Below are 53809 nucleotides of genomic sequence, written 5' to 3'. Positions count from 1 at the left end.
ACGGAGTGAAGCCACGACAGGAGACACGACAATGCCGACAATTACCCGTCAAATCGAACCGAGAACAGTTTCGTCACGGATCAAACCGTCAGTACACGGGGAGAGGTGAACCCATGCAGAAGATCACCCCGAACCTATGGTTCGACGGCGACGCGGAGGATGCGGTGAACCGGTATACGAGTATATTCGACGACTCGTCAATCGGACCCACTAGCCGGTACGACGAGGCGTCAGCGGAAGCGTTGGGTCGACCAGTAGGGGGCGTCCTGACGATCAACTTCGAGTTAGAGAGTCAGTCGTTCGTCGCACTCAACGGCGGTCCCCAGTTCGAGTTCACTCCGGCAATCTCGTTCATCGTCAACTGTCCCACGACAGCGGCAGTGGAGGAGCTCTGGGCGCAGTTGTCGAGGGGCGGTGAGGAACTGATGCCGCTCGATTCCTACCCCTTCAGCGTCCGGTACGGCTGGACAGAAGACGAATACGGCGTGTCGTGGCAGGTGATTCACGACGGCTCCATCTCGGAGCGGAAAATCGTCCCATCGCTGATGTTCGTCGGTGAGCGGTGCGGTCAGGCCGAGGAGGCGATGGCGTACTACACGTCGGTGTTCGACGGCGCCGAAGTCAACGACGTCGCCCGCTATAGCCCGGATCAGCAACCAGACAAGGAGGGAACGGTCATGTTCGCCGACTTCACACTTTGCAGCCAGCGCTTTGCGGCGATGGACAGCGCGAGAGAACACGGCTTCGACTTCACCGAGGCGATCTCGTTCATCGTCGACTGTGCGGACCAGGAGGAGGTCGACTACTTCTGGGAGTCACTCACGGCCGACGGCGGCGAGGAGGGACAGTGCGGCTGGCTCAAAGACAGGTACGGCGTGTCCTGGCAGGTCGTCCCAACGGTTCTGCCCGAACTCCTGCGTGACGAGGACACCGAAAAAGCGGGCCGAGCCACGAAGGCAATGCTTCAGATGGGGAAAATCGACATTCAGACGCTAGAGGAGGCGCATGCCAGATAAGTCGGGCAGGGGCCACGACTCCACCGAGGATCCGAGCACAGTGGTCTCCCGGGTAATCGACGCCCCGCGAACGGATGTCTACCGGTCGTTCCTCGACCCCAACGCGGTGGCCACGTGGCTCCCGCCGGAAGGGATGAACGCTCATGTTCACCGCTTCGATCCCCGCGAAGGCGGCGAGTTCAGGGTGTCGCTCAGATATCGGGACGTCGCGGACTCCCCGGACGGGGGTGGTGGGAAAACGACCGAGGACACTGACACCCATCACGGGCGGTTCGTCACGCTAGTACCCGACGAGCGGATCGTGGAGGTTGTCGAGTTCGAGTCGGACGACCCGGGATTTGCGGGCGAAATGCGGATCACCGTGACTCTGGCGGACGTCGATAACTTCGCGACAGCCGTAGAGCAACTAACGGATGTCGACGTTGTGAAACTGACTAGTGATCAGATAATCACGCACGGTGCTACCGCTGCGGTAGACGGAACGTTGCAATTGGCGAGCGGACGAGCGCACGCGTTCTGTGATGTGTACGAGTTCAACAGCCACGGGAAGAACGCGAAGATCCAGACAATGACGCCCTACGCGAGCGAATTAATCGGCGACGAGGAACGCCACCGAAACTCGAGATTCAATGAACGTAGTGAGAGTGTTACAAAATAGGCCTCACGCCCTTGCTTCGCTATCCAGAATCTCGCCGATTCCGTCACCTGTCGCTCACGGATTTGTTCGCGATAGGAAAGCGGGCCGGGCGCGATTTGAACACGCGACCGTCTGGTTAAAAGCCAGACGCTCTGCCAGACTGAGCTACCGGCCCTGTGATTTCACATTCCGGTGAGTAGCGGTTAAACGTTTCTTTCTTCGTCGGTCGAGCACACCGGTATCGTTATTCGAAATACTGTTCGAGGGCTTCGGTGACGAGCTGGCCGGGATCAGCGCCTTCGATGGACGCGCGACGCCGGAGATCGCGGTATATCGGCGGCGACAGCGTCAGTTCGAGTTCGCCGAGCGCCACGTCGTGATCCGCGAGGGCCTGGTCGATCGGTGTGCCGTCGTTGACCGCGCTGGCAACGCTGCGGACGTCGCGGACGGTGAGATCGCCGTCGAGGATTGCCCAGGCGAGGAGGAGACGGGCCTCGCCACCGACCCGGGCGATGTGTTTGGCGGCGGTGGGAGCGATCTGTCCGAGCGCGACCTGTTTGCGAACCGAGCGCGGGAGGTCGTGGACGCGGGCCCACTTGCGGATGAAGGAGACGGAGGCGTCGCCGCCTGCGCGTTCGGCGGCGGCCTTGTAGGAGCCTTCGCCGCGGACCAATGCGGCACAGGCAGCCGCGCCGCGGAGCATATAGAGGTGGTCGTCGTCGGTTTCGCCGGCAGCGAACCGGCGGACGGTCTCGGCGGCGTCCGCGAGACTCTCGGGATCGTCGGGGTCGAACTGGACGGCCTCGCGGGCGCGGGTCCCGGTGACCGATTCGTCGCCCCGGATAACTGGTGCACCGACGGGGGATTCGCGGTCTGTCGGGATCGATCGACCGTTTTCGCCGCGGCGGTGCGAGCGATCACCGGGCCGATTGTCGGTCATGCACCTCGATAAGGGACTCGCGCTCAAAAAGGTCGTTGCAGTGGCGAAATTCTCGACTTACTCGTCGCGCTTCTCGGCGAGGTGCTCCCAGATTTCCGTACAGCCGGCCCCTTCCTCGATGTCGTCGAGGTGGGCGTCGTCACGCTCCTCCGCTTCTTGCTCGGCCGGCTCTGGTTTGCATTCGGCTGCGTCAGTCATGGATTCCCTTTCGAATCCTGACGGCATAAGTATCGCTTCGGCTGCAAGCGATACCCGTGCTCTCTCTTACGGGAGGATTATGCCGCTATCTCCGACAGATAATTCGCCAAAATCGGACTGTTCACCAACGAGCAGTGTCGAGACGCGCGTCATCGACGACTATCGAGCGCCACGACGAGCGCAGGTGTGCTCGTTTCGAACGACGAATCGATGAGCGTTCGGTCTGTCGGACCCGACCGTGAAATGGGATGAAACCCCGTGTGACGAGCCGTCATCTACCGATGACGTCGATAACACCTGATTACCTCGGCGTCTTCGGACGTGAACAGGAGGCCTGGCGACGAACGAACTGTCGGCGCCGCAGCCCGACTCCGTCATCGATGACCGTCGCCGAACGATACCGGTGCGACGACTGCACTGACGCGTCTGATCCGGTTTGACCCGCGTTATTACCGAATTGAGTCCGGCATCTCGACGAGTTAGTCGTGGCAAAAACAGCCGGTAGGTGAGGCGCTCGATTCGCCGACTGTCTGTGTCTTTTGTGAACAATGATCACCTGATGAATGCATATTGCCTCTGAAGTTTGGCTCGAACGGCAGGGGAAGTCACGGATTAAACGGCCTGGCGAGTGACCGGCGTGGCGGAGGTGGAACGGCGGGCGGATCGCCCGGACAGCGCGCCCTCGGAACTGGATGCATGGGTCGAGTGAGTGCGTTGCGCGCACGGACTGGTGATTTACTGGCGAGTATCTGCGTCGATACGGCCCGTTGCGGCGCATAAGTGGTCACACCGAGTGAATCAAACCATATGTCCGATCGACTGCTATCGGTCACCGGGGCGACGACGCTGGATTACGTCGACGGAAAAGCCGTCGGCGAGTCATTCGAGTGGGAGTCGGTCGGCGTCGTGAACGCGACCGCCGACCGCGAGAATCCCGACAGCGTTCGCCTGCAACTCGAACTCGACAACCTCGCCGAGGAGCACCTCCCAACGCACATGGACGAATTCGAACTGACGCCCGACCAGGCCCGCGCGCTAGCGGCAGGCCTCGAGAAACACCCGACCCGCGTCGAGGACGCCGCGGAGACCGAGTAACGGCCTTCCCATCGTCGCCGGTATCGAACGCTCTCGCCTGCCGTCGCAGGCTTGCGGCTTTTTCGCCCGCCTGGTGAACGACCGAGTGGGTACACCATGAGCATGGACACGATTCAGGACCTGTTCGAGCACGGTCTCGAGGACATATATCACGCGGAGCACCAACTGCTCGACGCGCTCGAGGAGTTAGAGAACAACACCGACCGCGAGGAGATCGCCCAGGCGTTCGCGGAGCACCGCGAGGAGACCCAGGACCAGATCGACCGGCTCGAGGACGTCTTCGACATGTTCGGCGAGCCGCCGGAGAAAGAGGAGTGCGAGGGTATCGAGGGGCTGCTCGAGGAGTACGAGGAGTTTACTTCGATGGACCCCGCTCAGGACGTGATGGACTACCACAGCATGGCGGCCGCTGAGAAGACCGAGCACTACGAAATCGCCGCCTACGGCAACCTGATCCCGCTGGCGGACCAGCTCGGGATGGACGAGGCGGCCGACCTCCTCGAGGAGAACCTTCGCGAGGAGCAGGGCGCCCTCGACGAACTGAAGGAGCTGACCGAGGAGTTCGAGATCGACGCGATCCCGGCGGAGTGATTCGCGTGGCCGACGATTCCGACGCCGGGAACGGGGACGAGGACGAGGACGAGGAACAGACCCAGTACGGCGGCACCGAGGACGAGCAGCCGACGACCGACCTCGGCGACGAGAACGAGGACGAAGACGAGGAGCACGACGCCGACGAGTGACGTCCGCCGGACTGCCGTGACGGTACCCCTTTTACCGTTCGGAGCATTACCCTTGCGTGTGACGACGCCCGCTCCCAAGGACGGCGAGGCGGTGTCGATCAGACCCGCGGAGCGTGCGGATCTGCTCGCAGTCGTTCGCATCGAGAATGCTTCGTTTTCACAGCCCTGGCCGTACGACGCGTTCGATCGATTCCTCGGCGAACCCGGCTTTCTCGTCGCCGAGACGGACGGCGAGATCGCCGGCTACGTTGTCGCCGACGTGACCCAGAAGCTCGGCCGATCGCTCGGCCACGTCAAGGATATCGCCGTGCATCCGGACCACCGCGGTGACGGCGTCGGCTCCGCGCTCATGTCTCGCTCGCTGGGCGTGCTCGCGGCCCACGGGGCCGACACGGTCAAACTCGAGGTCCGCCGGTCGAACGACGGCGCGAAGCGGCTCTACCGCGAGTTCGGGTTCGAACCCCTCCGGCGAGTACCGGGGTACTACGGCAACGGCGAGGACGCAATCGTGATGCTCCGGAACCTGGACTAGCGGGACACCGCAACCAGACTGGGAACAGAGTCGAATTATTCGCACGGAAGTAGTCGGGTGATGAGCCACCTTTTTGCAACTCTCTCCATGGCAACCCGTGGTGTATGTCGGACAGATCGACGGCTGTCGGACTATCGGTGCGTCAGCCGCTCGTCTCGGTTACGTTTTCTTGCGAAACGTTTTCGACGAACTTCGATGCCTGGTCGTCGGACGTGAATTGATACAGTTTAAAACCAACTCTCGGCTGAGAATGGCTCCGACCTAGCAACTGTATATTCATTCCCACGTCTTCCGATTCGAGATCCTCTATTTCACTGATGGTAACTCGATGATAGGAATCGTCGCTAGAAAATCGATACTCAACGCTGTAGCTTCCGGCTTTGAGTTCCCACTCACCTTCGACTAACCGAGCACTATCCATTGCAGCAAACGTCGCGTCCTGTTCTTCTGTTGCTTGGAAGCTGGAGATATTCGTATATTCCCGCTCGAAAATCAAATCACTATCTCGGAAAACGCGGAGATCCACGCTTCGCTGGCGTGTCGTCCCGTTATGAATTCGAATAAACCACAGTCGGTACGTTTCACCGAAATCCGCAAATTGTGTGCAGCCAGCAATCAGCCCGCCACCGATTGCAGCAGTTCCCCTAAGGAAGGATCGTCTTTGCATTTCAATCTGGATTCAATTATGATCGTATGTAAAAATATGTCCTGGGGGCCTAAAAACATTCTGACGAAGTCCTATCGGCTGAACGTGGTTGTTTTAAAATCTACGATGTTTCCATTCTCCTCATTATATTCAACATTAAAATCGAAAGAAGTGACATAACTCGGGTAGTCGGATTGAAGATTAAGTTTAGATTCATCAACACATATCGGTTTGTGTGGTGGAAAGTGCCATGCCCTTCTTTGGTCGCGGTGGATGGTGCGCTCGCCCGCTAGACACAATGTACGCGAACCTATTCTCAACCAGTACAATTTCGACATCCACCGCCGACAGTAACTGCAGATCCCGAAATCTCTCGATGACCGAGAGCGTATACCGGACGTTTTTCCACGTCCGTCCGTACCCTCTTCTATGGGATACGCCTGTCCGGTCTGTGACGCCGAGGAGGCCGACGCGGAGCACCTGGCGAACCACCTCGCGATCACCGCCTCGCTCGGACGCGAGGAGCACCGGGAGTGGCTCGAAGAACGCGCTCCCGACTGGGGCGACTGCAGTCCCGCGGAACTCGGCGACATCGTCAGCCGGCACGCCGAAGAGATCGACACGCCCGACTTCGAAGGGACAGGTCACGATCACGCGCACGAACCGGGCCGTCCGGACTCGCTTGAAGCGGGTATCGCCCGTCAGAGTCAACGACCCGGACGCGGCACGATGACCGCCGAAGCCGAACAGGTGCTCGAGGAGGCCCGCGAGCTGACCCAACGGATGGAGGCGGACGCCGACGAGGACGACTCGGAGGGGACCGACACCGACGAATCCGCGGCCGGCGACGATGCCGACGGCGCTACCGATCGCGACTGAGCCATCGCCCCGTCCGGCGTCCGCTCGGACACGTAACGCGTAACTGGTTGCCCGCGAACTAGTTCGGTATGCACACGGTTGGGATGGTTTCGCCGGCATCGGCCGACGCGGCACGCGAGCGCTACGAGGCCGTCGGGCCCGCGGCCCAGACGGTCGTCCGCGAGGTCGCGAAGGCCATGGCGTTCGACCGCGAGGAGTACGACGAGCGCGTCACCGGCGACGTCGTCGAGACCGCCAGGGATGCCCTCTTCGCGAGCTTGCTCGAGGTTCACGTCGGCGACCGCGATGAGTTCGAGGAGTGGCGCGAGTCCTACGACGGCGAGGTGACGACGGTCGGCCACGAGAACGTCGATCGCGTCGCCTGGCACGCGGGCCCGACCGGCCAGGCGGTCGCGGCGACGTTCCAGAACGAGGAGGACGCGGCGGTCGCGACGCTCCGCCGCCAGGCGTTCGGACGCGTGTATCGGGAGCTCGTCGATCGCTCCTGACGGCTACCGAGGGTGGAGACGGTCGCTGATTTTCGCCGAATCGCCGAGTCACAGAGCCGAGACCGGGCGGAGAGCCGATCGTCCGGCCGAAAAACGCGCATCTATTACGGGTTCGAGCACGCAGATGGAGGCGATGACTGAACCCGGTGACTGGGAGTTACTCGAGGAACGGACCGAGTACGAGACGGGCTGGTACGACGGCGGCTACGATCTGGTCGAACAGCCTGACGGGAGCGAGAAGCGCTACTACTGGGCCGACTTGCCGCCCGCGGTCGTCGTGGTCGCGCGGATCGACGGGCGCGTACTCGCGGAGACGAGCGACGCTGCGACCGGCGCGGACGGCGATGGCGACACCGGCGCCGGTGCCGACGCCGACGAGGACCACCTCCTGTTTGTCGAGCAGTACCGGCCGCCGATCCGCGAAACGCACCTCGAACTCCCCGCTGGGATCGTCGAGGACGGCGAGTCCTACACCCAGGCGGCGACCCGCGAACTCGAAGAGGAGACCGGCTTTCGGCCGTCGAGCACCGCGCTCTTACAGGAGTACGCGGTCGCGACCGGCGTGTTGCGCCACGACCGCGGCGTGGTCTACGCCGAGGGGCTCGAACCAGGCGAACGGGCGCTCGATAGCAACGAATTCCTGGAGGTGACGACGGTGCCGGTCGATCGGGCGCTCGAGCGCGCCCGCGAGCAGCCGGCCAACGACTCGACGCTGACGGCGCTGTTGCTCGCGACGGAAGACGGCGTCCTGTAGCGGTCCCGCAGCGGACTCGAACACCGCGGCTGGGCCCTCGTCGCGTCCCGTGTCGACCCGGTCCGATTCGCGAGCCAAACTCGGGACGGCCGACCCGTGTCCTTATTCCGACGCCGGTCCAATGCGATGGTAATGGACGGCGAAATTACCACTGACGAGGTCAAGGAACTCCTTGAGGACGGTGCCGACGTTCGCGTCGTCGATATCCGCGACGAGCGGAGTTTCGAACACAGTCACATTCCCGACAGCGAGAATATCCCCTTCCACGAGCTCACCAACCGAGTCGACGAGCTCGAGGACGCCGATCACATCGTCACGGTCTGTCCTCACGGCAAGGCCAGCGTCCAGGCCGCACAGCTCATCGGCTCCTATCAGGGCACCGCCGACGCCCGCGTCCAGAGCATGGCAGGCGGCCTCGAGAAGTACGGCATGAAGTTCGGCCTGGTCCGCGAGGACGACGGCAAGGCCGACGAGGAACCCGAGCGCGAATCCCCCTTCTGAGTGCTCCGCCTGCCGCTCCCGCGTCGACCCCGCGGACGAGCCGATCCGCGCGGCGATCGACGTCCTCGCCTGGCGATCGATACCAGCGATAGCTACGGAGCGGCGGAGAGCAGCGGGGAGTACGCCTAGCATCACGTCACGCCTCGGCCGGACGCGAAGGCCCGTCACGACTACCCGCCGAGATGCCACTACTCACTACTTGGGACACGGTATCGAGAAAACGGATTGGTAAAGGCGCGACGCGATCGCGGATTCGGAAGTCGTCTCAGAGCATCGCGGGCATCAGGCGACGTTGAAGCCGCGGTCCCGAAGGAACTCTTCGATGCGGCCGGAGTGGTTGCCCTGAAGTTCGATGTGGTCGTCCTCGACGGTGCCACCACAGGCGAACTTGGACTTCAGATCCGACGACAGACTGTCGAGATCGACGTCCTTCGGATCGAATCCTTCGACGATCGTTACCTCTTTCCCGTATCTGCGCTCGTCAATGCGGATGTTGAGTTGCTGTTGCCCCTTGGCCACGTCCTCGCAGACGCAGAGTTCCTCGGGCAGCCCGCACGTCGAGCAGACTTCCGACATTACGTTCGTAGCTATGAAACGGGCATATTAAACACTATCGGGACCCGCATGCCCTCGCGCGGTTCTTTTTGAAGGGGGTATCCGACCGTCACCGGAATCGACCGATCCCGGGGAGGCGCTCCCGGGCGAGGTCGTCGACGATGGCGATCGCGTCGTCGGCCTCGTCACGGTCCACGCCGTCGCCGTATTTCGCGCGTTCGTAGGACGCGAGGACGCTCTCAGTTCGCGGATCGAGCGGCGCGATATCGTCTCTGTCCGCGCCACCCGCGTCAGCGTCCGTGTCGCTGTCGGCTTCGGCTGCCGCCGACAGCCCTTCCAGATACGCTCGCGCCGACTCGGAGCGCCGACGGGGCCGATACCGCCGGGCCAGCAACCGTTCGAGTCGCCGGAACGCTCGTTCGGCGTCCCGGTCGGGCTCGCCCCGGACGCCGTGCCAGTAGATTCCGACCGTCCGCCTGACCCGCGTCGGCGCGTCGGTCCGACGAGCGCCGGCCGCCAGGCCGACGAGTACCACGAGCCCGATCGCCGCTAGCTCTCGCGTGATCGGGATCGGGAGCGGCAGATCGTCGCCCGCACCGTCGGCGGTCGAGCCGTCCCCGCTCGTTCCGCCGTCGATTCCGGACGGTGTTTCGTTCGGGTCGGTGGAGTTGGGCGGCGGCGCCGTCCCGTTGGGCGCGTTCGGGTCGGTCGGTGAGCCGTTGAAATCGCCGGGCTCGGACTCGGGCGGTTCGATCTCGGAGGGATCGCCGGACTCGGGATCGGACGGGTCGTCGCCCTCGCCGCGGATCGGAACGTCTTCGCTCTCGTCGGTGTCCGCGGCGTCGTTGCCGTTCGCTCGGGCTTCCTCGAGTCGGTCGGTGTGGACGTCCGAGCGAGCACTGCCTGGCGTCGGATCGAACCGGACCCAGCCGTGGTCGGGGAAGTAGACCTCGACCCAGGCGTGGGCGTCGAGTCCGCGGACGACGTAGGTATCGTCGTCGACCTGCTGGCCGCTCGTATAGCCGGTGACGTAACGGGCCGGGACGCCCTCCTCGCGGAGCATCTGGGCCATCGTCGTCGCGAAGTAGACGCAGTACCCCTCGTCCATCTCGAGGAGGAACCCGTCGGCGACGTTGCCGTCGGGCCGGGAGACCGACAGCGAGTAGTCTTTCGTCGAACGGAGGTGGGCCTCGATCGCGGCCGCGGTCTCGTAGGGGTTGTCGGCGTCTGCCGTGATCTCGGCGGTGCGCTCTCGGAACTCGCTCGAGGTGCTCTCGGGCGTCTGGAGGTAGTGCATGGTGATCTCGTCGGGGTAGTCCGTCCCCGCCGTCCGAAGCGTACTCGGGTCGCGCTCGACGATCGCGCTCTCGACCGTGTAGCTGTCGCCCGCCTGCAGCGGCGTTTCGGGCCGCGGCTGGTCGTGCCTGGAGACCGTCGCCTGGCGCGTGACGTCGCCGCCGAGTTCGAGCGGCTGGGGCGCGACCGGCATGATGCCGAGTTCGGTCTCGGCGGTGACGGTCTGCTCGGTCGTCTCGTGGCGTCCCGGCGGATCGGCGAGCCGGCCGTCGTAGCGTCTGTCCTGGCCGGTTCGGACCCACTCGTCGCCGGTAAAGCGGTCGTAGACGCCCGTCCGCCAGTAGGAGCGCTGCCCGGACTCGACCGTGAACCGGACTTCCGGCGAGAGGTCGACCTGACCGGAGATACCCGACCGGTCGGGCGCGGTGTCGATCGTCGCTTCCAGCGAACCGCGCTCGCCCTGGACCAGGTGGGTCGGACCGGCCGGTTCGCCGGGGACGACGGTGACGGTCGTCGAGAGGACGACGATCAGCGCGAACAGGGCCGCGAGCAGGTCCGTCTGCGCGAGTGCGCCGCCCCGCCGCTCGAGGTCCCCGAATGCGACGGTACCCACGGCCGCGAGGGTTCCCGCCAGCGTGACGAGCGTCCCCGCGTCGCCGGTCAGGACGAGAAAGCCGAGCGCGGCGCCGCCAGGAACCACGCTCAGCTCGTACCGGCCCCGCACGGCGAGGTACCACGAAAGGAAGACGGGGGCGGGCGCGAACCCGATCGTCCAGATCCCCGCCTGAACCATCCGAAGCAGCGGGAGCCCGGTCGCGAGCGCGACGGTATCGGACACGATCGCGTCGGACGCCGTGAAGACGACGCCGAGTTCGACGCCGGCCGCCGTCAGATAGTAGGCGAAGCCGACCCCGGCGGCCGACAGCGCCAGGCCCGCCGCGGTCCGGGGACGGATCAACGTGGCGAGGATCGTCGCCGCGGCGAGCATCAACCCAACGATCGCGAGCAGCGACTCGCTGCCGCCGACGACCTGCGTCACGCCGTACAGGACGGACACGTACGAGGCCGTCAGGGCGAAGACGCAGGCAAGCGCCAGATAACGGACGGCAGCGGTACCGACGGTCCCGTCCGCGTCGACAGAAATCGTCCGCTCGCCGGCGTGACTGGCCGAGCTCCCGCTCCCGTCCCTGTTCGTGCCCGTGTCCGTACTCATGCGTTCGCGTTCACCTCCCGACCCGGGGCACGCGCGCTGTAGAACCGTTCGAAGGGAATCTCGCGGTCGTCGACGACGACCGTCGTCTCCGTCGTATCGGTCCGCACCAGCACGTCGGCGTCCCGCCTGGTCCGGTCGTCGAGTTCGCCCGGTTCGGCGACGGCCAACAGCCCCAGGAGGTCGCGGTGGTGGTCCCGCCCCGATCCCGGCGGCACCGTCCCATCGGGGACGACTAGACCGACCGTCGCGCCCTGTTCGAGCAGGTAGGTCACGACGCTGGCCGCGGCCGACGCCGTCTCGTCGGCGCGGGTTGTGAGACACTCGGCGGCGACCGTGATGGCTCCGGCGTCCTCGTCGTCGGCGTACTCCGCGACGACCAGGTCGTCGTCGGGCCGCTTGGCCGCGGCCTTCCAGTGGACGTCGCGCATGGGGTCGCCGCGGTGGTACTCCCGGAGGTGGTCGAACTCCTCGCGGGCGTGGCGGTCCGCGACGCCGGCGAGCGTCCGGATGTCGGCGGCGTTGCCCCGTCCCAGGTCGCGGACCCGCGGGTAGACGAGGATCGGCATCGTCTCGTCGTACTCGAACCGGCGCTCGACCAGGCCGACGACGTCCCGGACGGCGATCGAGAGCGGGCCAACCTGGTGTCGGCCCCGTGCCTCGAGTCGCACCTCGTAGGAGAGCGTCTCGTCGCCGTCGAGGGTCGTCTCGGCGACCGGATCCGAAATCGGTGAGAATTCATTACCGGCGCTGTCCCCGGGTCCGTCCCCGTTGCCGACGGTATCGCGGACCGTCGCCGCGACGGCCCGGTCGGTCTCGACGTCGACCGCGACCGTCCGCTCCTCGCCGATGAACCCCTCGGGGACGGGCCGGCGGCTGACCCGCGGCCGGTCGGTACGGCTGACCGCGACCAGGCCGGCCAGCAGAACGACGGCCAGGGGGACGACGACGGCGTTCAGCGATCGCGGGCCGAACTGCCAGCTCAGTATGACGGCACCGGCCACGACGGCGACGACGGCCCTGCCCCGAGGCGTGAGTCTCATTCGACGGGGACGCGGTCGAGCGCGTCCTCGACGACCGAGCCGCCGTCCCGGTCGCGACCGTTCGTCTTGATTCGGTGGGGCATGACTACGCGCGCCTCGGCTTGCACGTCGTCTGGAATCACGTACTCCCGGCCGTTCGTGACGGCGCGGGCCTGGGCCGCCCGCAGCAGCGAGATCGTCCCGCGGGGGCTGACGCCGATGTGGGCGTTCTCGCGCGTGTGGGCCGCCAGGCGCGTCGCGTACCGCCGGACGGGTTCCGCGACCTGCACCGTCGAGACGGTTTCGCGGGCGGCGACGAGGGTTTCGCGGTCGGTTATCGGGTCGAGCGACTCGATGGGGTGGTCCCCGACCGTCCGGCCGAGCAGTTCGGCCTCTTCGTCGGGATCGGGATAGCCCAGATGGAGCTTCTTCATGAAGCGGTCGACCTCGGCGAAGGGCAGGTCGTAGGTCCGGTTCGGTTCGACGGCGTTCTGAGTCGCGATCACGGTGAAGGGCGTCGGCAGATCGCGGGTCGTCCCGTCGACGGTGACCTGCTGTTCCTCCATCGCTTCGAGCAGGGCGGCCTGGGTCTTGGGCGGCGCCCGGTTGATCTCGTCGCCCAGCACGATGTTGCCGAAGACGGGGCCCTCCTGGAACTCGAACTCGCGGGTCTGCTGGTTGAAGACGTTGACGCCGACGACGTCGGTCGGGAGGAGGTCCGGCGTGAACTGGACGCGGCTGAACGTACAGTCGACGGACTTCGCGATCGACCGCGCGAGCATCGTCTTGCCGACGCCGGGCACGTCGTCGAGCAGAACGTGTCCGCGACCGAGGACGGCGGTGATGACATGTTCGATCACGTCGTCGTGGCCGACGATCACGCGCGAGACGTTCGCCTCGAGCTCCTCGCACAGTCGCTCGACCGTCGAAATCCGGAGGGCGTCGTCGGCTGCCGACGGCTCGGTACCTGCGTTCGCTGTCGGGTTGGCATCAGTCATAGTCTCGAAACTCCGAGGGACCCGGCCGGCCCGGTTATTACTACAGCATCCGCGTCTCCGCGACATATGTTTTGTGTCATTGGAACTATCGGTTCCGCGAGCAGTACCGTGCCGTCGGCGGCGCCGTCGAGACGCACGTCTCCGATACCTGCGGCCGCCGGCGTGACCGCTATCGGGCGAAAATCACGGGTCGGAACTGAGTCGGAAACCGATCGCTCCGGCGAGTCGACGGCGCTGTCGCTCGCCGTGTAGCAATCGGAAAACGATACCTCCTGTCGGTGTCGGAACCGTCTAGAGTCGCTCGACGTTGGTCGCGCGTGGCCCCTTCTCGGCCTCGACGATTTCGAACTCCAGTTCCTGGCCCTCCTCGAGGTCAGGTCCGCCGATGTCCTCCATGTGGAAGAACACGTCCTCGTCCGCGTCGTCGGTCTCGATGAATCCGTAGCCGCCAGTGTCGTTGAAGAATGCGACCGTACCTTTCGCCATTGCACCTCAACAAAGCCGCGACGAAAACATAAATGTTCGGGAGCACGGTTGCAAGCATCCGCCGAGAAGCACCTTGTTACCGTTGTCAGTCGCTGATTACTCAGATTACCATTTCTTGCAGTTCGGACAGACCAGGTCGCCGTCGTCCCGCCAGGCGCGCTCGGTCGCGTTCCCGCATCGATCGCAGGTGTACTCGCCCCAGGCGAACGTCGAGTGCCCGGTGTCGGTCGCGTGCGTGTTCGTGTTTGCGTCCGCGTTCGCGCCGACGTCTGCGTCCGTCTTCCGATCCGTGTTGGCCGCCGTACCGGGGTCTGCAGCGGGGTCGGAATCGGCGTCGCTGTCGGCCTCGTCGGCGGAGACGAAATTCGAAAGCGTCGCGTCGTCGGTCACGAACGCGGATACGGGCGGCGGCGGCTTAATCGCTCCCCTCGCGCGGGACCGGCACCGCCAAGTAGCACCGGTAACAATCCCCGCGCATGGACACCGTCACACCGCTGAACGTCATCGTGGACAACCTCACCGAAATGACCAGCCTCTTCGGCGACGTGGCGACCGGGGCGGGACTCGCGCCGCTGCTGGTCCTGATGGGAACGGTCCTGATCATCTTCTCGCTCGGCGTCTTCGGGATCCTCACCCTCGGCGCCGTCGGCGACCTCTTCACCGCGAACTAACCGCGATCCGCGACCCGCGGTTCGTTCTCTCCCGGTTTCTCAGAGCTCGGTCACGAGCGCGAGCGCCTCGCTCGCGCGCCCCACCGCGTCCTCGAGGTCCGGTCCCAGCGGCGACCCGACGACGATCCCGTCGACGTGTTCGAGCGCCGCCGCGAACCGGTCGGCGACCGTCTCGGTCGTTCCCGCGATACAGAAGGCGTCGATCATCTCGGGGGTGACCCGGCCGAAGGCCTCGGACAACTCCCCGCGCTCGAGCGCGTCGCCCACCGCGCTCGCGGCCTCGCGGTCGATATCGTGGCGTTCCAAGACCGGCTCCGCGGCCCCGCCGACGATGAAGGCGACCGGCGGCCTGGCCGCCTCGCGGGCGGCGTCTTCGTCGCCGGCGACGCTGACGCTCGCGAAGGCCAGCGCCTCGAACGAGTCGCGGTCGTCCGGTCGGTCCGCCAGGCCCTGCTCGAGTTGCCCCGCCGCCCACTCGAGGTCGCGCGGATGGGCGGCGTTGATCAGGACGCCGTCGGCGTGTTTCGCGCTCATCCGAAGCATGTGCGGGCCCTGCGCACCGACGTAGACCGGGATCCGCTCGGACGGCGGGTCGAGGTTGAGCGCCGCATCCTGCGCGGTGAACGTCCCCTCGTGGGAGACCGTCTCGCCGGCCCAGAGATCCCGCGCGAGGTCGAACGTCTCGAGGACGCGCCGCAGCGGGCGGTCGCGTTCGACCCCGAGGTTCGACAGCGACGAGCGGTCGCCGGCGCCGACCCCGAAGACAGCGCGGCCGTCGCTGATCTCGTCGATCGTCGCCGTCTGCGCGGCCAGTTTCACGGGGTGGGTCTCGTAGGGGTTGACGACGCCCGATCCAAGCCGGAGCTCGTCGGTGGCGTCGGCCATCCGCGAGAGGACGACGAACGGATCGCGGTTGAAGTAGTGACTGCTCGCGAACGCGGCGTCGAACCCCTCGTCTTCGGCCAGCGCCGCGAGGGTCGCGATCCGCTCGGGCGGGTGTTCGGGCGTGAGTTCGATACCCCAGGTTATCCCAGCGGACGTCGAATTTCCGACCATTATCCCTCGAACCTCCACTCCCGCAGCGCCTCCCGGACCAGGTCGTCCTCGACCGAGCGGAACAGTTCGTCGCTCCCTTCGAGGTCGCCGAAGTCCCAGTCGCGGACGATGACTGCGGGCGTGCCGTCGGCCGCTTCGCCGGTGATGAGGTTCGCGGCGCTGGCGAGTTCGTCGACCACGGACTGGACGGTGACGCCGAGTTCGTGGCCGTCGCGGTCGCGTTCGCCGCGCCAGTCGCGGCTCGCGGGCATGCCGGCCCAGCCGATCGCGACGCCGGTCTGGCCGTGGCGGAACGGCCGCCCGCAGGTGTCTGTCACGACCACCGCGACGTCCTCGTAGCCCCGCCCTTCGAGCCCCGCGCGGATCCGCTCGGCACTCTCGCTCGGCTTCCGCGGGAGGAGCAGGATGTCGTGGTCGGGCACGTTCGAGCGGTCGATCCCCGCGTTCGGGCAGATATGTCCGAAGCGGGTCTCGGCCAGCATGAACGGGACGTCGATCAGCAGTTCCGCGCTCTCGTCGAGGACCGCCTGGGCGAACCGCGGATCCTTCTCCTCGCCGCTGAGCTCCGCGATCCGGTCGGCGATCTCCTGTGCGCGGCCGCTGACGGGGTAGTCCTCCAGGTTTGCCGTGCGACCCTCCGCCTTCGAGACGACGGTGCTAGCGACGGTGAGCACGTCGCCCGGCTCGAGGTCGGCCCGATCCGCGACGAGTTCGGCGATGTCGTCGCGGGGGCGGACTTCGGGCAGGTCTGCCACGCCGTTGAGTTCCATACCGGAGGGTGGGGAAGCGGCGTCAAAAACGCACCGTCACCGGAGAACGTAGCGGTCGGCCGCGGCTACCGATCGCGACCGCGATCGAACAGCGCGCCCGGCCCGTCGGCTTCGAACCCGGCCGCCCCGCAGACGTCCCACAGCGTCGCGCCGTTGCTCGTGACCACCGGCAGACCGAGGTCGGCTTCGAGCCCCTCGACCGCGGCGAGCGATCGGTAGTTCGTACACGAGACAAAGACGGCGTCGAGGTCGTCGATATCGGAGCCGATCAGGTCGGTCACCTGGTCCCTCGCGTCCGTCGGCGCCAGTTCACCGATCGCCGCGTTGGCCGCTAGGCCGCGCCCGTCGAGCGCCGCGACCTCGAACCCCGCCGCGTCGAGGAACTCCCGTTCCTTCTCGTCGAGTTCGTCGGTGTACGGCGTCGCGACCGCGATTCGTTCGGCGTCGAGCGCCTCGAGCGCGCGCACGACCGACCGGGCCGTCGCGACCGCGGGGACGCCGGCCGCCCGCTCCAATCGGTCCTCGAGTTCGGCGTCGAATCCGGGACCGTGGATCAGACTGCCGGTCGTGCAGGCGTAGGCGACCGCGTCGACGTCGGCGTGGCCCAGTAGTTCGGCCGCGCGGGCCGCGTCGTCGCTCATCGCGTCGAGCTCGTCGACTGTGACCGACTCGAGGGCCATCCGCGCGCCGTGGACGGTGATCGAGTCCGGGAGGTAGTCGCGGAACTCGGGTTCGGCCGTCGCGTTCGACGAGGGGACGATCAGGCCCAGCCGACCGCGGCGACCGCTATCGCCGCGATCGTTGCGGTCGGTGTCCGAGTCGGGTTCGGGTTCGGCCATCGGTTTACTCTGCTCCCTCGTCGCGATCGTTCGGGTCGCCGTGGCCGCCGCCGCCAGGCGTCCGGACCGTCACCGTCGTCCCGGCGTCGACGTCGACGGTCGTCTTGGCGGGCACCGGTTCGCCGTCGAGCAGGTTCTCCCCGGTCGCGCCGTCCCCGCCGCCGGCGACGCCCTTCGGGGCGTGGCGCCGCCGCTCGGTCAGCAGCGAGACCGTCGCGGGTTGCTCGACGGTGACGGACCGTTCGAGACCGAGGCCGCCGCGGTAACGGCCGGGACCGCCGCTGCCGTCCCGGAGCGCGTAGCGCTCGACCCGCAGCGGGTACTCGGTCTCGAGGGACTCGACGGGCGTGTTGAGCGTGTTGGTCATGCCGACCTGGACGCCGTCCATCCCGTCGCGGTCCGGCCGCGCGCCGAAGCCACCGCCGATCGTCTCGTAGTAAGTGAACGAACCGTCTCGCGCGCCGATGGTCAGGTTGTTCATCGTACCCTGGCCCTGTGCGGGCACGCGGTCGGGAGCCGCCCGCGCGAGCGCGGTGAAGACCACGTCGGTGACCCGCTGGCTGGTCTCGACGTTGCCGCCGACCACGGCCGCCGGCGGCTCCGGATTCAGGAGCGTCCCCTCGGGCGCGCGGACGCTCACCGGCTCGTAACAGCCGTGGTTCGGCGGGATCTCCGGGTCGGTGATACAGCGCACGACGAAGTAGACGGCGCTCGTCGCGACCGCCAACGGCGCGTTGAGGTTCCCGTCGAGTTGGCCGGCGGTCCCCGCGAAGTCGACGTCGATCCGGTCGCCGTCGACCGTCACCGCGACGCTGATCTCGATGTCGTCGTCGGTGACGCCGTCGCCCTCGAGGACGTCGGTCGCCTCGTAGGTCCCGTCTGGCAGCGCCGCGATCTCCTCGGTGATCCGCTCGCGGGAGTAGTCGATCACCGCGTCGAACCCCTCGAGGACGGTCTCGCGGCCGTGTTCCTCGAAGAGCGCGGCGAGTCGCTCCTCGGCGCGCTCGTTGGCCGCCTGCTGCGCCCGGAGGTCCGCCCGACGCTCGCCCGGATTGCGGACGTTCGCGAGCACGAGCGAGCGCACGTCCTCCCGGGGCTCGCCGCCCTCGACGAGCCTGGTTGGCGGCAGTCGCAGCCCCTCCTGGTAGATCTCCCGTGCGCCGGCCGGCATGCTGCCGGGGGTCATCCCGCCGACGTCGGCGTGGTGGGCCCGGGAGACGGCGTAGCCGACGATCTCGTCGCCGTCCTCGTTGTCACCGCTCTCGTCCCCGTCGCGGCCGGGCGCGATCGGCGAGACCATCGTCACGTCCGGCAGGTGCGTCCCGCCCGTGAACGGATCGTTGAGCACGAACACGTCGCCAGGCTCGGGGTCGCGCTCGCGGACCGCCTCCACCGCGACGGGCATCGCGCCGAGGTGGACCGGGATGTGCTCGGCCTGGGCGATCATCCGCCCGTCGGCGTCGAACAGCGCCGTCGAGCAGTCCCGTCGCTCCTTGATGTTCGGCGAGTAGGCCCCGCGGATCAGGGTCTGGCCCATCTCCTCGGCGACGCTCTCGAGTTGGTTGCGTAGTACCTCCAGGGTGACCGGATCGATGCCGCTCTCGTCGGTCTCCGCGTCGTCGGTCGTGGTGTCCGTGTTCGCGTTCATCGGTCTCACTGGTCCTCCGTTTCCGCGTCGGTCGTCCCATCCCGCGTCAGCACCAGGGTGCCGTCCGCGAGCACATCCCCCGACCAGGCGGGCGGGACGACGGTGGTGCTCTCGGCCTGTTCGAGGATCGCCGGTCCGTCGACGGTCGCGCCTGGCGCGAGCCGGTCCCGTTCGTAGACGGTCGTCTCGTGCGCGCCGGCGTCGGCGCCGGGGAAGTGCGCCTCCCGAGTGCCGACGACGGCGTCGCCAGCGCCCTCGTGGCGGATGGTCGGCTCGTCACCCGGAATCGTCGCCGTCGCGCGGAGGTTAACGACCTCGATCGATTCGTCCATCGCGTAGCCGTAGGCGCGCTCGTGGGCCTGGTGGAAGCGCTCGGCGACCGCGTCGGCGTCGAACTCGTCGTCGACAGCCACGGTCAGCTCGAAGCTCTGGCCCGCGTACCGGCAGTCGGCAGCCCGCTCGACCCGCGCCGCGTTCGGGTCAGAGGCGTCTGCGAGCACGTCGGCCACCAGATCGTCGTAGACGGCCTCGACGTCGCTGGCCTCCGCCGTCTCTAAGTCGAGCCCCACGGTGCGGACGGCGTCGTAGCTTTCGTCGGCCGCGAGCAGCCCGAACGCCGAGAGGACGCCGCCCGGCCGCGGGACGACGACCCGATCGACGGACAGCGAGTCGGCCAGCGCCGCGGCGTGCATCGGCCCCGCGCCGCCGAAGGCCACGAGCGCGAACTCGCGGGGGTCGTGGCCCCGCTCGACGGTCACGGCGCGGATCGTCCGCGTCATCGTCGCGTTCGCCACGCGGTAGACCCCGCGGGCCGCCTCGAGCGGGCCGGCCAGGCCGGCCTCGTCGGCCAGGCGAGCGAGCGCCTCGCGGGCGGCCTCGACGTCGAGGGTCATCTCGCCGCCGAGGGCCGTCTCGGGGCCGATGTATCCGAGCACGACGTTGGCGTCGGTGACCGTGGGATCGGTGCCGCCGCGGCCGTAGCAGGCCGGCCCGGGCTCCGCGCCCGAGGACTCCGGCCCGACCCGGAGCGCGCCGCCGGCGTCGACCCAGGCGATCGAGCCGCCGCCCGCGCCGACGGTGTTCACGTCGACCATCGGCGTCCGGATCGGGAGCCCGTCGATTGCCGCGTCGGTCGTCCGCTCGGCCCGCCCGTCGCGGACCAGGCTGACGTCGCTCGAGGTGCCGCCCATGTCGAAGGTCACGAGCCCCTCGACGTCGTCGTCGTCGACGGTCGCAGCCGCGCCGACGACGCCCGCGGCGGGACCCGATAGCGTCGTTGTCACCGCGTGTTCGCGGACCGTCTCGGGGTCGGCGATCCCGCCGTTGGCCTGCATGATTCGGGGCGTCGGGATCCCCGCGTCCGACGCCTGGTCGACCAGGCGACCGACGTAGCGGTCGATCGCGGGCCGGACGTAGGCGTCGACCGCGGTGGTCGAGGTGCGCTCGAACTCGCGGAACTCGGCGAGCACCTCGTGGGAGGCCGATATCGGTACGTCGAGTTCCTCGCGCAGGGTCTCGGCGACGACGCGCTCGTTCTCGGGGTCGGCGTAGGCGTGCAGCAGGCAGACTGCGACCGCTTCGACGTCGCGCTCGCGTAGCGTCGCCGCGAGGTCCCGGACCGCTTCGGCGTCGACTGGTCGTTCGACGCCGTCGGCGGTCGTCCGCTCGTCGACCTCGAAGCGCAGGTCGCGGGCCACGAGGGGGTCGGGCTTCTCGGCCTCGAGATCGTAGAGGTCGGGGCGGTCCTGACGGCCGATCTCGAGGACGTCCCGGAACCCCTCGGTGGTGATCAGGGCCGTCCGCGCGCCGCCGCGTTCGAGGAGAGCGTTGACCGAGACGGTCATCGCGTGGGCGAAGCCGTCGATCTCGGCGGGGTCGATGCCCGCGCTGTCGCAGGCCTTTTCGATCCCCTCGAGCACGCCGACGTGTTGCGGATCGGTCGTCGGCACCTTCGCGGTGACCAGGCGGTCGTCGACCGAGAGCGCCACGTCGGTGAAGGTACCGCCGACGTCGACGCCGATTCGGGTGTCGGGGTCGCCGTCGCCGCGGGCGGTCGAGTCGTTGCTGTTCATAGGGCCGTTCGTCGTGTCCGCGTTCGGGTCGGAGGCGTTTGAATCGTTCATCTATAGCGTCAGAGGATCAGGACGTCGTAGAGCGTTCGGAGGCCGATACCGATCACGACGAGCGTGACAAGCCCGCCGAGGACGTTCTGGAGGGTGCTGTTCGTGTACCGTCCCAGCAGGTCGTCGTTGTTCATCGCGTAGATGAGGAAGACGGCCAGGATCGGCAGCAGGAGACCGTTGGCGACCTGCGCGAAGACGATCACCTGTACGGGGTTGTAGTCCAGCGCCGAGAAGACGATGCCGACGCCGAGGATCGTCATCCAGATCGCGCGGAACCTGGTCGACTGCAGATCGCGGTCCCAGCCGAGCGCCCCGGCGGTGGCGTAGGCGCCGGCCAGCGGCGCGCTCATCGAACTGGTGAAGCCGGCCGCGAACAGGCCGATTGCGAAGAACGTGAGCGCGTAGCCGCCGAAGACCGGCTCGAGTTGGTCGGCCATCTCGCCGACGTCGCTGATCTGGGTCCCCGCGGGGAACACTGCGGCGGCCGTGACGACGATCGCCGTCGTGATGAGTCCGCCGACGACGACCATTCCGATCGTGTCCGCGCGACACTCCCCGAGGTCGTCGGGGCCGTCCCACCGCTCCTGGACGGTGCTCGCGTGCAGGAACAGGTTGTAGCCGACGACGGTGGTCCCGACGAGCCCGGCGATGAGATACGCCGAGCCGTCGGGAACGGTCGGGACGAGACCGCCCGCCAGCGAGCCGACGTCCGGCCGGACCATGGCGGCGTTTATCAGGAAGGCCCCGCCCATGACGGCGACCAGGCCGACGAAGACCCGCTCGATCAGTTTGTAGTTGCCCGTCCACAGCAGGCCGGCGGCGACGAGGCCGATGATCGGGCCCCAGACGTTCTCGCTGATGCCGGTGATCGTCGAGAGGCCGGCGGCGCCGCCGACGATGTTGCCCGTCTGGAACGCCGCGGTCCCGATTCCGATCGCGCTCACGACGAGCGCGACGGTGACCGCCTGGGCGATCGGGTTGTCGAACTCGCTTCGGAACGCCTCACCCAAGCCCTCCTGGGTGATCAGGCCCAGGCGCGCGCTCATCTCCTGGAGGACGATCGTCGCGAGGATCGAGAAGGCGATCGTCCACACCAGCAGGTAGGCATACTCCGCGCCGATCACGCTGGCGGTGGTGACGGTCCCCGGCCCGACGAACGCCGCGGCGACGAGCGCTCCCGGACCGATCGCTTTGAGCCGGTCGATGACTCCCATGGGATGTATTCGCATATACCACGCCGCGGTTCGACCAAAAAGGTTGTTGAGAGCCGAACATACGATCGCATCACCGAGTCAGGAACGACGATTGTCGTATGAAATAGTATGAACGCGTGTGAATATCGACTGCCGGCGGCGGAGTGATCGGCTCCGACTGGTTGAGGGCGTGACCGGAACAGTTCTGGAACGCGGCCGCGCGCTCACTCGGCCGGCCGCTCCGTGATGATCACCTTCGAGACGCCCTGCTCGATCTCGATCTCTGTCGGGAGGTCGACCGTGCTGCGCTCGATAAAGCGGGTCATGAACCAGCGGACCGCCTCCGAGGGGAAGACCAGGTGATAGACGCGGTCGCCCTCGCGGCGGACCTCCAGGAACCCGCAAAAGGAGAGCCATTCGAGGAGGTCGCCGACCGCGTCGAACCTGGTCGCGTACTCGCGGGCGTGGTAGTCCGAGACCCGGTCGGCCGCCTCGACGAACGCCGGGTCGGGATCGCCGCCGTCGTAGCAGTACTCGAGGAACGCGTGGAGGAAGTCCACGTCGAGCAGGACATGTTCGCCCGAGGAGAGCATCCGGTAGTACCGTTCGAGGTTGTCGCTGGGCTGGCCGCTGGCCGCTTCGAAGTTCGCCGCGTAGAAGGTCAGGGCGCGGCGGACGACTTCGCTTTGCCCGTCGTCCGTCTCGGCGACCAGGGTCTCGAGCGCCGCGGCCGAGTCATCGTCGAGCGATACCGTCACGCGTTGTGTCATGCTATCACGAGAGCACCCGAGACGGGTATAGTTCACGCACTCGAGACGCGGAACGCGAACCGCGGTCGCACCGCTTTTGTCGGGTACCGTCGTCTCGGTCCGAGCCGTCAGTCGGTTCCGGTTCGAAGATCGACCGTCGCCTCCCCGTCCTCGACGGTCGCGACGTACATCGACGTGCGGTCGGCCGGTGCCGCGCCGGTCGCGCTGCCCGGATTCAGGATCCGCGTTCCGTCGACGGTCTCGTCGACGACCTCGTGGGTGTGGCCCGCGACGGCGACCGGGTCCCGGTCTCTGTCTCCGGACTCGGCCCCGACGGTCTCTACCACTCGCTGCGCCCAGCCGGTCGGCGACCCGGAGCCGTGGGTCACTGCGAACGTCACGCCGCCGATTTCGACCGTCGCGATGCGGGGCAGGTCGATCGTCGGCGAGTCCGTGTTCCCGCGGACGGCGGTCAGCCCGTTCGCGAGGGACTCGATCCGGCCGTAAGCTTTCCGCGAGTCGAAATCGCCCGCGTGAATCGTGTGGTCGGCGCGGCCGAGTTCGTCGACGACCCACGACGGCACCTCGTCGGCGCGCGTCGGCACGTGCGTGTCGGAGATGATCGCGACCCGTGGCATAGGCGACGGTACCGCGCCCAATCCCGAAAGCGATTCCCTGCGAGCGGCCGTGGGTCCGCGTATGAGCGACGCCGAGTCCGACGCGAGCCACGTCATCACCGCGTTCCTCCGCAACCGGGGCGAGGTCCTGCTGCTGCGCCGCAGCGACGCCGTCGGGACCTACGCGGGCCAGTGGGGCGCGGTTTCAGGGTTCGCCGAGGGACAGCCGGACGACCAGGCGCGCATCGAGATCCGCGAGGAGACCGGCCTGGCGGACGACGACGTCTCGCTCGTCCGCTCGGGGCGGCCGATCGAGTTCGCCGATCCGGACCTCGGGCGCGAGTGGGTCGTCCACCCCTACCTGTTCGACTGCGAGACCCGCGAGATCGACCTGAGCGAGGAACACGACGCCTTCGAGTGGGTAGCTCCGACCGAGACGCTCGACGCCGTCGGCGAGGACCGCGAGACGGTGCCAGAACTCTGGACCGCTTACGAGCGCGTGGCCCCGACCGTCCGCTCGATCGCGGCCGACGACGAGCACGGCGCCGCCTATCTCTCTGTGCGTGCGCTCGAGGTAGTCCGCGATCGGGCCGGCCTCCTCGTCGCCGAACGAGAGGAATTCGGCCCAGACCCCGATGGCGAGCGGGACGAACTCGCCGAACTCGCCGGCCGATTGCTCGAGGCCAGGCCGTCGATGGCGGTCCTCCGGAACCGCGTCAATCGGGCGCTGGCCGAGGCCGTGGCCGACGTCGAACCCGATCGCGACGCCGCGGACGGCGACGCCGCGGGCGACCAGGCCGACACGGAAACAAGCGCCCCCGCGGTCCTCGAATCGACCCGCTCGAACATCGAGCGCGCGCTCGCGGCCGACGAGGACGCCGCGACGGCCGCCGCCGACCGCATCGAGGGCAGCATCGCGACGCTCTCGCGGTCGGACACCGTCCTCGACGCGCTCCGCGCTGGCGAGCCGTCGCGGATCTTCGTCGCCGAGTCGCGACCCGCCCGCGAGGGGATCGGCGTCGCGGAGCGCCTGGCCGACGCCACCGACGCCGCCGTGGCGGTCCACACCGACGCGGCGGTCGCGCACGTGCTCGCCCGGGAGGACGTCGACCGCGTCGTGGTCGGCGCAGATACCGTCCTGCCCGACGGCTCCGTGGTGAACAAGACCGGGACGCGCGGCCTGGCGGTCGCCGCCGCTCGCGAGGGGATTCCGGTGTCGGTCGTCGCCGCCACCGACAAAGTCTCGACCCGCGAAGACGTGAACCTCGAGTCCGGCGACCGAACGGCCGTCTACGACGGCGACGCACCTCTCGACGTGCTGAATCCGACGTTCGACGTGACGCCGACCGACTGCGTGACCGAGATCGTCACCGAGCGCGGCGCGCTCGACCCGGCCGAGATCGAGGGAATCGCCGACGAACTGCGCGCGCTCGAGGAGTGGCGCGACGGCGGGCCGACGGTCCGCGAAGCGACAGACCGAAACCCGTCGAGGGAGTAGTCTCCCCCGTGGCGGCTGTGACGAAGTGTTACCCCCACCGAGCCCCTTGTGACGAGGGTTTTCTCCGAGCCGCCCGTCTTCATACTCGTCTCTGAGCGACCGCGCCGACGCCCGGTTCGGTCGGAATCGCGCCGTTCAACGCGAGTAACGACGCGAATGTCTGTGTGCAAACCTTCAACACACATTCGTTCGTAGCGACGCGCATGGAATTCGAACTGGAGCGACTCGGCGTCCACGAGTCGGTCGACGCGGTCTTTCCGCCGGAAGCGCTCGCGGACTACCTCACCGATCTGCCGATCGACGTCGCGGTCGTCGACGACGAGGGGATCGAGGCCTGCGACGCGGTCGTCACCCTCGAGCACCGCGACGCGTACCTCGACTGCGAGTGGATCCACTCGATCCAGGCGGGCGTCGACCGCTTCCCGTTCGACGAGTTCGAGGCGAACGACGTGGTCCTCACTAACAGCACGGGGATCCACGACCGGAGCGTCGGTGAGACCGTTGCGGGCTACCTCCTGCTGTTCGCACGGCGACTCCACGACCACGTCGCGAACCAGCGGGAGCGGCGCTGGGAGCGCCCGGACTGGGACGCGGCGTTCACGCTGCCTGGCACGACGGCCTGCGTCGTCGGCACTGGGACGCTGGGCCGGGGCGTCGCGGAGACGCTCGGCGGCCTCGGCGTCCGCGTGACGGGCGTTCGCCGCTCGGCCGACCCCGTCCCCGGCTTCGAGGAGATGTTTCCGACCGACCGGCTGCACGAGGCGATCTCCGACGCCGATTTCGTGATCGTCACCGTGCCGCTGACCGACGAGACCTACCATCTCTTCGACGCCGACGCGTTCGACGCCATGCGCGACGACGCCTACTTCGTGAACGTCGCCCGGGGATCGGTCGTCGACGAGCCGGCGCTGATCGACGCGCTCGAGGACGGACGGCTCGAGGGCGCGGCTCTGGACGTCTTCGAGGCGGAACCCCTGCCCGAGGAGTCGCCGCTGTGGGACATGGACGAGGTCGTCATTTCGCCCCACTGCGCGGCCTACACGCGGGACTACTTCCGCGACACCGGCGACATCGTCCGCGAGAACGTCGACCGACTCGATACCGGGGAAGCGTTCCACAACCGCGTCGTCTAACGGGCCGATACCGGTGTCCCCGACTCGAGACGACATCGACGTCCGAATCCGCGAGGCCAGGCCGGCCGACGCCGAGCCGATCGCCGACGTCCACGTCGCCGCGATCCGCGAGCAGGGGAGCGAGGCCTACGACGAGCGCCAGGTCGAAGCGTGGCTCGCGAACGTGCATCCGGAACGGTATCCGCTGGGGGAGCCGGACTTTCACGTCGTCGTCGCCGAGCGGGCCGACGACGTCGTCGGCTTTGGCTTGCTCGAGCGCGACCCGAGCGACGTCGACGAGCCGGCGGTCGGCAAGATCGGCGCGGTCTACGTCCGCCCGGATCACGTCCGCGAGGGCGTCGGCGGTGCGATCCTCGACGCGCTCGAGTCGGCCGCTCGCGATTCGGACCTCGAGACGATCGTCCTTACCGCTTCGAAAAACGCGATCGACTTCTACCGACGGCGGGGATACGAGGGCGTCGAAACGGTCGTCCTCGAGATGCGGGCGGACGTCCCCCTCGAATCGCTTCGAATGCGACGAGAGTTAGCATAGCGGAACGGGCTTGGACGCCTGGCGAGGTCGTCGGGCCGCAGTCCTCGCCCATGGTCGTGTCCTTGCAGGACGATGCTACCCGGCACTTTTCGGCGGTCGTTACCGTAGCGACGCCGCATGGATCTCGGACTCGGCCTGCTGACCGCCCAGCGGCGACCGGACGACGACCGCTCGACCGCGGCGATCTACGACGAACTTTTGGAACTCGGGGCGGCCGCCGACCGGGCGGGACTCGACAGCGTCTGGACGTCGGAACACCACTTCGCCGACGACGGCTACCTGTCGGGGACGGTCCCGACGATGGGGGCGCTCGCCGGCCGGACCGACGAGATTCGGATCGGCTCGGCCGTGGCGCTCGCGCCGTTCTACGACGCGGTGCGCCTCGCGGAAGACGCCGCGACGATCGCGGCCCTCTCCGACGACCGGTTGACGCTCGGCCTCTCGATCGCCTACTGGGATCGGGAGTTCGAGAATTTCGGGATTCCGAAGGCGGAACGAACGGCCCGCACCGAGGACGCGATCGCCGTCCTGCGCAACGCCTGGTCGCCAGGCCCGCTCGAGTACGACCCCGACTATCACGCGATCGATCCCGCGACCGAGGTGACGCCGACGCCGGACGAGGCGCCGCCGATCGTCCTCGGCGGCCTGGCGAAGCCGGCGGTCAGGCGCGCGGCGCGGCTGGGCGACGGCTGGTGTGCCAACGAGATGCTGTCGCTCGAGGACATCCGGACCCGCATGGACGACATCGAGCGAGTCCGCGAGGAGGAAGGGCTCGACGGCGATTTCACGACGTACATCGTCCGGTATGGGTTCGTCGGCGACTCCGCGGACGACGCCTGGGAAACGATGCGCGACGGTTATTTTTACCAGCAGCGGAAGTACGCGGAGTGGATGGGCGACGACGATATCGAGGCGCTCCCGGACGAACGGAAACGAGAGCTCAAGGAGGACGCGATCGTCGGTTCGCCGGACCAGGTCCGCGCGGAACTCGAGACCTACCGCGAGGAGTTGGGCGACGACGTGCACATCATCTTCCGCTCGTACTGTCCTGGCATCGACACGGCGGCGATGCAGGAATCGATCGAACGGCTCGGAAGGGAAGTCGCGCCGGAGCTGTGACGAGTCGGTGAATACGAGGACACCGCTTGCAACCGCGAGCGACGGTCAGGAGCGAGCGGGCCGACGACCGATGTGGAGAGCACGAAGCGCTCGGAACGGAGGGAGGAGTGCTTTTGATCGAAATTTTGTCGAGTGCGGTCGCGAAGCGGCCGCACGCAGCGCAAAATTTCGTTAGAAGAATTTAAACAGGTCGTCCCGCTGCTGGTCGTGTAAGTGGGTGCGGACGGCCTCGTTGAGCGAGTCGATTTGGCCCCGTTTGGCGGTGATCGGCGCGATGGTGTCCTGCCACTGTTTCCACGGCGGGTAGAGGCCCAGGCGATCGCAGAGTTCGTTCAGGCGCTCGTCCTTGTCGTCGACCTTGTCCATCTTGTTGACGGCGACGACGGTCGGAACCCCGAGGTCCTGCAGGAAGTGGAACATCTCCACGTCGTAGGGGATCTCGTCGGGACCGGAGTGGCGGTCGATGATGTCGATGACGCTCTTGCCGTCGACGACGAGGATCCCCACGAGGATGTTCTCGGCGTACTCCTCGAGATAGCGGACGATGTTGGTCTTGATCTCCTCGCGGTAGTCCTCCTCGACGCCGCTCATGAAGCCGAAGCCGGGGAGGTCGGTGATGACGAAGTCCTCGGGAGCCCAGTCGTAGTGGTTGGGTTGGCGCGTGACGCCTGGCTTGCCGCCGGTGTCGAACGTGTGCCCGGTCAGCTCGCGCATGAGCGTTGACTTGCCCACGTTCGAGCGACCGACGAGGGCCACTTCGGCCTCTCGATTGGGGCGCGTGTCGAACATATGCCAGTCTAAACCGGGCGCGGTTATATAAGCGCCGTGACGCGGCCGTTCGGTGCGGTCTCGTCGCGGTCTCAGTCGCGACAAGTCCGCCAACGGCGGCTGCGGCTCGAATCTGCCCTGCAGCGCGTGACGGAATGCCCCGGAATTATGCCCCACCGTATCTCAGGGAGAACTGTGCGGCTCGTACAGTTGACGGTCCCGACGGGCAAGCGAGAGACGATACTCGACACCCTCAACGACCGGGGGATCGACTACGTCCTGACCGACGAGGACAGCAAGCGCGAGTACACGGCGGTCGTCTACTTCCCGCTGCCGGATCCGGCCGTCGAACCGGTCCTCGACGAACTTCAGGACGTCGGGGTCGACGAGGACGCCTACACGGTCGTCGTCGACGCGGAGACGGTCGTTTCCCGGCGATTTCAGGGCCTGCGCGACGAGTACGAGAGCGACGACGTCGAGTCGGACCGCATCTCGCGCCAGGAACTGCAGGCCGAGGCCGACGAGCTGACGCCTACGTTTCCCGTCTACGCGGTGATGACGATCATCAGCGCCGTCGTCGCGACCGCGGGGCTGTTGCTCGACTCGCCCGCGGTCGTCGTCGGGTCGATGGTGATCGCGCCGCTGATCGGACCGGCGCTTGGCGCCAGCGTCGGGACGGTGATCGACGACGAGGAGATGTTCGTCGAGAGCATCACCTTCCAGATCATCGGCGTCGTGCTCGCGATCGCGGCCGCCGCGGTCTTCGCGCTGGTGGTTCGCATGACGAACATCGTTCCGCCGAATCTCGTCCTCTCGAGCGTCGGCGAGATCGCGGAGCGGCTCGCGCCGGACTTGCTGTCGCTCGCGATCGCGCTCGGCGCGGGCGTCGCGGGGGTCGTCAGCATCGCGACCGGAACCTCGGTCGCGCTCGTCGGCGTGATGATCGCGGCGGCGCTGATTCCGCCCGCCGGCGTCGCGGGAATCGCCATCGCCTGGGGCCAACCGACGTCGGCGATCGGCGCGACGGTGCTCGTCCTCGTCAACCTCCTCTCGGTGAACCTCGCCGGCCTGCTGACGCTGTGGTACGCCGGCTATCGGCCCGAGAGCCTGTTCGAACTCGGCGAGACCGAACAGCGCGTCCGCAAGCGGATCCTCGGCCTGGTCGTCATCGTCCTCGTCTTCGCGGTGTTTCTCGGCGGCATCACCTACAGCACCTACGAGGTCGGGACCTTCGAACAGGACGCCCGCGAGGAAGTGGAGGACGTCCTCGCACAGGAACAGTACGAGGACTACCAACTGCTCGAATTCGAGGTTGTCCTGGACAACGACTATCCGTTCCGGAATCCACAGCGCGTGATCGTGACGATCGGCGGTCCGCCAGGCGAGTCCGCGCCCGAACTGCTCGACGTCATCCACGAGCGGGTCAACCGCCACGCCGACGCCACCGTCGGCGTCGAAATCAGGTACGTCGAGGTCGTCGAACGAGGGTAGTGTCGAGCGCCGGACAGCGTCGGACGGCAACCTGTCACCGGCGCTGCTAGCGGCGAATTCGATCGAAAATGCGCAACCGGTGCGAGTCTTCGTCGGACTCTCCTGCCCCCGTCTCGCTATCGTCGCCGCTTCGAACTCGGTCGAGGCCGCGTCGAAGCCACGTTCTCGGCCCGCCGATCCGGTTGCCGAGGTAGGTCGGAAAGTAGAGGACGATCGCACCGAGGGCGAGAAACCCGACCCCGGCGACGGGCCGACCGGTTCGGAGGAACTCGACGCCGACGATGACTATCGGGCCGGCCATCGAGAACCCGGCGGCGGTCTGGAGCATCCAGAGGATTCCCGGACCCTTCATCGCGATCGCGGGGCCGCCGTCGGGCGCCGGCCGTTGCTCCCGGCATCGCCGTCGCGCCCGTTCCGAAGGGGCGGTCGCACCGGCACCTCACCCCTCGAACGGCAACTCGGGCTCGTAATCGACCGCGTCGACGGCCGCGTCGAGCACCGTCTCGACGTTCTCGTCGGTCTCGATGCTCATGGTGTAGTCGGCGTTCATCTCGTCGCGCAGGCTGTCGTCCCAGACCTCCTCGCGGTCGGCTTTGTTGGCGACCGTGAGCACGGGTATCTCCTCGAACTGGGCTGCAATCGCGTCGCGGAGTTCGAGTTGCGAGGCCAGCGGGTAGCCACACTCCCCGCTGGGATCGAGCATGACGAGCATGCAGTCCGCCAGATGCTCGATCGCGCTGACCGCCTGGGACTCGATCTCGTTGCGCTCCGCCGGCGGGCGGTCGAGCAGGCCAGGCGTGTCGACGATCTGGTAGCGGATGTGCTCCCGCTCGAAGTGGCCGACGCCGATCCCCTTCGTGGTGAAGGGGTAGGAGGCGGTCTCGCCCCGGGCGCTGGTGACGTCGTTGACGAACGAGGACTTGCCGACGTTGGGGTAGCCGGCGACGACGATCGTCGGCTCGTCGGGATCGATATCCGGCAGGTCCCGGAGGTCGTTGCGCGCCTCGTTGATGTACAGCAGGTGGTCGTCGACCTGCTCGACGATGTCCGCGAGCCTGGCGAAGGCCTGTTTGCGGTGTTTCCGCGCGGTGTCCGTGTCGGTCTTGCGCAGGCGGGGCTGGTACTCCTCGTGGATCTCGCGGGCCTTCCGGCTGGCCCACATCACTTCCGAGAGGCTCTGGCGCAGGTCGTCGACGTCGACGATCGCGTCCGCCAGCTCGTAGTAGAACGGGTGGGCGTCGTACTCGAAGTCCGGCCAGGCGGTCACGACGTTCTCGAGGTTATCCGAGATGATGTTGGCCGCCGTCTGCAGCATCGACTGCTGGGCTTCGAGGCCGCCTTTGGCCTTGCCGGCCCGAGCTGCCCGCGAAAACGCCTTGTCGATCAACTCTTCCGACGTGGGCGTCGTCGGAAGGTCTTCGAAAATCATGCCCGCTGCTATGACCCGCGACCATAAAAGGGCGTCCGTTGGCCGCCGTCAGCTTATCCCCGTCGCCATCGTACGTTCTGGTATGACAAACTGGCGCGCCGTCTTCGTTGGCTTCGTCGTCGCGACGGTCCTCGGAATCCTCGGGCTGGCCCTTCCGGGCGTCGGCCAGCTCGCGGCGGGGTTGGTCGGCGGCTTCGTCGCGGGCTACATGGGCGGCGGCGGGCTCGGAAGCGGCTTCTGGCACGGACTGCTCGCGGGCGCGCTCGGCGGGATCATCGGCGGCCTGCTCATCGGCGTCGCCGTCGGGATCGCCGGGCTCGCGCTCGGTCCCGTCGGCGGGGCGATCTCCGGGACGGTCGGTCTCGGCATCTTCGCTTTCGCCGCCGCCGTCTCGCTCGTCATGGCCCTCGAGAGCGCGGTCGCCGGCGCAGTCGGGGCTGCGCTCAGCGCCTGATCGGACGGGACCCGACCTGTGGAGGCGATCGAGTCGGTTACGATTCGCCCTCGGCCGGCGGCTGAAGCGTGAACGAGAACGTCGATCCCTCGCCCGACTCGGCGTCGACCCAGATCTCGCCGTCGTGGCGCTCGACGATCCGTTCACAGAGCGCCAGGCCGATGCCGGTGCCGTCGTACTCCTCGCGGCTGTGGAGGCGATCGAAGATGTCGAAGATGCGCTCCTGTTCGTCCGGCTCGATGCCGATCCCCTCGTCTTCGACCGAGATCACTCGCGTCCGGCCTCGGCTCCGACGCTCGGCGCTGACGTGGATCCGCGGTGGCTCGTCGCCGCTGTACTTGATCGCGTTCGACAGCAAGTTCTGGAATACCTGGCGCAACTGGCTGGCGTCGCCCCGGACCGGCGGGAGCGGGTCGGCGGTGATCTCGGCATCGGTCTCCTCGATCTGGACGCGGAGGTCCTCGCGGACGCTCTCGAACACGTCGTCGAGATCGACCGGTTCGAGCGGCTCGCCCCGGGTTTCGACCCGGGAGTACTGGAGTAAGCCGTCGATCATCTCGCGCATGCGATCGGCGCCGTCGACGGCGAACTCGAGGAACTCCTCCCCGTCGCCGTCGAGGTCGTCGCCGTACCGCCGCTCGAGGAGTTGGAGGTAACTCGAGACCATCCGCAGGGGCTCTTGCAGGTCGTGGGAGGCCGCGTAGGCGAACTGTTCGAGGCGCTTGTTGGACTCCTCGAGTCGTTCGTTGGACCGCTCGAGTCGCCGCTCGCGCTCGTCGCGCTCGAGTTCGTAGCTGAGCCACTGCCCGATCAGGTCCAGGAAGGCGTACTCGGCGTCGGAGAACTCCCGCTGCCGCGCGGTGCTGTCGGCGAAACACACCGATCCGTAAACGCCGTCGCCGTCGAGCACCCTGGTCCCGAGATAGCAGCCGAGCCCGTACTCCTCGTAGAGCGGATCGTCGTCCCAGCCGATCGCTTTGGTGTCTTCGACGCCGACCGGAACGTCGACCGTGATCGTCTGCTTACAGTAGTTGCCCGAATTGGCACACAGCGTCGCGACGCCCTCCTCCAGGTCGGTCCCTCGAGTCTTGACGACGCGGAACTCGTCGCCCTGCTTCTCGAGGAAGAAGCCCATGTCGAGGTCGAACCACTCGCGACCCAGATCGAGCAGTCGCTCGACCTTCTCGTCGAACGTGCGATCGCTGTCGGCGGTGATCTCGTACAGGCGCTCCTGGGAGCGCCTGTGTTCCCGTCGCTCGATCTCGTAGCCGACCCACTGGCCCATCAACTCGATGAACGTCCGCTCGGCGTCGGAGAACGGCCGGTCGCGCGACTCCGTACTGCCGAACCAGAGCGTCCCGTACGGTCCGGACCCGCTCGCGACCTTCGTCCCGAGGTATGTCGTCAGCCCGAATTCACGGAAGACCTCGTCGTCCGCCCAGTCGGTCTCGCTCGCGTCGGTCGTATCGACCGGCGCGTCGGCAGTGATCGCCTGGCGACAGAAACAACCCATCCCCGGATCGGTCCACAGTTCGTCGTCGGGATCGACGTCGAGGCCGATGCCCTTCTCCAGCCTGAACGCGCCGTCCCACGTGGGCAGGTGGTTCAGCCCGCCCATCTCGAGGCCGAACCGCTCGCGGCCGACCTCGAGCAGGCGTTCGAGCTTTTCCTCGAAGGAGAGTCCGGGGTCGGACGTGATCTCGTAGCTCTTCTGGAGGGACCGCCTGCGGCGGCGCTGGTCCAACTCGTGGCTCACCCACTGCCCCATCAGGTCGAGGAACGTCCGTTCGGCGTCCGAGAACGGGAGTTTGCGCGGTGACTCGGAACCGAAGCACAGCGTCCCGTACTCCTCGCCGCCGACGTGGACGGTCGTCGCGAAATAGGCGTCCAGCCCGAACCGTTCGTAGGCGTGGTCGTCGGTCCACCCGACCTCGGCGGCGTCGGTCACCGAGATCGGATCGGGCGACGCGAGCAGCTTCTCGCAGTACGTATTGCGGATCGAGTCGGTGACGCCGGCCCGAATCTTGTCGTGGTCGCCGACCGCGGCGACGACCTCGAACGCGCCGTCGTCGGTCTGGGTGAAGTACCCGATCTCGAGGCCGAACCGCTCGCTGCCCAGTTCGAGCAGCCGCTCGAGCTTCGCGTCGAACGACGCCTCAGGGTCGGCGATCGTCTCGTAGAGGTCCCGCAGGAGACGTTCGTGGTGGCGCCGTTCCAGCTCGTATTTCACCCACTCTCCCATCAACTGGAGGAAGGCTTGCTCCTTCTCTGAGACCGCGCCGTCGGACGGGTCGGAGGAGGTAAAGAAGAACGTCCGGTCGAGGTCGCCCTCGATCGGGATACAGGTGCCGAGGTACACCCGAACGTCCTGGGCGCGGTCGTCGCCTGGCGTCTCCGGAAGGCCGCCGGTGGCGGCCGAGAACTCGGTCGGTTTCGGGACGGTCGGGTCGTCTTCGATCACCTCGCGGCAGTAGGTGTCGGACAGCGGGATCTCCGTTCCCGGCTCCAGCTGTTCGTGGTCGCCGCTGATCGCTTCGATCCGGTACAGATCGGTCGCCGGGTCGACGCGAGCGATCCCGCCGACTTCGAGTCCGAACAGCTCGCGGCCGAACGCGAGGAGGTCGTCGACCTTTTCCTCGAACGTCCGGTGCGGATCCGAGACGATCGCGTACAGCTTCCGCTGGGCCCACTCGTCGGTCCGGAGGGTCGTTCGCGCCGAGGTTCGGTCGACCAGGGTCTGCAGTTTCCGTTCGTTGTCGCAGGCCGGTCTATCGGGGCCGAAGAACTCCGCGGGCGGCGTGTAGTAGACGTTGTGACAGACCGTGTCGTCGTAGATCAGGTAGGGATGGGTCTCGATGACGTCTTCGATAACCGACGGCGGGAGCCGGTCGCGGTTGTATTGACACAGCGCCATTCCCGCCTCGCCGTCGAAGAGTTCGTTCACGCGCGCTTCGCACGTCATGAACGCTTCCTGCGTCGCCTCGTCGCGAACGAGCCACGTCTCCTCGGCCGTCACGCGGAAGCCCTCGTACTCGGACTGGCCCTTCTCCATGGCGGCTTCGAGGAGCCCGTAGGCCTCGTCGACGTCGAACTCCCCGCCCTCGAGGTACGTCTCCTCGACGGAGCGCAGCGAGAGTCGGCCGTCGTCGAGCGCGGCGTCGACGTCGACGCCGCTGGATCGCAGCGCCTCGAGTACGTCCGCTCGAGTGTTTTCGGCGTAGATGTACAGACAGTGCTCACCGCGCTCGAGGCCCTGCCGGACGTAGGGGACGACCGTCGCGAACTGCTCCGCCCGACGCTCGTAGATGAGCGCGAAGTGGTCGGGTTCCTCGTGTCCGCCAGGCGATTCGACGGGACCGCTACCGCTGGGGAGATGGGGGTCGCCGGATCGCTCCTCGCGGGGGCCGAATTCGCCTTCGATCACCGCCTCCTCGATACCGGAGTCCTGTCTCATATCGCTCATAGCGTATTCGATAGATGGGGGAGTCCCGTCTCCACCCGATAGACAAGCGACGGCTCACGTCGACGGCCGGGGCGGTCGGATTCGGGGCTGAGACGCCGAGTTCCGACCGATTCCTCCCGATCGCCCCGCTCGACGCGCGTCGCTCGAATCGTGTCCCAACGATACCTATCCACGCGTAAAAGCGCGCCGATCACGGTGCTGACAACTTCGAGAAACGGTGCCGACCGCGGACGCGCCACCGTGACCGCGATCGCCGTGCGCGTCTTAGCTCGACGCCATCTCGCGACAGCTCTCGGCGCACTTCGGCAGGATCTCGGCGCAGGCCTGGCAGTGGTCGTGGTCGTGCTGTTCGCACTCCTCGGCGCACTCCTCGCAGAGGTCGGCGCAGATCGCGGCCAGTTCGCGGTGGTACCCCGAGTTGCGAGCCATCCACCTGGCGTGCAGCGACGTGACGTCGGCCACGTCACGACAGAGCCGGATGCACCGGGCCATGTCCTCGCCCTCGCCCGCGCAGGCGTCGGCACACCACTCGCAGACCTGAGCGGCCTCGAGACAGTTGTCGATACACTCCTGCATGTGGTCGTCCGCGTGTTCGAGTTGTTGGAGCGCCATCGATCGATCGTTCACTAGCCGGCGGGTTCAAAACACTCGCGGCGACTGCAAGGGCGGCTGGCGGCGCTTTCGATCCGGTCGATCGCCGCTTTTGACGTTCGAACGCGGATCGACGGTCTGCTGACCGGCGTCGACCGCGCTCAGCGCCGCGCCTCGAGTTCCGCCTCGAGGTCCGCGACGTCCATGTCCTTCATCGCGAGCAGCACGAGCAGGTGGTAGACGATGTCGGCGCCCTCGTGGGCGATCTCCTCGCGGTCGTCCTCTTTCGCGGCGAGGACGAGTTCGGTCGTCTCCTCGCCGAGTTTCTCGAGCACCGCGTTCTCGCCCTTCTCGTGGGTGAACAGGGAGGCGGTGTAGGAGTCCTCGGGCAGTCGGTCCTTCCGATCTTCGATGACGGCGAACAGCTCGTCGAGCGTCTCGTCCATTTATAGGTCACCGGATACGTCGCGGATGTCTTCGAGTTCCGCGAACTTCCCGCTGTCGTCTCGGCCGTCCGCGAAGACCTCCTCGGTGACCTCGATCGACGCGTTCGTCCGGGCGGCCAGCGCCAGCGAGTCGCTCGGCCTGGCGTCGACGATCGTCTCGCCGCGGGGCGTCTCGAGGTGGAGATCGGCGATGTAGGTCCCGCCCTGCCCGCCGTCGCGCTGCTCGATCTCGCTGACGACGACGCGGTCGATCCGACTACCCAGTTCCTCCATCACGTCCAGCAGGAGGTCGTGGGTCAGCGGCCGCCCGATATCCTCGGCCTCGAGCCCGCGGGCGATGCTGGTCGCCTCGTTGAATCCGATGAAGATCGGCACGACGTCGTCCTCGCCGTCGATCGCGAGGACGACCACCGGGACCGGCCCCTGGGGGGTCCCCGCGACGCGCACCGCGTCGATAGATGCCTGCATACCCTGACCGTCGGCTGCGAGGGAGAAAACATGTCCGGTCGCGAATGCATGCACGGCCAGCGTCGGTCCCGTCGACCGCAGCCGACCGCCGCCGGCTATCGCGCGTCCTCGACGGCCGGCACCGCGGCCGCCTGGTTCTCGAAGAAGGCCAGGCCGTGGATCCGACTGTCCGGGGTCAGTTCGGGGTGGAAGGCGGTGCCGACGACCGGCCCGTCCCGGACCGCGACCGGGCGGTCGTCCCAGGTCGCGAGCACGTCGGCGTCGCCGACCGAATCGATCGCGGGCGCGCGGATGAACACCGCGGGGTACGGTTCGTCGAGTCCCGCGACGTCCAGCGGCGCCTCGAAGCTGTCCTTCTGTCGGCCGAAGGCGTTGCGCTCGACGCCGACGTCGATCAGGCCGAGGTCGTCGACCCGATCGTCGTTCGGATCGCTCGAGGCGACGATCAGTCCCGCACACGTCGCGAGCAGCGGCTTGCCGGCGGCGACGTGGTCTCGGATCTCGGGTGCGATCCCCTCGCTGTGAACCAGGCGGGAGATGGTCGTCGACTCGCCGCCCGGCATCGCGAGCAAGTCGCAGTCGGGGACGATCCCCGACTCGCGGATCTCGTGGACGGTGACCGCGTGGTCGCGGGCCGCCGCCGCTCGTTCGATCGCGGCCGCGTGTTCCTCGACGTCGCCCTGGACCGCGACGACGCCTGCAGTCAGTGACATGGCCGCGGGTACGAACGGTTCGTTCAAAAAGGTCGCGTCACCGGCTCCCGGGTCCCCGTCCCCGGATCGGCGGACCGGAGCGTACGCGTCGAACGGGGTCGGATCACCGCCAGGGGAGGTCGTTCTCGACGACGGTGATCGCGAACGTTTCCGTCGTCGACCCCTCGGCGGTCGAGGACGCCGTTATCGATTCCGCGTTCTCCGTCACGAGCCCGTTCTCGGAGTCGTCGGATGCGCCAGACGCACGGTCGAAGCTCGCGTGTCCCCGCTACGATCTTATGCGTTCGCCACGGTGAAATCGCGCTGTGACTGTGCGGACGGATCGCGTCGCTCGCAGACGGGTGATCGAGGGAGAAGTCCGACAGTGCTGCCGCTACTCGGGACGATTCTGGGAGAAGTGGACTGCGGTCGGCTCGTTACGAGACGAACGTCAGTAGCTGGACCAGCACGCCCAGCATGACGCCGAACGCGATGACCGTCTTGGGGTCGATACGGATGGCGTTCGAGTCCTCGGAGTCGAAGTACCGGACGAGCCCGGCACTGGACATCAGCCCACCGGTGTTCTGTCCTCTGTCCATATCCCCTTCTACGGGGCCCCGGAACTAAACCTTTCGACCGGTCCGCGTCGCCGATGACGGCAATCGATTGGGAGTGGGAAACCCTTATGCGCGCCGCGAGGCAACTATCGATGAACCACATGACTGTCACACTCAAGGACTTCTACGCTGACTGGTGTGGCCCCTGCAAGACTCAGGACCCGATCCTCGAAGAGCTCGAGGAGGACTGGGAGGGCCGATTCGAGGTCGAGAAGGTCAACGTCGACGAACAGCAGGACGTCGCCAACGAGTACCAGGTTCGATCGCTGCCGACGCTCGTCATCGAGAACGACGACGGCATCGTCGAGCGCTTCGTCGGCGTCACCCAGCGCGACGACATCGAGGACGCCCTCGAGTCGGCCGGCGCGTAACTCGACTGCAACGGCCGAACCAGTCACGTTTCTCTCGCAGCCCGCAGTTGCGTAGTCGCCGGTAGTTCGTCCCGCGTAGCGGAAACTCCATCACCGCGATCGCAGCGAGTTCGAAAACAGCCGACTGCACGTCGTCCGTCGTCGGTTCGGTCTCCGTCGGCGACGTCAGATCCACTTGACGCCGACGTCGTGCATGTCCTCGTTGTACTTCGCGATGTTGATGACCAGCGGCGTGACGCTCTCGACCTCCGCGGCGTTGGCGAGCGGTCCGACGTCGAGCGCGCGCAGCCCCTCGATCTCGTTAGCCAACGTCAGCACGGTGTCTTTCGCGTCGTCGTCGTCAGCCACGACGAGCGTGTCCAGATCGAGTTCGTTATCGAGGTCCGCCAGCGCGTCGGCGGCCAGGTTGTGGAACGCGCCGACGACCGGGACCGCGTCGGGAGCGCGCTGCGCCACGAGTTCGGTGACGCTGCCGGCCGACGGCGGGTGGTAGTGGAGGCCGTCCTCGTCGCCCTGCATGCCGACCGCGGGGGTGACCAGGACCGTATCTTCGTCGAGGCTGTCGGCGACCGCGTCGACGGTGTCGCCGGCGTAGTACGGCGGGACGCTGAGGACGACGACGTCGGCGCGGTCGGCCGCCATCTCGTTCGCGAAGCCCTTGACGTCGGCCTCGGCGCCGCGCTCGTCGAGTTCGTCCTCGTAGTCCGCGACGGCGTCGCGGGCCTTCTCGGGGTCCCGCGAGCCGATGAGGATCTCGTGGCCCGTATCGCGCGCAAACCGCAGGGCGAGTCCTTCGCCGATATCGCCGGTGCCGCCCAGTAGTGCAATTCGCATACGAACGTCTCCGAACGGCTCCGGAATAAAAGGGCCGGAGCGTGGCCGATATCGCCGGTTCTCGGTCGAACCCGAGCCGATCGGACCACCGTCTCGGGTCGAGGCGCGCTCGCGTCGGCCGATTCGCTCGCACAGACCACACCGCCTCCAGAACCCCCGTTACGGCGCGTCGTCTTCGGACGGATTCATCGCCGCACCGAGTCCGCTGTCGTAGGCGTCCCGCTCTTTCACCTCGCGGATCCGCTGGTCGAGCCGATTTTCCAGCGCCTGGCGTTGCTCCTCGTCGACGTTCGGATCGCTCGCCAGATCGCGGAGGTCCTGCCGGGCGGTCCGCAACACGGAGACGGCCTCCTCGGTCTCTAACTCGGCCGCGCGATCGAGGGCCCGTTCGACGTCCGCGAGCGTGGTGTCGGTCATCGCCGGTGGGTTCGACGGGCCGACGGATCAAAGACGGGCCGGGAAACGCCACGTCCGCGTCCCTGGTACTCTGTCGTCCCGCCGCGTCGCCGCGACCCAAGTCTCCATTACCGGGCCGGTCGTCGCTCCGGTATGGCCCGTCCCGCCGTCATCGCCCACCGCGGCTACGCCGCTATCGCGCCGGAAAACACCGTCATCGCGGCCGAACGCGCGGCCGAGCGCGACGAGACCGCGATGATCGAGATCGACGTCCGGCCGGCCGCCTGCGGAACGCCGGTGGTCGTCCACGACGAGCGTCTCGACGGGACCCGAGACGGCTGGCCGCTCACCGACGCCGCGGGGCTCGTCCGAGCGACGTCGCTCGAGGAGTTGCGGGAGACGCGGGTATTGGGAACCGACGCGACGATCCCGACGCTTTCCGACCTGTTCGCGGCCGTTCCCGAGACGGTCGGCGTCAACGTCGAACTGAAGAATCCCGGGCGGGCGGACCTGCGCGTCGGCGAAGCGCTATCCGAAGACGAGCGCGACCGACGGCGGGACGCCTGGCGACCGTTCGTCGAGCGGGTCATCGACGACTGCGAGGCTTTCGGCGGCGAGGTGCTGTTCTCGTCGTTCTGCGAGGGCGCGATCGCGGCCCTTCGCGACGTTACGGCTCGGTACGCCGCCGCGCCGTTGCTCCGGGACGATCCCGAGGCGGGGCTCGAAATCGCGCGCCGCTACGACTGCGAGGCGATCCACCCGCCGCGGACCGCGATCGGCGACGCGGGAGTCGACGGGACGGGCATAGTCGAGTCGGCCCACGAGGAAGGGCGGACGGTCAACGCCTGGACCGCCACGACCTGGGTACAGTTCGAGCGGCTCGCGGCGGCCGGCGTCGACGGCGTCATCGTCGATTTCCCGGGGGTGACGGGCACGGGTACTCGTCGAACGCCCGGTAAATAGCCCGATTCTCGGAACGACTCGAAAGGCGCCGAAATACCCGGCAACAGGCTCTGTAGTGAGCGTTTTACCTTCCGATTCGAATCGGCGCCGGACAAGTACTGCCTGCAAATGCGCCGCACACCTTGATACGCCGATCGAGTCGTAGTGAGTGGTAGTATTATGGATCCCGTCTCGTATCGGCGTATCAGTCGCAGCGAGCGTTTCGAGGGTGTGGACGGCCCGATGGCGATTCGAGCCGCTGTCGAGTCGGGGGGTGAGCGCCGTGAGTGAACTGCCGCCGCGGACGACCGTCAAGCGGTGGCTGGTCACGACCAACCACAAGGACGTCGGGATCCTCTACCTCGCGACCGCGATCTTCTTCCTGCTGTTCGGCGGCATCTTGGCGCTGCTATTTCGCACGCACATGTGGGAATCCGGCGGGATCGGCCTGCTCGAGAACCAGGAGTTCAACCAGTCGGTCACGAACCACGGCCTCCTGATGGTGTTCTGGTATCTCTCGCCGTTCGCGTTCGGATTCGCGAACTACCTGGTCCCGCTCCAGATCGGGGCGAAAGACCTCTCGTTCCCGCGACTGAACGCCATGAGTTACTGGTTCTATCTCTTCTCCGGGATCCTGGTCGGCATCGCGTTCTTCCAGGGGCGGGCCTTCGCCGGCGGCTGGTACATGTATGCGCCGCTGAACGTGCCGATGTACAATACGGCGATGGCGGCGACGGCCGGCGGGAACCTGACGATCCTCGCTTTGATCCTGTTCGTCATGTCGACGACGATCGCGACGGTCAACTTCCTCACGACGATCCACTACGAGCGCGCGGAAGGGTTGGGTCTGTGGAACATGCCGCTGTTCACGTGGTCGATCCTGCTAACGGTCTGGATGATGCTGTTCGCGTTCGCGGCGCTGCTGGCCGCGTTGCTCTTGCTGACTAGCGATCGGATCTTACTGACGCAGTATTATGCGACCGACCAGGGGTCGAGCCTGCTGTGGGCCCACCTCTTCTGGTTCTTCGGCCATCCGGAGGTGTACATCGTCTTCTTCCCGGCGCTCGGGGTGCTGTTCGAAACGTTCCAGACCTTCTGCGGTCGCCGCCTGGTCGGCCGGAAGTGGGTCATCATCGCGATGGTGCTGGTCGCAGTCCAGTCGTTCCTCGTCTGGGCCCACCACATGTTCCTGACGACGATCAACCTCCCGATCAAGACGCTGTTCATGGCGACGACGATCGGGATCTCGTTGCCGTTCGACCTGATGGTGTTCTCGCTGATCTATACGATGGTCAAAGGCAGGGTGCGCTTTACCACCCCCTTCCTGTGGAGCTTGGGGACGTTGGTGATCTTCATCATTGGCGGCATCACCGGGGTTTTCCTCGGCGCTGTCGTGCTCGACTACGAGTTCCGAGGCTCCTACTGGGTCGTCGCGCACTTCCACTACGTGATGGTCGCCGGTTCGACGGCGCTGGTCGGAGCCATCTACTACTGGTGGCCCAAGATCACCGGCAAGATGTTCGACGAGACGCTCGGCAAACTCCACTTCGCCGTCTACTTCGTCGGCTTCAATCTGCTGTACTTCCCGATGTTCCTCGCCTGGGAGACGCCCCGTCGCGTCTTCCACTTCCCGCCGGAGTACACGCTCTACCACCGGCTGGCGACCGCCGGCGCGTTCGTCCTCGCCGCGTCGTATCTCATCATGTTCTACGCGCTCGGCAAGAGCTGGCTCTCCGGTCCCGACGCGCCTAACAACCCGTGGGAGTACTCGCGGACCGCGGAGTGGGCGACGACCTCGCCGCCGCCGCTGGAGAACTGGCCGAACCGGCCCAGCTACGCCAGCGGCAAACTCGAGTTCGTCGACGACTCGGCCGCGACCGACGGCGGGGCCGCCCACGCCCGCGACGCCCGCGAGCGAACGGGCCAGGCCGTCGCGACCGAGGCGGAACACGAGGATCACGCGAGCATCTGGCCGTTCGGCATCGGGGTCGGGATGTTCTTCTCGTTCCTCGGGCTCTCAGGGGTCACCCCGTGGGTCGCGGAGTTCGCGACGGCACGGGGAGCCGAGATACAGGAGACCGGCTCGACCGACCTCGTGCATCCGGCGCTGTTGCTCCTCGGCGTCGCGATTCTGGGGTATACGCTCTTCGAGTACGGCCGCGAGCGGTTCCACGCGCCCGAGTTAGCCGTGGCCGAGCGCTGGCCGTTCGAGGGCGTCGGCGGGACGAAACTCGGCGTCTGGTTCTTCCTGGCGTCAGACGTGGTCGTCTTCGGGGCCGCCATCGGCGCGTACATCTTCATGCGGCTCCACGAGGGCTGGGGGGAGTTCGAGACCGTGCCGCCCTCGGAGCTCGTCGGCCTGGTCAACACCTACGTCCTGTTGACCTCGAGTTTCACCGTCGTCCTCGCCCTGGTGATGGCCGAACGTGGGAACAAGCGCGGCCTGTTGGGATCGCTGGGCGCCACGGTAGCGCTCGGCCTGACGTTCCTCGGCGTCAAGGGCTGGGAGTGGAGCCAGGAGTTCGCCCACGGCATCTACTGGTTCACCGAACTCCACTACTCGCTGTACTTCGTGACGACGGGTCTGCACGCGTTCCATGTCATCCTCGGCCTGCTTATCGCGGGGTTCATGATCTACCGAGTCTTGACCATCGACGCCTATCTGCAGGACGACCGGCCGGTCGAGTATTTCGGCCTCTACTGGCACTTCGTCGACATCGTCTGGGTGTTCCTGTTCCCGCTGTTCTACCTGATGTAGGGCGGAGGGCGGCTTTCCTCGCCCGCTCGGCTCTCTATTCGCGGCTCAGAATGGCGACGGGAGATAGTCCTTCGGAATTGCGTTCCTGACCGTCACCAGCGGATCGACCACCTGGCTGATCTCCAGCCCGCCGGCGAGACTCGAGAACAGGTAGGCGTCGGTGTCGTCGAACCCGTGTGCCGCAGCCAGCAGGTCGACCGCGTCCCGGTTCGCGAGCTCGCAGGCCGCCTCGAGCGTCTCCGCGCTCGCCACGGTCTTCCAGGCGTCGTCGGTCTCGATCAGCGGGCGCGCCAGGCCGACGTCAGTCGCGGCCCCGTCGATCACCTCGAGGGTGACGTCGATTTCGGTGCCGATCTCCGCGCCAGTCCCGCACATCTCGCCGTCGGCCATGGCGGCCTTGCAGTCGCCCATCGCGAGCATCGCTCCCGCCTGAAAGACGGGGAAGTAGATCGCGTTCCCGCCGGTCACGTCCGTCGTGTCGAGATTGCCGCCGTGGTCGTGCGGAACGAGCGTCGTGTACGACTCCGCGGCCGGCGCGACGCCGATCGTGCCGACGACGGGTTCGACCGGGACCGCGAGGTCGTCGAACGCGATCGTTGCCTTCTCTCCCTCGCCGCCGTCGTCGACCGGCGTCATGCGGGTCCGCGGGGCCTCGATCCCCTCGTCGCCGTCGAGCAGGCCGAACCCGTCGATGGTGATGACGCGCCCCTGGTCCTCGGTGAGGCGGATCTCCTCGATCTCGACGCGGAGCGCGTCGCCTGGTTCGGCGCCCTCGACGGCGATCGGTCCCGTCGCGGCGTTGACCTCCTCGGGCACCGATTCGATTACGTCCGCCTCGGACTGGACCGCACCGTCGAGACTGTCTCGCGTTTCGATCGTCAGTTCCGCGCCCGATTCGACCGTTTCGACCCCCTCGAGATCGGGCGCGAACTCGTAGACGACGCCGTCCTTGTGAGTGATAGTCTGACGCGACATACGAGTCCCTTTCGGCGGGAGGGTGGTAAATCGATCCCTCCGAGCGCTCGGGTCGCGGTCGCGGCGACTCGACTGCGGCTCTCGGTGCCGGGCCGGATCGACGACCGTAAGCATACTGCCCTTCGGCCGAATAGCCCCGACCGCAAACGACCATGTCCATGGATCTCGCCGAATTCACCGACCGACTCGACGCGGAGCTACGCCACGACGACTACGCCGACCTCGACGCCAGCGAGAACGGGCTCCAGGTCGGCCCGGACCGAGCGGAGATCGATCACGTCGCCTTCGCCGTCGACGGCGTCCGGGAGACGGTCGACCGCGCGGTCGAGGCCGGCGCGGACGCCCTCGTCGTCCACCACGGCATCTCCTGGGGCGGGATCGACCGCGTGACGGGCCGGACCTACGACCGGATCGCGCCCTTGATCGAGAACGATCTGGCGCTGTACGTCTCCCACCTCCCGCTGGACGGCCACCAGGACCTGGGCAACGCCGCCGGCGTTGCCGACGTGCTCGACCTCGCGGATCGAGCGCCCTTCGGCGAACTCGGCCCCGAGTACATCGGCCAGCGCGGGACGGCGACCGAGCCCTACGCGCCCGACGGCCTCCGCGACCGTCTCGATTCGACCCTCGAGACGGGCGGCCAGGCGGCCCGGGTGCTCGACTTCGGCCCCGACGAGATCGAGGACGTGGCGATCGTCACCGGCAGCGGCGCCGACTGGCTCGACGAGGCCGTCGCGGCCGACGTCGACGCACTGGTGACCGGCGAGGGCAAACAGAAGGTCTACCACGAAGCGCAGGAGGCGGACATCAACGTCGTCCTCGCCGGCCACTACGCCACCGAGACGTTCGGCGTCCGGTCGCTGCAGGAGCTGGTCGCCGAGTGGGACGACGATCTCGAAACGACCTACATCGAGGTTCCCACGGGACTCTGAGACCGCTCGCGGCCGGGTACCGGAGGGTGGCGGACGGTCTTCGACACCGGACCGGTCGCGCGCTCGATCGAATCGTGCCAGTCGACCAGGCACCACCTACCGACGGTTTCGCTACCGAAAACTGTCGCCTCGACGACGACGGATATTCGCTCATTTCGACAATCGGAGGATAACAATAGCCGCCGCCGTCCGATCGACGACTACCTCTCGGACCTGATCCGGGGGCACCCACACCCACACTCATGCCCAACGACAACGACACCGACGAGTCACGGACGCGGCGGGACTGGTTGCGTACCCTCTCGGCGACCGGCGCGGTCGCGGGCGGCGGCATCTTCGGTCTCGGGACGTCGAGTGCGAGCGCGGCCGCCTGGCCGGGCGACCGCGGCCCGGGCGGAGTCGAGCCGGAACTGATCGGGCTCGAAGCGGTCTGTCTCGACGCGGATCGCGACACGGCGCTGTTCCGGGCGATCAACGACGGTGACGGGCCGGCGCTTCTCGAGTGGACCGCGTCGCCCGTCGAGGACGGGATCGCGTATCTCGACTGCCAGCGGGTCCGCGTCGTCGGCGACTTCGCCGAAGTGATGGTTCAGGCCGTGTTCGATACCGAAAGCGGCGTCGGCGACATGTACTGGGACTTCGGCGCGGTCGACGGGTCCGCCGTCTTCGACGTCGCCGACGTCGACGATATCCCGGAGGACGCGATCGTCGGAAGCGTCGACGCGTTCCGGGACGGGACGCCCGTCGTTCCCGGCGGCGGCGATATCTCGAAAACGAATCCGACGTACGAAGCGTGTCAGGAGGAGTTCTTCGGCGAGATCATCGACGACGGCGCGGCGCGGAGCGGCTCCGATACGTCGGCGTCCGGCGGACTCGAATCCGAGGGCGACGGCGCGACCGGCCCCAACACCCTCGCCGTCCCGCCGAACGGGACGCGCTGTTTCACCGTCGCTGCGACGGACGGGCTCGCGACCGTCGATCTCTGCGACGACGGCGAGGTGCTGGCCACCGCCTCGAGCGGGGCGGCGGAGCCGTGTTCGGGCCCGATCCGGTGGAACTGCTACCGGTGACGGCATTCGGACGCGGCCCCGTGCGAACGAGACCGCGACGTTCAAACCGGTGGCTCGCGGATGCGGTGACATGAGCGACGAGCACGACCACGGGAGCGACGCCGACGGCGAGGACGCGGAGCAGGGCCACCACGAACCCGACAGAGAGACGTTTTCTCACGACCCGATCGGCCACGCCGAGGTCCGGGCCGGCATGACCGTCGGCGAACTCGCCGACGAGTACGGCAACGCCGGCGTCGGCGCGGCCGACCTCCACGAGGCTGTCGACGTCACCGAATCGATGTTCGACGACGACGTCACGGTCTTCTTCAGCCTGGCGGGCGCGATGGTGCCGACGGGGATGCGTCGGATCGTCGCGGACCTGATCCGAGACGGCCACATCGACGTACTCGTGACGACGGGTGCGAACCTCACCCACGACGCCATCGAGGCCATCGGCGGGAAACACCACCACGGCGAGGTCCACGCCGAGGGCAAAACGGAGCGCGAACACGACGAGACGCTCCGGGACGAGGGCGTCGACCGGATCTACAACGTCTACCTGCCCCAGGAGTTCTTCGCGACCTTCGAGTCGCACCTGCGCGACGAGGTGTTCCCGGTCCTCGAGGAAGAGTCCGCGGAGGACGGTCCGGTCTCGATTCAACGACTCACCGAGGAACTCGGGCGGGCCAACGCCGAGGTCAACGAGCGCGACGACGTCGACGAGGGCCCCGGCATCGCCGCCGCGGCCTACGAGAACGACGTGCCGATCTACTGTCCGGCCGTCCAGGACTCCGTGCTCGGGCTGCAGGCCTGGATGTACTCCCAGACCTCGCCGTTCTCGCTGGACGCCTTAGCGGACATGACGCCGCTGACCGACATCGCCTTCGAGGCCGAGGAGGCCGGCGCGTTCGTCGTCGGCGGCGGCGTGCCGAAGAACTTCACCCTCCAGACGATGCTGGTCACGCCCGACGCCTACGACTACGCCGTCCAGCTGACGATGGACCCCAAGCAGACGGGGGGCCTCTCCGGCGCGACGCTCGACGAGGCCCGCTCGTGGGGCAAACTCGAGAAGGACGCCGACAACGTCTCGGTCTACGGCGACGCGACGATTTCGCTCCCGCTGGTGGTCGCAGCGGCGCTCGAGCGACTCGAGGAGTAGGCGAGTCGCGACGACCGTTATCGGCCGACGCTACGACTCGACGTGCTCGAGGACGATTCGATCCGAAAATCCGCCTCTCGATTCGGCTTTCCGATCCCGGAGTTCCTGCAGTTCTCGCTCGGAAAGTCCCTCGAACTCCCGAATCACGCGGACGACTTCCAGAATGTCGGCCAACTCTTCGTGTTCTCGGCTCGCTGCGTACTCGTCGACCTCTTCCCGGAGTTTCTCGAGGAGATACGACTCGTATTCGTCGTCGTCGCTCGCGGTTCGAACGACGGGAACCTCCCCGTTTCGCTTGATGACTGCTGGAATGTCGTCGCGGACAAGTTTGTCGTATTCTCGCGTCACAGTCTGCATTCCGAGAGCGAATTAGTGAACGTTGGCCCTGCTGAACCCCGCAATGAATGCCACGTTCTACGCCTCAGCGGACGGCGGTCTTTCCGTACTGGATAAACAACCGAAAATATTTAGAAAGCGGCTTGAACGAATTGTCGATGGGAAAGGCACTACGAATCGCCCGCGAGATCGAATTACTATCTTCCTCGGTGTGAAGCGGAAGATTCCCGGTCGTGCTTGCAGGAACGGACCCCGCGGGTAGTTGTACACGGGCAAAGGTTCAACCTTCTCGTTGCTGTAGTTCGCTCGCCATGAGTAACGCTCCGGGGCGTTTGACGGATCGGGTGACCGAGTTTGTCCAACGACTACGTGACGGGACACAGCGCGCTGAGACGAAGGAATCCGGACGGGTTCCATCAATCGTCAAGACCGGTGCTCGAGACGGAATTCCTGCAATTGTGGCTGGTGCGCTGTTGCTCTGGCGCGCAGTTCGATCGACGCGTCACGGCTCTTTCAAAGCGGTGGCTCAGGTAGCTCTCGGAATCGTCGTATTCTGCATTGGAGTGCGTCAACGCCGTTTAGATACGACTAGAACGTCCTCGGAAGAGAATGCCGTGGGTGGTGTCACGACGGCCGAGCGCGATCGGTTAGACGATAACGAGCAGTCCGAAGCAGCGGTGAGTAACCCGAGCGGTCAACACGGTTTCGATGAAGAATCAGAGCCTACTACGAGCGGTGAGAACGGAACCGACCGAGAGTTAGGCGGAGACCTTCCGGGCGAGCTGTCCGATCCGGCGTTCACCGCTGACGCTGAGACCCAGGGACGATCACAACCGAGTCTGAATGCGGATGTCCACGATCCACGACGAGGCAGGGGAGACGACGACGTTGATCTCTCGGAAACGGCGCTCGGTGACGACGCAACCGAAGCGGCGGACTCAAGTACTGAACGGGACCGCCATTCTCAAACGGACGAGCACGGGGACGTTCTCGGCTCGGAGGGAGAACGGCCCGACGGCGAGGATGATGACGACACCAACGGCGAGGGGAATACCGCAGATCCAGACAGAAAACGAAATGACGAGGACGGGAGCGAACGCGGCAAGTAACGCTGATCTCGTCACCGGGACACCTCTCCGTCGGGATTCATCCGCTCGAACTGGGCCGTTCAGTGACGGATCCGTTGTGAATCGATTCGCCACTCGAAAAACAACTGCTTCAGCGGTTATAAGCGGTATTTCACCGGGAGACGAGCGCACTCCCGCTAATCTCTCATTCTCGCCCACAAAGTGACGACGGACGGTCCCCGCTCGCACGAGTGCCGGGAGACGTTCGATAGAACTCGAACGGTCGGGACGATCCAAAACGGTCTGTCGCTCGTTGAGGTGCCGGATCGGCTCAGTGCTCCCGATCGCGCCGGTCCGACGGTTCGAACTCGAACGTCTCGCCGTGCTCGAGGTACTCCACACGGTCCTCGAGCCCCGCCTTCTCGACCGCCGCCTTGAAATTCGAGAGCGGTGACCGGAACACCTCGTAGTCGTTGTAGTGGATCGGAATCGCGGTATCCGGATCGATCAGATCGACCGCTTCGACCCCCTGCTCCGCGTCCATCGTCAGGAGCACGCCGAGGATCCGCGTGCCGCCCAGATGGAGGAGCGCGAGGTCGATCTCCGGGTACCGCTCGGGAATCTCCTCGAGCGCGTCGTAGACGAGCGTATCGCCCGAGATATAGAGGCGGAGCAGCGGCGGCTCCTCGGGCCCGGCGTCGCCAGGCCGGAACTCGAGCACGCTCCCCATCACCGGCGGCAGCCCCTTCGCGACGATCGGCGGGCCGTGGCGGCCAGGCGTCGCCGTGATCGACAGCCTAGCGTCGCCCTTGCGGATCCGACAGGTCTCCCAGGTCTCGAGCGGATGGGTCTCGCGAAAGCCCTTCTTTGCGAGTTCGGCGGCCGCGTGCGGGGTCGTCACGATCGGGAGGTCCTTCTCTAACTTCGCCTCGGCGACGCGGTCGAAGTGATCGCCGTGGTAGTGTGAGAGCAGGACGAAGTCGATCGGCGGCAACTCCTCGATTTCGATGGCGGGGTCGGTCCGCCGCCGGGACGTGATCCCGTAGCCGAGGTGGACGTGATCGCCGCTGTGGAGGAAGTTCGGATCGGTAAGAATCGTAAAACCGGCGTACTCGATGATCACCGTGGCGGTGCCGACGAAGAAGATCGACCCGTTCTCGAGGTCGGCGTCGTCCGTCTCCGCCGTCGGAAGCTCGAGGTCGATATCGGCATCGCTGAGTCGGCGCATAGTGGTCCTCCACCGAGCGTCCGTTTCAATCCCTTTCGCGCCGCGGGCGACTACCAGGCTGTCTGATACGACGCCGATACCGTCACGGCGGTCGCGACGGCGGTAACCGAGGCGCTTCGGGTGGATGAACGGGGGTGCTCCGACCGGCCGGGTGCATATGCGCGGCCCACCCTCAACCCGCTGGGCGTCCGACTGACGCATCATGTCCGATCCACCCGCGTACGAGGTCGCCGTGGTGGGCGGCGGTCCCGCCGGCCTGACGACCGCACTGTACACGACCAGGCTCGGTCACCGCACCGTCGTCTTCGAGAAGGAGGGCGGCCGCCACGCGGCGGTCGCGCACGTCCACAACCTATTGGGAGTCTCCGAGAGCGTCTCCGGGGCGGACCTGGCGAGCCACGCGACCGACCAACTCACGCATTACGGCGGGGACTTCTATCCCGACGCCGTTGAGTCGGTGACGCGTTTAGACGGCACCGGCGAGGACGAAGACGGCGACGGGACCACCGGGCCCCGATTTCGACTCGAGGCCGTCCACGCGACCGTCGACGCGGAGCGGGTGGTCTTCGCGACCGGCTTCCGGGATCGCAGTCCGGACGTGACCGACCTGGAGCGCTTTACGGGCCGCGGACTGCACTATTGTCTCCACTGCGACGCCTACTCGCTGGGCGACGGCTCGGTCTTCGTGCTTGGCCACGGCGAGCACGCCGCCCGCGTCGCGATGACGATGCTCAACTTCACCGCCGACGTCGACCTGCTGCTGGACGGTCGCGAACCCGAGTGGAGCGACGAGACCGATCGCCAGCTGGCGGCCCACCCGGTCGACCGGATCGACGAGACCGTCGTCTCGGCCTACGCCGACGGGGCGGGCGAGGATCGCACCGCTTCGGACGGGTCGCCCCGGTTGGGCGGCCTGGCCTTCGCCGACGGGACCGAACGGGACTACCTGGGCGGCTTCGCGATGTACGGCTCGGCGTACAACGCCGACCTCGCCGAGGGGCTCGGCTGTGAGCTACAGGACGACGGCGCGATCGCGGTCGACGAGCGCCGGGAAACCAGCGTCGGCGGCGTCTACGCCGTCGGCGACGTTACCCACGGGCAGAACCAGACGACGATCGCCATCGGCGACGGCGCCTACGCCGGGATCGCGATCCACAAGGACCTCCGGCCGTTCCCGAAGCCGGTCGACGAACTCGACGCGGACGGACCCGGCGATGCGGACGGATCGAGCGAGCGCGATTCGAGGGTCGACGCCGATCTCGATGCGGAACCCGAACTCGACGTACCGGGTGCGGCGGCGGACCTGCGAGCCCGGATGCGACGGGTCCGGGACCGCGAGCCCCAGCCCGGCCTGCGCGAGCCGTCGCCTGGCTGGGGTCGCGACTGACCCCGTCGATGGCGGCCGCTACTCGAGCGCGTCGTCGTAGGTCCGGTAGCTCGCCGATCCCACGTCGATCCGAACGAGCGTGTTCTCGGCGTAGGCGTCCGGCTCCGCCCCGTACTTCTCGTTGATCCGGCGACGGGCCGCCGCGGTCTCGGCCTCGCTCTCGACGACCGTCGCCGTTCCGAGCAGCGTCACCATCCAGCGGGTGTGCCCGCCCTCGTCCTTCTGGACCGAAACCGCCACCCGTGGGTTCGCCCTGATGTTCGCCAGTTTCCGGCCCGTCGTCACGATCTCGACGACGCCGTCCGCGTACCGGTACCAGACCGGTGCGACGTGGGGTCGCCCCTCGACGACCGTGCCGAGATGGGCCATCAGCGGCTCGCTTTCGAGCAGGCGCTCCGCCATCGGTGGAACGGTCGACACGAACGTGTCAGCTACGGCGAGCGCCAAAAGCGGCTGCCGTGTCAGTGCCGGTCGCGCCGCGGTTGCGTACTCGATCACCAGGCGTCACGTTGATTCTCGCCGACTCGTCGTTCGATAACGATCGCCGGCGAACCAGTGAGGGAGGGCAGTTCTCACTCCATCCTCGCGTTTCAGAGCCGTTCAGAAGTCGCTCAGTAGTTCGCCCGGAGTCGATCGACGTCCAATCGGAGGTAGTGCCACAGCGTCCCCGTCAGCCCGTGCTCGGCGATCCGCCGGCCCGAACTCTCGACCAGGACGGTCGGACAGTAGGCCGTCGGATAGCGGCGGGCGAGCCGCCGGCTGAAGGCCGTATCCTCGTTGGCCACGTCGGGAAAGCCGCCGATCTCGTCGAACGCTCGCCGGTGGACGAAACAGTTGAACCCGGGTAGGATCGGGAACGCGAGCCGCGAAAAGATGTGATTGATCGTCGCCTCCATTAGTTTGGCCCGGCGGGGACCGGTGATCCGACAGTAAGAACTCGCGGCCGCGAGCTGCTCGGCTTCGACGAACCCCCGCAGTTCAGTGAGATAGTTCGCCCGCACCCGCGTATCCGCGTCGATGAACGCCAGCCACTCGCCGGTCGCACGGTCGGCCCCGAGGTTCCGCGCCGCGGCGATGCTTTCGCCGCCCTCGCGGACGACCGTCGCGTCGTACTCGCGGGCGATCGCCCGCGTCCCGTCGGTCGAACCGCCGTCGACGACCAGCACCTCGTAGGCGTAGTCCGTGTCCAGCGCGGCCAGGCTCGACAGCGTCCCGCGGAGGTAGTCGGCCTCGTTTTGCGCCGGGATCACGAAACTGATATCGGCCGTGCCAGCGTCGGTCGCGGCGTCGGCGTGGCCCTCTCGATCGTCGCCAGGCATCGGTATGCGTGGAATTTCGCGGGCGGGTTCTCAAGCTATCGGAGTCGCCCGATCGGAGCGTACCGGACAGCCGGCTCGAACTGGTATCGCCGTCGCGGCCCGACGAGCGTAGCGAACGTTCCTCGGACTCCAGTTCTGTTACCGTTTCACAGTGTCCGTATCTATCACGAACTTTTATTATATGGGGCCGAGAACGGTGGGGTACAGATGTCGGTCGTACCCGTACACGTAGCAGTCTGATTCCGTCGCCGACGACGAGTACCGCTTTTCGACGATCTCCCCACCCGACCGACATGAGCACACGACACCGCATCCAGCCCGATCACGACTCGACGCCGAACCGCACGCGAACCCGGACCCGAACTGACTCGCGACCACGGACGACACCGACGTCCGCGAGCACCGCACCGACGGACTCCCAATCCGCGACCGGCCGTGCCCCCCGGACGTTCTCTCATCGGAACCAGGCGCGCCTCGAGAACCTGATGGACGAGTGGAACGCGGCGTTCGCGAACGCGTCGCCCGACGACGCCGCGTAACCGGCCGCCGGCCGACCTCCGACGCAGTCACCGCACCACGGAACCCAAACCGTCTTTGGACCGACCGCCGTAGCGTCGCCTGGCCGATGACGACGCACCCGCTCCGAGCCGGACTCGGCACCCGGTGGTGACGAGCCCTATGAGTGCCGAG

General features: G+C 66.9%; 60 protein-coding genes and 1 tRNA gene (1 of these 61 only partly in view). 27 read left to right on the top strand and 34 right to left on the bottom strand.

Annotated features, from left to right (window positions below; genetic code table 11):
• From BMY29_RS14295 to BMY29_RS14285, 3 genes are all read left to right on the top strand, one after another.
• Nucleotides 1-9 carry the 3' portion of a MarR family winged helix-turn-helix transcriptional regulator gene (locus BMY29_RS14295; RefSeq protein WP_160290122.1) on the top strand. 372 nt of this gene lie to the left of the window's left edge, so 9 of the gene's 381 nt are visible here — the last part of the coding sequence; its start codon lies off the left edge, out of view; the stop codon is at nt 7-9.
• A 104-nt stretch (nt 10-113) separates the two neighbouring features.
• Complete coding sequence (locus BMY29_RS14290) at nt 114-1016, top strand: VOC family protein (RefSeq protein WP_049991703.1); 903 nt, start codon at nt 114-116, stop codon at nt 1014-1016.
• Nucleotides 1006-1674, top strand: coding sequence for an SRPBCC domain-containing protein (locus BMY29_RS14285; RefSeq protein WP_074854771.1), 669 nt, complete (start codon nt 1006-1008; stop codon nt 1672-1674). Before BMY29_RS14290 ends, BMY29_RS14285 begins: the two co-directional genes overlap by 11 nt.
• A gap of 80 nt (nt 1675-1754) precedes the next feature.
• On the opposite strand, the gene BMY29_RS14280 is transcribed toward BMY29_RS14285, so the two are convergent.
• From BMY29_RS14280 to BMY29_RS21160, 3 genes are all read right to left on the bottom strand, one after another.
• A tRNA-Lys gene (locus BMY29_RS14280) sits at nt 1755-1828 on the bottom strand.
• Nucleotides 1829-1897: 69 nt separating this feature from the next.
• Nucleotides 1898-2593: a DUF7119 family protein gene (locus BMY29_RS14275; RefSeq protein WP_049991704.1), complete on the bottom strand. Its 696-nt coding sequence runs from the start codon at nt 2591-2593 to the stop codon at nt 1898-1900.
• Nucleotides 2594-2650: 57 nt separating this feature from the next.
• Entirely contained in the window at nt 2651-2791 is a 141-nt protein-coding gene (locus BMY29_RS21160) for a hypothetical protein (RefSeq protein WP_173424945.1), read from the bottom strand.
• An 807-nt stretch (nt 2792-3598) separates the two neighbouring features.
• Between BMY29_RS21160 and BMY29_RS14270 the strand changes: the two genes are divergently transcribed.
• The 4 genes from BMY29_RS14270 (at nt 3599) to rimI (ending at nt 5161) form a co-directional block, all read left to right on the top strand.
• The gene (locus BMY29_RS14270) at nt 3599-3886 is read left to right on the top strand and encodes a DUF6360 family protein (protein WP_049991705.1); all 288 of its coding nucleotides are present in this window, start codon (nt 3599-3601) and stop codon (nt 3884-3886) included.
• A 96-nt stretch (nt 3887-3982) separates the two neighbouring features.
• Nucleotides 3983-4477, top strand: coding sequence for a ferritin-like domain-containing protein (locus BMY29_RS14265; RefSeq protein ID WP_049991706.1), 495 nt, complete (start codon nt 3983-3985; stop codon nt 4475-4477).
• 5 nt (nt 4478-4482) lie between these two features.
• Nucleotides 4483-4629: a hypothetical protein gene (locus BMY29_RS21155; RefSeq protein ID WP_173424946.1), complete on the top strand. Its 147-nt coding sequence runs from the start codon at nt 4483-4485 to the stop codon at nt 4627-4629.
• 58 nt (nt 4630-4687) lie between these two features.
• Nucleotides 4688-5161, top strand: coding sequence for a ribosomal protein S18-alanine N-acetyltransferase (gene rimI, locus BMY29_RS14260; RefSeq protein WP_049991707.1), 474 nt, complete (start codon nt 4688-4690; stop codon nt 5159-5161).
• 142 nt (nt 5162-5303) lie between these two features.
• Here the strand turns inward: rimI and BMY29_RS14255 are convergent, their stop codons facing one another.
• Nucleotides 5304-5828 (bottom strand): hypothetical protein, encoded by a 525-nt coding sequence (locus BMY29_RS14255; protein ID WP_143067708.1) that lies wholly within the window; start codon nt 5826-5828, stop codon nt 5304-5306.
• Between the two features lie 408 nt (nt 5829-6236).
• Here BMY29_RS14255 and BMY29_RS14250 point away from each other — a divergent pair, with 408 nt between their 5' ends.
• The 4 genes from BMY29_RS14250 to BMY29_RS14235 all read left to right on the top strand — a co-directional run bounded on the left by BMY29_RS14250 (nt 6237) and on the right by BMY29_RS14235 (nt 8429).
• On the top strand, nt 6237-6686 hold the full coding sequence (locus BMY29_RS14250) for a DUF5810 domain-containing protein (RefSeq protein ID WP_049991709.1): 450 nt from the start codon (nt 6237-6239) through the stop codon (nt 6684-6686).
• 68 nt (nt 6687-6754) lie between these two features.
• On the top strand, nt 6755-7174 hold the full coding sequence (locus BMY29_RS14245; protein WP_049991710.1) for a DUF5809 family protein: 420 nt from the start codon (nt 6755-6757) through the stop codon (nt 7172-7174).
• Nucleotides 7175-7307: 133 nt separating this feature from the next.
• Entirely contained in the window at nt 7308-7928 is a 621-nt protein-coding gene (locus tag BMY29_RS14240) for an NUDIX hydrolase (protein WP_049991737.1), read from the top strand.
• Between the two features lie 132 nt (nt 7929-8060).
• Nucleotides 8061-8429: a rhodanese-like domain-containing protein gene (locus BMY29_RS14235; RefSeq protein ID WP_049991711.1), complete on the top strand. Its 369-nt coding sequence runs from the start codon at nt 8061-8063 to the stop codon at nt 8427-8429.
• Nucleotides 8430-8711: 282 nt separating this feature from the next.
• On the opposite strand, the gene yciH is transcribed toward BMY29_RS14235, so the two are convergent.
• The 6 genes from yciH to BMY29_RS14205 all read right to left on the bottom strand — a co-directional run bounded on the left by yciH (nt 8712) and on the right by BMY29_RS14205 (nt 14386).
• Nucleotides 8712-9005: a stress response translation initiation inhibitor YciH gene (gene yciH, locus BMY29_RS14230; RefSeq protein WP_049991712.1), complete on the bottom strand. Its 294-nt coding sequence runs from the start codon at nt 9003-9005 to the stop codon at nt 8712-8714.
• Between the two features lie 88 nt (nt 9006-9093).
• Entirely contained in the window at nt 9094-11493 is a 2400-nt protein-coding gene (locus BMY29_RS14225; RefSeq protein ID WP_049991713.1) for a transglutaminaseTgpA domain-containing protein, read from the bottom strand.
• Nucleotides 11490-12533 (bottom strand): DUF58 domain-containing protein, encoded by a 1044-nt coding sequence (locus tag BMY29_RS14220; protein WP_049991714.1) that lies wholly within the window; start codon nt 12531-12533, stop codon nt 11490-11492. Before BMY29_RS14220 ends, BMY29_RS14225 begins: the two co-directional genes overlap by 4 nt.
• Nucleotides 12530-13510 (bottom strand): AAA family ATPase, encoded by a 981-nt coding sequence (locus BMY29_RS14215; protein ID WP_049991715.1) that lies wholly within the window; start codon nt 13508-13510, stop codon nt 12530-12532. The genes BMY29_RS14220 and BMY29_RS14215 overlap by 4 nt, the downstream gene beginning before the upstream one ends.
• Before the next feature lie 291 nt (nt 13511-13801).
• On the bottom strand, nt 13802-13996 hold the full coding sequence (locus BMY29_RS14210; protein ID WP_049991716.1) for a cold-shock protein: 195 nt from the start codon (nt 13994-13996) through the stop codon (nt 13802-13804).
• 105 nt (nt 13997-14101) lie between these two features.
• Complete coding sequence (locus BMY29_RS14205; protein WP_049991717.1) at nt 14102-14386, bottom strand: DUF7573 domain-containing protein; 285 nt, start codon at nt 14384-14386, stop codon at nt 14102-14104.
• A gap of 86 nt (nt 14387-14472) precedes the next feature.
• On the opposite strand from BMY29_RS14205, the gene BMY29_RS14200 reads away from it, so the two are divergent.
• Nucleotides 14473-14667, top strand: coding sequence for a DUF8024 family protein (locus BMY29_RS14200; RefSeq protein WP_049991718.1), 195 nt, complete (start codon nt 14473-14475; stop codon nt 14665-14667).
• Nucleotides 14668-14706: 39 nt separating this feature from the next.
• Here the strand turns inward: BMY29_RS14200 and BMY29_RS14195 are convergent, their stop codons facing one another.
• The 8 genes from BMY29_RS14195 to BMY29_RS14160 all read right to left on the bottom strand — a co-directional run bounded on the left by BMY29_RS14195 (nt 14707) and on the right by BMY29_RS14160 (nt 23683).
• The gene (locus tag BMY29_RS14195) at nt 14707-15723 is read right to left on the bottom strand and encodes a 5,10-methylenetetrahydromethanopterin reductase (RefSeq protein WP_049991719.1); all 1017 of its coding nucleotides are present in this window, start codon (nt 15721-15723) and stop codon (nt 14707-14709) included.
• Entirely contained in the window at nt 15723-16493 is a 771-nt protein-coding gene (locus tag BMY29_RS14190; protein WP_049991720.1) for a coenzyme F420-0:L-glutamate ligase, read from the bottom strand. Before BMY29_RS14190 ends, BMY29_RS14195 begins: the two co-directional genes overlap by 1 nt.
• Before the next feature lie 65 nt (nt 16494-16558).
• Nucleotides 16559-17332: a maleate cis-trans isomerase family protein gene (locus tag BMY29_RS14185; protein ID WP_049991721.1), complete on the bottom strand. Its 774-nt coding sequence runs from the start codon at nt 17330-17332 to the stop codon at nt 16559-16561.
• A gap of 4 nt (nt 17333-17336) precedes the next feature.
• Nucleotides 17337-18980: a hydantoinase B/oxoprolinase family protein gene (locus BMY29_RS14180; RefSeq protein ID WP_049991722.1), complete on the bottom strand. Its 1644-nt coding sequence runs from the start codon at nt 18978-18980 to the stop codon at nt 17337-17339.
• 5 nt (nt 18981-18985) lie between these two features.
• Nucleotides 18986-21103 carry a hydantoinase/oxoprolinase family protein gene (locus BMY29_RS14175; RefSeq protein ID WP_049991723.1) on the bottom strand — a complete coding sequence of 706 codons (2118 nt, stop codon included), beginning with the start codon at nt 21101-21103 and terminating at the stop codon, nt 18986-18988.
• Between the two features lie 8 nt (nt 21104-21111).
• Nucleotides 21112-22317: an Nramp family divalent metal transporter gene (locus BMY29_RS14170; RefSeq protein ID WP_049991724.1), complete on the bottom strand. Its 1206-nt coding sequence runs from the start codon at nt 22315-22317 to the stop codon at nt 21112-21114.
• 203 nt (nt 22318-22520) lie between these two features.
• Complete coding sequence (locus tag BMY29_RS14165) at nt 22521-23066, bottom strand: ribbon-helix-helix protein, CopG family (RefSeq protein WP_049991725.1); 546 nt, start codon at nt 23064-23066, stop codon at nt 22521-22523.
• A gap of 107 nt (nt 23067-23173) precedes the next feature.
• On the bottom strand, nt 23174-23683 hold the full coding sequence (locus BMY29_RS14160; protein ID WP_049991726.1) for a metallophosphoesterase family protein: 510 nt from the start codon (nt 23681-23683) through the stop codon (nt 23174-23176).
• A gap of 61 nt (nt 23684-23744) precedes the next feature.
• Between BMY29_RS14160 and BMY29_RS14155 the strand changes: the two genes are divergently transcribed.
• The 4 genes from BMY29_RS14155 to BMY29_RS14140 all read left to right on the top strand — a co-directional run bounded on the left by BMY29_RS14155 (nt 23745) and on the right by BMY29_RS14140 (nt 27944).
• A complete protein-coding gene (locus tag BMY29_RS14155; protein ID WP_049991727.1) occupies nt 23745-25160 on the top strand; it encodes an eIF2B alpha/beta/delta subunit family protein in 1416 nt (471 codons plus the stop codon).
• Nucleotides 25161-25363: 203 nt separating this feature from the next.
• A complete protein-coding gene (gene ddh / locus BMY29_RS14150; protein ID WP_049991728.1) occupies nt 25364-26293 on the top strand; it encodes a D-2-hydroxyacid dehydrogenase in 930 nt (309 codons plus the stop codon).
• 13 nt (nt 26294-26306) lie between these two features.
• Nucleotides 26307-26825, top strand: coding sequence for a GNAT family N-acetyltransferase (locus BMY29_RS14145; RefSeq protein WP_049991729.1), 519 nt, complete (start codon nt 26307-26309; stop codon nt 26823-26825).
• A gap of 117 nt (nt 26826-26942) precedes the next feature.
• Nucleotides 26943-27944, top strand: coding sequence for an LLM class flavin-dependent oxidoreductase (locus tag BMY29_RS14140; protein ID WP_049991730.1), 1002 nt, complete (start codon nt 26943-26945; stop codon nt 27942-27944).
• A gap of 171 nt (nt 27945-28115) precedes the next feature.
• Here BMY29_RS14140 and engB read toward each other — a convergent pair whose 3' ends face one another.
• Nucleotides 28116-28733, bottom strand: coding sequence for a GTP-binding protein EngB (gene engB, locus BMY29_RS14135; protein ID WP_049991731.1), 618 nt, complete (start codon nt 28731-28733; stop codon nt 28116-28118).
• A gap of 174 nt (nt 28734-28907) precedes the next feature.
• Here engB and BMY29_RS14130 point away from each other — a divergent pair, with 174 nt between their 5' ends.
• Complete coding sequence (locus BMY29_RS14130; RefSeq protein WP_049991732.1) at nt 28908-30203, top strand: TIGR00341 family protein; 1296 nt, start codon at nt 28908-28910, stop codon at nt 30201-30203.
• A 46-nt stretch (nt 30204-30249) separates the two neighbouring features.
• Here BMY29_RS14130 and BMY29_RS14125 read toward each other — a convergent pair whose 3' ends face one another.
• Together BMY29_RS14125 and BMY29_RS14120 are read right to left on the bottom strand one after the other, a co-directional pair.
• A complete protein-coding gene (locus BMY29_RS14125) occupies nt 30250-30555 on the bottom strand; it encodes a DUF7533 family protein (RefSeq protein WP_049991733.1) in 306 nt (101 codons plus the stop codon).
• 87 nt (nt 30556-30642) lie between these two features.
• The gene (locus BMY29_RS14120; protein ID WP_049991734.1) at nt 30643-31632 is read right to left on the bottom strand and encodes an NOG1 family protein; all 990 of its coding nucleotides are present in this window, start codon (nt 31630-31632) and stop codon (nt 30643-30645) included.
• An 82-nt stretch (nt 31633-31714) separates the two neighbouring features.
• Between BMY29_RS14120 and BMY29_RS14115 the strand changes: the two genes are divergently transcribed.
• Nucleotides 31715-32086: a DUF5518 domain-containing protein gene (locus tag BMY29_RS14115; RefSeq protein ID WP_049991735.1), complete on the top strand. Its 372-nt coding sequence runs from the start codon at nt 31715-31717 to the stop codon at nt 32084-32086.
• Between the two features lie 37 nt (nt 32087-32123).
• On the opposite strand, the gene BMY29_RS21150 is transcribed toward BMY29_RS14115, so the two are convergent.
• From BMY29_RS21150 to BMY29_RS14085, 6 genes are all read right to left on the bottom strand, one after another.
• Entirely contained in the window at nt 32124-35549 is a 3426-nt protein-coding gene (locus BMY29_RS21150; RefSeq protein ID WP_074854769.1) for an MEDS domain-containing protein, read from the bottom strand.
• 264 nt (nt 35550-35813) lie between these two features.
• Nucleotides 35814-36161, bottom strand: a complete 348-nt coding sequence (locus tag BMY29_RS14105; RefSeq protein WP_049990974.1) for a four-helix bundle copper-binding protein — start codon at nt 36159-36161, stop codon at nt 35814-35816.
• A gap of 140 nt (nt 36162-36301) precedes the next feature.
• Nucleotides 36302-36586, bottom strand: a complete 285-nt coding sequence (hisE, locus tag BMY29_RS14100) for a phosphoribosyl-ATP diphosphatase (RefSeq protein WP_049990973.1) — start codon at nt 36584-36586, stop codon at nt 36302-36304.
• Nucleotides 36587-37054 (bottom strand): bifunctional nuclease family protein, encoded by a 468-nt coding sequence (locus BMY29_RS14095; RefSeq protein ID WP_049990972.1) that lies wholly within the window; start codon nt 37052-37054, stop codon nt 36587-36589.
• A gap of 95 nt (nt 37055-37149) precedes the next feature.
• Nucleotides 37150-37767, bottom strand: a complete 618-nt coding sequence (gene pdxT, locus BMY29_RS14090) for a pyridoxal 5'-phosphate synthase glutaminase subunit PdxT (protein ID WP_049990971.1) — start codon at nt 37765-37767, stop codon at nt 37150-37152.
• A 416-nt stretch (nt 37768-38183) separates the two neighbouring features.
• On the bottom strand, nt 38184-38345 hold the full coding sequence (locus tag BMY29_RS14085) for a preprotein translocase subunit Sec61beta (protein ID WP_049990970.1): 162 nt from the start codon (nt 38343-38345) through the stop codon (nt 38184-38186).
• Between the two features lie 86 nt (nt 38346-38431).
• Here BMY29_RS14085 and BMY29_RS14080 point away from each other — a divergent pair, with 86 nt between their 5' ends.
• Complete coding sequence (locus BMY29_RS14080; protein ID WP_275041253.1) at nt 38432-38734, top strand: thioredoxin family protein; 303 nt, start codon at nt 38432-38434, stop codon at nt 38732-38734.
• Between the two features lie 165 nt (nt 38735-38899).
• Here the strand turns inward: BMY29_RS14080 and npdG are convergent, their stop codons facing one another.
• Together npdG and BMY29_RS14070 are read right to left on the bottom strand one after the other, a co-directional pair.
• On the bottom strand, nt 38900-39568 hold the full coding sequence (gene npdG, locus BMY29_RS14075; protein ID WP_049990968.1) for an NADPH-dependent F420 reductase: 669 nt from the start codon (nt 39566-39568) through the stop codon (nt 38900-38902).
• Between the two features lie 159 nt (nt 39569-39727).
• Entirely contained in the window at nt 39728-39985 is a 258-nt protein-coding gene (locus BMY29_RS14070; RefSeq protein ID WP_049990967.1) for a hypothetical protein, read from the bottom strand.
• Between the two features lie 132 nt (nt 39986-40117).
• Here BMY29_RS14070 and BMY29_RS14065 point away from each other — a divergent pair, with 132 nt between their 5' ends.
• Together BMY29_RS14065 and BMY29_RS14060 are read left to right on the top strand one after the other, a co-directional pair.
• Nucleotides 40118-40927 carry a glycerophosphodiester phosphodiesterase gene (locus BMY29_RS14065; RefSeq protein ID WP_049990966.1) on the top strand — a complete coding sequence of 270 codons (810 nt, stop codon included), beginning with the start codon at nt 40118-40120 and terminating at the stop codon, nt 40925-40927.
• 262 nt (nt 40928-41189) lie between these two features.
• On the top strand, nt 41190-43664 hold the full coding sequence (locus tag BMY29_RS14060) for a cbb3-type cytochrome c oxidase subunit I (RefSeq protein ID WP_049990982.1): 2475 nt from the start codon (nt 41190-41192) through the stop codon (nt 43662-43664).
• Nucleotides 43665-43709: 45 nt separating this feature from the next.
• On the opposite strand, the gene BMY29_RS14055 is transcribed toward BMY29_RS14060, so the two are convergent.
• Entirely contained in the window at nt 43710-44639 is a 930-nt protein-coding gene (locus BMY29_RS14055; RefSeq protein WP_049990965.1) for an acetamidase/formamidase family protein, read from the bottom strand.
• Nucleotides 44640-44797: 158 nt separating this feature from the next.
• On the opposite strand from BMY29_RS14055, the gene BMY29_RS14050 reads away from it, so the two are divergent.
• From BMY29_RS14050 to BMY29_RS14040, 3 genes are all read left to right on the top strand, one after another.
• The gene (locus BMY29_RS14050; protein ID WP_049990964.1) at nt 44798-45571 is read left to right on the top strand and encodes a Nif3-like dinuclear metal center hexameric protein; all 774 of its coding nucleotides are present in this window, start codon (nt 44798-44800) and stop codon (nt 45569-45571) included.
• Between the two features lie 242 nt (nt 45572-45813).
• Entirely contained in the window at nt 45814-46641 is an 828-nt protein-coding gene (locus BMY29_RS14045) for a hypothetical protein (RefSeq protein ID WP_049990963.1), read from the top strand.
• A 70-nt stretch (nt 46642-46711) separates the two neighbouring features.
• Nucleotides 46712-47782, top strand: a complete 1071-nt coding sequence (locus BMY29_RS14040) for a deoxyhypusine synthase (protein WP_049990962.1) — start codon at nt 46712-46714, stop codon at nt 47780-47782.
• Nucleotides 47783-47812: 30 nt separating this feature from the next.
• Here the strand turns inward: BMY29_RS14040 and BMY29_RS14035 are convergent, their stop codons facing one another.
• The gene (locus tag BMY29_RS14035; RefSeq protein ID WP_049990981.1) at nt 47813-48130 is read right to left on the bottom strand and encodes a nucleoside triphosphate pyrophosphohydrolase; all 318 of its coding nucleotides are present in this window, start codon (nt 48128-48130) and stop codon (nt 47813-47815) included.
• Between the two features lie 665 nt (nt 48131-48795).
• On the opposite strand from BMY29_RS14035, the gene BMY29_RS14030 reads away from it, so the two are divergent.
• Nucleotides 48796-49227 carry a hypothetical protein gene (locus BMY29_RS14030; protein WP_143067707.1) on the top strand — a complete coding sequence of 144 codons (432 nt, stop codon included), beginning with the start codon at nt 48796-48798 and terminating at the stop codon, nt 49225-49227.
• Between the two features lie 289 nt (nt 49228-49516).
• On the opposite strand, the gene BMY29_RS14025 is transcribed toward BMY29_RS14030, so the two are convergent.
• On the bottom strand, nt 49517-50413 hold the full coding sequence (locus BMY29_RS14025) for an MBL fold metallo-hydrolase (RefSeq protein ID WP_049990960.1): 897 nt from the start codon (nt 50411-50413) through the stop codon (nt 49517-49519).
• A gap of 202 nt (nt 50414-50615) precedes the next feature.
• Between BMY29_RS14025 and BMY29_RS14020 the strand changes: the two genes are divergently transcribed.
• Entirely contained in the window at nt 50616-51800 is a 1185-nt protein-coding gene (locus tag BMY29_RS14020; RefSeq protein ID WP_049990959.1) for an NAD(P)/FAD-dependent oxidoreductase, read from the top strand.
• A gap of 18 nt (nt 51801-51818) precedes the next feature.
• Here the strand turns inward: BMY29_RS14020 and BMY29_RS14015 are convergent, their stop codons facing one another.
• Both BMY29_RS14015 and BMY29_RS14010 read right to left on the bottom strand, forming a co-directional pair.
• Entirely contained in the window at nt 51819-52202 is a 384-nt protein-coding gene (locus BMY29_RS14015) for a pyridoxamine 5'-phosphate oxidase family protein (protein WP_049990980.1), read from the bottom strand.
• Nucleotides 52203-52411: 209 nt separating this feature from the next.
• Nucleotides 52412-53119: a glycosyltransferase gene (locus BMY29_RS14010; RefSeq protein ID WP_049990958.1), complete on the bottom strand. Its 708-nt coding sequence runs from the start codon at nt 53117-53119 to the stop codon at nt 52412-52414.
• Between the two features lie 293 nt (nt 53120-53412).
• On the opposite strand from BMY29_RS14010, the gene BMY29_RS14005 reads away from it, so the two are divergent.
• The gene (locus BMY29_RS14005; protein ID WP_049990957.1) at nt 53413-53658 is read left to right on the top strand and encodes a hypothetical protein; all 246 of its coding nucleotides are present in this window, start codon (nt 53413-53415) and stop codon (nt 53656-53658) included.
• Nucleotides 53659-53809 lie beyond the last annotated feature (151 nt).

Source organism: Natrinema salifodinae (assembly GCF_900110455.1).
GTDB lineage: Archaea > Halobacteriota > Halobacteria > Halobacteriales > Natrialbaceae > Natrinema > Natrinema salifodinae.
The sequence above is the reverse complement of the archived record's forward strand: the minus strand, read 5'-3'. Positions and strand labels throughout refer to the sequence as shown.

What these genes read in the sequence shown, in the direction of transcription:
- BMY29_RS14290 (WP_049991703.1), top strand. Translation starts at nt 114, where the DNA reads ATGCAGAAGATCACCCCGAACCTATGGTTCGACGGCGACGCGGAGGAT.
- BMY29_RS14285 (WP_074854771.1), top strand. Translation starts at nt 1,006, where the DNA reads ATGCCAGATAAGTCGGGCAGGGGCCACGACTCCACCGAGGATCCGAGC.
- BMY29_RS14275 (WP_049991704.1), bottom strand. Translation starts at nt 2,593, where the DNA reads ATGACCGACAATCGGCCCGGTGATCGCTCGCACCGCCGCGGCGAAAAC.
- BMY29_RS21160 (WP_173424945.1), bottom strand. Translation starts at nt 2,791, where the DNA reads ATGACTGACGCAGCCGAATGCAAACCAGAGCCGGCCGAGCAAGAAGCG.
- BMY29_RS14270 (WP_049991705.1), top strand. Translation starts at nt 3,599, where the DNA reads ATGTCCGATCGACTGCTATCGGTCACCGGGGCGACGACGCTGGATTAC.
- BMY29_RS14265 (WP_049991706.1), top strand. Translation starts at nt 3,983, where the DNA reads ATGAGCATGGACACGATTCAGGACCTGTTCGAGCACGGTCTCGAGGAC.
- BMY29_RS14255 (WP_143067708.1), bottom strand. Translation starts at nt 5,828, where the DNA reads ATGCAAAGACGATCCTTCCTTAGGGGAACTGCTGCAATCGGTGGCGGG.
- BMY29_RS14250 (WP_049991709.1), top strand. Translation starts at nt 6,237, where the DNA reads ATGGGATACGCCTGTCCGGTCTGTGACGCCGAGGAGGCCGACGCGGAG.
- BMY29_RS14245 (WP_049991710.1), top strand. Translation starts at nt 6,755, where the DNA reads ATGCACACGGTTGGGATGGTTTCGCCGGCATCGGCCGACGCGGCACGC.
- BMY29_RS14240 (WP_049991737.1), top strand. Translation starts at nt 7,308, where the DNA reads ATGACTGAACCCGGTGACTGGGAGTTACTCGAGGAACGGACCGAGTAC.
- BMY29_RS14235 (WP_049991711.1), top strand. Translation starts at nt 8,061, where the DNA reads ATGGACGGCGAAATTACCACTGACGAGGTCAAGGAACTCCTTGAGGAC.
- yciH (WP_049991712.1), bottom strand. Translation starts at nt 9,005, where the DNA reads ATGTCGGAAGTCTGCTCGACGTGCGGGCTGCCCGAGGAACTCTGCGTC.
- BMY29_RS14225 (WP_049991713.1), bottom strand. Translation starts at nt 11,493, where the DNA reads ATGAGTACGGACACGGGCACGAACAGGGACGGGAGCGGGAGCTCGGCC.
- BMY29_RS14220 (WP_049991714.1), bottom strand. Translation starts at nt 12,533, where the DNA reads ATGAGACTCACGCCTCGGGGCAGGGCCGTCGTCGCCGTCGTGGCCGGT.
- BMY29_RS14215 (WP_049991715.1), bottom strand. Translation starts at nt 13,510, where the DNA reads ATGACTGATGCCAACCCGACAGCGAACGCAGGTACCGAGCCGTCGGCA.
- BMY29_RS14210 (WP_049991716.1), bottom strand. Translation starts at nt 13,996, where the DNA reads ATGGCGAAAGGTACGGTCGCATTCTTCAACGACACTGGCGGCTACGGA.
- BMY29_RS14200 (WP_049991718.1), top strand. Translation starts at nt 14,473, where the DNA reads ATGGACACCGTCACACCGCTGAACGTCATCGTGGACAACCTCACCGAA.
- BMY29_RS14195 (WP_049991719.1), bottom strand. Translation starts at nt 15,723, where the DNA reads ATGGTCGGAAATTCGACGTCCGCTGGGATAACCTGGGGTATCGAACTC.
- BMY29_RS14190 (WP_049991720.1), bottom strand. Translation starts at nt 16,493, where the DNA reads ATGGAACTCAACGGCGTGGCAGACCTGCCCGAAGTCCGCCCCCGCGAC.
- BMY29_RS14185 (WP_049991721.1), bottom strand. Translation starts at nt 17,332, where the DNA reads ATGGCCGAACCCGAACCCGACTCGGACACCGACCGCAACGATCGCGGC.
- BMY29_RS14180 (WP_049991722.1), bottom strand. Translation starts at nt 18,980, where the DNA reads ATGAACGCGAACACGGACACCACGACCGACGACGCGGAGACCGACGAG.
- BMY29_RS14175 (WP_049991723.1), bottom strand. Translation starts at nt 21,103, where the DNA reads ATGAACGATTCAAACGCCTCCGACCCGAACGCGGACACGACGAACGGC.
- BMY29_RS14170 (WP_049991724.1), bottom strand. Translation starts at nt 22,317, where the DNA reads ATGGGAGTCATCGACCGGCTCAAAGCGATCGGTCCGGGAGCGCTCGTC.
- BMY29_RS14165 (WP_049991725.1), bottom strand. Translation starts at nt 23,066, where the DNA reads ATGACACAACGCGTGACGGTATCGCTCGACGATGACTCGGCCGCGGCG.
- BMY29_RS14160 (WP_049991726.1), bottom strand. Translation starts at nt 23,683, where the DNA reads ATGCCACGGGTCGCGATCATCTCCGACACGCACGTGCCGACGCGCGCC.
- BMY29_RS14155 (WP_049991727.1), top strand. Translation starts at nt 23,745, where the DNA reads ATGAGCGACGCCGAGTCCGACGCGAGCCACGTCATCACCGCGTTCCTC.
- ddh (WP_049991728.1), top strand. Translation starts at nt 25,364, where the DNA reads ATGGAATTCGAACTGGAGCGACTCGGCGTCCACGAGTCGGTCGACGCG.
- BMY29_RS14140 (WP_049991730.1), top strand. Translation starts at nt 26,943, where the DNA reads ATGGATCTCGGACTCGGCCTGCTGACCGCCCAGCGGCGACCGGACGAC.
- engB (WP_049991731.1), bottom strand. Translation starts at nt 28,733, where the DNA reads ATGTTCGACACGCGCCCCAATCGAGAGGCCGAAGTGGCCCTCGTCGGT.
- BMY29_RS14125 (WP_049991733.1), bottom strand. Translation starts at nt 30,555, where the DNA reads ATGAAGGGTCCGGGAATCCTCTGGATGCTCCAGACCGCCGCCGGGTTC.
- BMY29_RS14120 (WP_049991734.1), bottom strand. Translation starts at nt 31,632, where the DNA reads ATGATTTTCGAAGACCTTCCGACGACGCCCACGTCGGAAGAGTTGATC.
- BMY29_RS14115 (WP_049991735.1), top strand. Translation starts at nt 31,715, where the DNA reads ATGACAAACTGGCGCGCCGTCTTCGTTGGCTTCGTCGTCGCGACGGTC.
- BMY29_RS21150 (WP_074854769.1), bottom strand. Translation starts at nt 35,549, where the DNA reads ATGAGCGATATGAGACAGGACTCCGGTATCGAGGAGGCGGTGATCGAA.
- BMY29_RS14105 (WP_049990974.1), bottom strand. Translation starts at nt 36,161, where the DNA reads ATGGCGCTCCAACAACTCGAACACGCGGACGACCACATGCAGGAGTGT.
- hisE (WP_049990973.1), bottom strand. Translation starts at nt 36,586, where the DNA reads ATGGACGAGACGCTCGACGAGCTGTTCGCCGTCATCGAAGATCGGAAG.
- BMY29_RS14095 (WP_049990972.1), bottom strand. Translation starts at nt 37,054, where the DNA reads ATGCAGGCATCTATCGACGCGGTGCGCGTCGCGGGGACCCCCCAGGGG.
- pdxT (WP_049990971.1), bottom strand. Translation starts at nt 37,767, where the DNA reads ATGTCACTGACTGCAGGCGTCGTCGCGGTCCAGGGCGACGTCGAGGAA.
- BMY29_RS14085 (WP_049990970.1), bottom strand. Translation starts at nt 38,345, where the DNA reads ATGGACAGAGGACAGAACACCGGTGGGCTGATGTCCAGTGCCGGGCTC.
- BMY29_RS14080 (WP_275041253.1), top strand. Translation starts at nt 38,432, where the DNA reads ATGCGCGCCGCGAGGCAACTATCGATGAACCACATGACTGTCACACTC.
- npdG (WP_049990968.1), bottom strand. Translation starts at nt 39,568, where the DNA reads ATGCGAATTGCACTACTGGGCGGCACCGGCGATATCGGCGAAGGACTC.
- BMY29_RS14070 (WP_049990967.1), bottom strand. Translation starts at nt 39,985, where the DNA reads ATGACCGACACCACGCTCGCGGACGTCGAACGGGCCCTCGATCGCGCG.
- BMY29_RS14065 (WP_049990966.1), top strand. Translation starts at nt 40,118, where the DNA reads ATGGCCCGTCCCGCCGTCATCGCCCACCGCGGCTACGCCGCTATCGCG.
- BMY29_RS14055 (WP_049990965.1), bottom strand. Translation starts at nt 44,639, where the DNA reads ATGTCGCGTCAGACTATCACTCACAAGGACGGCGTCGTCTACGAGTTC.
- BMY29_RS14050 (WP_049990964.1), top strand. Translation starts at nt 44,798, where the DNA reads ATGGATCTCGCCGAATTCACCGACCGACTCGACGCGGAGCTACGCCAC.
- BMY29_RS14045 (WP_049990963.1), top strand. Translation starts at nt 45,814, where the DNA reads ATGCCCAACGACAACGACACCGACGAGTCACGGACGCGGCGGGACTGG.
- BMY29_RS14040 (WP_049990962.1), top strand. Translation starts at nt 46,712, where the DNA reads ATGAGCGACGAGCACGACCACGGGAGCGACGCCGACGGCGAGGACGCG.
- BMY29_RS14025 (WP_049990960.1), bottom strand. Translation starts at nt 50,413, where the DNA reads ATGCGCCGACTCAGCGATGCCGATATCGACCTCGAGCTTCCGACGGCG.
- BMY29_RS14020 (WP_049990959.1), top strand. Translation starts at nt 50,616, where the DNA reads ATGTCCGATCCACCCGCGTACGAGGTCGCCGTGGTGGGCGGCGGTCCC.
- BMY29_RS14015 (WP_049990980.1), bottom strand. Translation starts at nt 52,202, where the DNA reads ATGGCGGAGCGCCTGCTCGAAAGCGAGCCGCTGATGGCCCATCTCGGC.
- BMY29_RS14010 (WP_049990958.1), bottom strand. Translation starts at nt 53,119, where the DNA reads ATGCCTGGCGACGATCGAGAGGGCCACGCCGACGCCGCGACCGACGCT.
- BMY29_RS14005 (WP_049990957.1), top strand. Translation starts at nt 53,413, where the DNA reads ATGAGCACACGACACCGCATCCAGCCCGATCACGACTCGACGCCGAAC.